The 57671-nt window shown below is 68.9% G+C and carries 51 protein-coding genes (2 of these 51 only partly in view); 30 read left to right on the top strand and 21 right to left on the bottom strand.

Going from position 1 to position 57671, the window contains the following annotated elements:
• From JK363_RS04600 to JK363_RS04580, 5 genes are all read right to left on the bottom strand, one after another.
• Positions 1-1882: the beginning of a type I polyketide synthase gene (locus tag JK363_RS04600; protein ID WP_201871627.1), read on the bottom strand. Its footprint begins 3614 nt before the window's first position; only the first 1882 of its 5496 coding nucleotides appear in the window; it begins with the start codon at positions 1880-1882; its stop codon lies off the left edge, out of view.
• Positions 1879-2046: a hypothetical protein gene (locus JK363_RS04595; RefSeq protein ID WP_201871624.1), complete on the bottom strand. Its 168-nt coding sequence runs from the start codon at positions 2044-2046 to the stop codon at positions 1879-1881. Before JK363_RS04595 ends, JK363_RS04600 begins: the two co-directional genes overlap by 4 nt.
• A gap of 402 nt (positions 2047-2448) precedes the next feature.
• Positions 2449-3711, bottom strand: a complete 1263-nt coding sequence (gene ccrA, locus JK363_RS04590) for a crotonyl-CoA carboxylase/reductase (RefSeq protein WP_201871623.1) — start codon at positions 3709-3711, stop codon at positions 2449-2451.
• Between the two features lie 99 nt (positions 3712-3810).
• On the bottom strand, positions 3811-4917 hold the full coding sequence (locus JK363_RS04585; protein WP_201871620.1) for an NAD(P)-dependent alcohol dehydrogenase: 1107 nt from the start codon (positions 4915-4917) through the stop codon (positions 3811-3813).
• Positions 4918-5145: 228 nt separating this feature from the next.
• Entirely contained in the window at positions 5146-5781 is a 636-nt protein-coding gene (locus JK363_RS04580) for a DUF2867 domain-containing protein (RefSeq protein ID WP_201871619.1), read from the bottom strand.
• Between the two features lie 171 nt (positions 5782-5952).
• Here JK363_RS04580 and JK363_RS04575 point away from each other — a divergent pair, with 171 nt between their 5' ends.
• Complete coding sequence (locus tag JK363_RS04575; RefSeq protein WP_201871618.1) at positions 5953-6552, top strand: TetR/AcrR family transcriptional regulator; 600 nt, start codon at positions 5953-5955, stop codon at positions 6550-6552.
• 90 nt (positions 6553-6642) lie between these two features.
• Positions 6643-7602 carry a GlxA family transcriptional regulator gene (locus tag JK363_RS04570; protein WP_201871617.1) on the top strand — a complete coding sequence of 320 codons (960 nt, stop codon included), beginning with the start codon at positions 6643-6645 and terminating at the stop codon, positions 7600-7602.
• A 17-nt stretch (positions 7603-7619) separates the two neighbouring features.
• On the opposite strand, the gene JK363_RS04565 is transcribed toward JK363_RS04570, so the two are convergent.
• Positions 7620-9035, bottom strand: coding sequence for a M1 family metallopeptidase (locus tag JK363_RS04565; protein WP_307821607.1), 1416 nt, complete (start codon positions 9033-9035; stop codon positions 7620-7622).
• 187 nt (positions 9036-9222) lie between these two features.
• On the opposite strand from JK363_RS04565, the gene JK363_RS04560 reads away from it, so the two are divergent.
• The 6 genes from JK363_RS04560 (at position 9223) to JK363_RS04535 (ending at position 16456) form a co-directional block, all read left to right on the top strand.
• Positions 9223-9975 (top strand): GntR family transcriptional regulator, encoded by a 753-nt coding sequence (locus JK363_RS04560; RefSeq protein ID WP_201871616.1) that lies wholly within the window; start codon positions 9223-9225, stop codon positions 9973-9975.
• Between the two features lie 505 nt (positions 9976-10480).
• Complete coding sequence (locus JK363_RS04555; RefSeq protein WP_201871614.1) at positions 10481-12160, top strand: APC family permease; 1680 nt, start codon at positions 10481-10483, stop codon at positions 12158-12160.
• Positions 12161-12321: 161 nt separating this feature from the next.
• Positions 12322-12507: an SPOR domain-containing protein gene (locus JK363_RS04550; RefSeq protein ID WP_201871611.1), complete on the top strand. Its 186-nt coding sequence runs from the start codon at positions 12322-12324 to the stop codon at positions 12505-12507.
• 117 nt (positions 12508-12624) lie between these two features.
• Positions 12625-13044 carry a (deoxy)nucleoside triphosphate pyrophosphohydrolase gene (locus JK363_RS04545; protein ID WP_201871609.1) on the top strand — a complete coding sequence of 140 codons (420 nt, stop codon included), beginning with the start codon at positions 12625-12627 and terminating at the stop codon, positions 13042-13044.
• A gap of 98 nt (positions 13045-13142) precedes the next feature.
• A complete protein-coding gene (locus tag JK363_RS04540) occupies positions 13143-13577 on the top strand; it encodes an ATP-binding protein (RefSeq protein WP_201871607.1) in 435 nt (144 codons plus the stop codon).
• Positions 13578-13747: 170 nt separating this feature from the next.
• Positions 13748-16456 carry a SpoIIE family protein phosphatase gene (locus tag JK363_RS04535; protein ID WP_201871605.1) on the top strand — a complete coding sequence of 903 codons (2709 nt, stop codon included), beginning with the start codon at positions 13748-13750 and terminating at the stop codon, positions 16454-16456.
• A 40-nt stretch (positions 16457-16496) separates the two neighbouring features.
• Here the strand turns inward: JK363_RS04535 and JK363_RS04530 are convergent, their stop codons facing one another.
• From JK363_RS04530 to JK363_RS04515, 4 genes are all read right to left on the bottom strand, one after another.
• Positions 16497-17267: a succinate dehydrogenase/fumarate reductase iron-sulfur subunit gene (locus JK363_RS04530; RefSeq protein WP_201871598.1), complete on the bottom strand. Its 771-nt coding sequence runs from the start codon at positions 17265-17267 to the stop codon at positions 16497-16499.
• Complete coding sequence (locus JK363_RS04525; RefSeq protein WP_201871597.1) at positions 17264-19210, bottom strand: fumarate reductase/succinate dehydrogenase flavoprotein subunit; 1947 nt, start codon at positions 19208-19210, stop codon at positions 17264-17266. The genes JK363_RS04530 and JK363_RS04525 overlap by 4 nt, the downstream gene beginning before the upstream one ends.
• A 16-nt stretch (positions 19211-19226) precedes the next feature.
• Positions 19227-20072, bottom strand: a complete 846-nt coding sequence (sdhC, locus tag JK363_RS04520; RefSeq protein ID WP_201871595.1) for a succinate dehydrogenase subunit SdhC — start codon at positions 20070-20072, stop codon at positions 19227-19229.
• 104 nt (positions 20073-20176) lie between these two features.
• Positions 20177-20461: an Rv0250c family protein gene (locus JK363_RS04515; protein WP_201871594.1), complete on the bottom strand. Its 285-nt coding sequence runs from the start codon at positions 20459-20461 to the stop codon at positions 20177-20179.
• 272 nt (positions 20462-20733) lie between these two features.
• Between JK363_RS04515 and JK363_RS04510 the strand changes: the two genes are divergently transcribed.
• The 13 genes from JK363_RS04510 (at position 20734) to JK363_RS04450 (ending at position 37943) form a co-directional block, all read left to right on the top strand.
• Positions 20734-22809: an ABC transporter family substrate-binding protein gene (locus JK363_RS04510; RefSeq protein ID WP_201871593.1), complete on the top strand. Its 2076-nt coding sequence runs from the start codon at positions 20734-20736 to the stop codon at positions 22807-22809.
• Between the two features lie 164 nt (positions 22810-22973).
• A complete protein-coding gene (locus tag JK363_RS04505; RefSeq protein ID WP_201871592.1) occupies positions 22974-23594 on the top strand; it encodes a hypothetical protein in 621 nt (206 codons plus the stop codon).
• Between the two features lie 152 nt (positions 23595-23746).
• A complete protein-coding gene (gene typA / locus JK363_RS04500; RefSeq protein ID WP_201871591.1) occupies positions 23747-25642 on the top strand; it encodes a translational GTPase TypA in 1896 nt (631 codons plus the stop codon).
• A gap of 471 nt (positions 25643-26113) precedes the next feature.
• Positions 26114-27760 (top strand): peptide ABC transporter substrate-binding protein, encoded by a 1647-nt coding sequence (locus tag JK363_RS04495; RefSeq protein WP_201871588.1) that lies wholly within the window; start codon positions 26114-26116, stop codon positions 27758-27760.
• 153 nt (positions 27761-27913) lie between these two features.
• Complete coding sequence (locus JK363_RS04490; protein ID WP_201871713.1) at positions 27914-28840, top strand: ABC transporter permease; 927 nt, start codon at positions 27914-27916, stop codon at positions 28838-28840.
• 1 nt (position 28841) lies between these two features.
• Positions 28842-29795 (top strand): ABC transporter permease, encoded by a 954-nt coding sequence (locus JK363_RS04485; protein ID WP_201871712.1) that lies wholly within the window; start codon positions 28842-28844, stop codon positions 29793-29795.
• Between the two features lie 11 nt (positions 29796-29806).
• Entirely contained in the window at positions 29807-30865 is a 1059-nt protein-coding gene (locus JK363_RS04480; RefSeq protein ID WP_201871586.1) for an ABC transporter ATP-binding protein, read from the top strand.
• Entirely contained in the window at positions 30858-32021 is a 1164-nt protein-coding gene (locus JK363_RS04475) for an ABC transporter ATP-binding protein (RefSeq protein ID WP_201871583.1), read from the top strand. Before JK363_RS04480 ends, JK363_RS04475 begins: the two co-directional genes overlap by 8 nt.
• Before the next feature lie 201 nt (positions 32022-32222).
• Positions 32223-33872, top strand: a complete 1650-nt coding sequence (locus JK363_RS04470; RefSeq protein WP_201871582.1) for a peptide ABC transporter substrate-binding protein — start codon at positions 32223-32225, stop codon at positions 33870-33872.
• 2 nt (positions 33873-33874) lie between these two features.
• Positions 33875-34798 carry an ABC transporter permease gene (locus JK363_RS04465; protein WP_201871576.1) on the top strand — a complete coding sequence of 308 codons (924 nt, stop codon included), beginning with the start codon at positions 33875-33877 and terminating at the stop codon, positions 34796-34798.
• Positions 34791-35813 (top strand): ABC transporter permease, encoded by a 1023-nt coding sequence (locus JK363_RS04460; RefSeq protein ID WP_201871574.1) that lies wholly within the window; start codon positions 34791-34793, stop codon positions 35811-35813. Before JK363_RS04465 ends, JK363_RS04460 begins: the two co-directional genes overlap by 8 nt.
• Positions 35814-35890: 77 nt before the next feature.
• Positions 35891-36892, top strand: a complete 1002-nt coding sequence (locus JK363_RS04455) for an ABC transporter ATP-binding protein (RefSeq protein WP_201871711.1) — start codon at positions 35891-35893, stop codon at positions 36890-36892.
• Positions 36885-37943: an ABC transporter ATP-binding protein gene (locus JK363_RS04450; RefSeq protein ID WP_201871572.1), complete on the top strand. Its 1059-nt coding sequence runs from the start codon at positions 36885-36887 to the stop codon at positions 37941-37943. Before JK363_RS04455 ends, JK363_RS04450 begins: the two co-directional genes overlap by 8 nt.
• Before the next feature lie 568 nt (positions 37944-38511).
• Here the strand turns inward: JK363_RS04450 and JK363_RS04445 are convergent.
• Positions 38512-39057, bottom strand: coding sequence for a C39 family peptidase (locus tag JK363_RS04445; protein WP_201871571.1), 546 nt, complete (start codon positions 39055-39057; stop codon positions 38512-38514).
• A gap of 186 nt (positions 39058-39243) precedes the next feature.
• On the bottom strand, positions 39244-39687 hold the full coding sequence (locus tag JK363_RS04440; protein ID WP_201871569.1) for a hypothetical protein: 444 nt from the start codon (positions 39685-39687) through the stop codon (positions 39244-39246).
• Positions 39688-39985: 298 nt separating this feature from the next.
• Between JK363_RS04440 and JK363_RS04435 the strand changes: the two genes are divergently transcribed.
• Both JK363_RS04435 and JK363_RS04430 read left to right on the top strand, forming a co-directional pair.
• Positions 39986-40309 carry a hypothetical protein gene (locus JK363_RS04435; RefSeq protein WP_201871568.1) on the top strand — a complete coding sequence of 108 codons (324 nt, stop codon included), beginning with the start codon at positions 39986-39988 and terminating at the stop codon, positions 40307-40309.
• Positions 40310-40425: 116 nt separating this feature from the next.
• Positions 40426-40959: an NUDIX hydrolase gene (locus tag JK363_RS04430; RefSeq protein WP_201871566.1), complete on the top strand. Its 534-nt coding sequence runs from the start codon at positions 40426-40428 to the stop codon at positions 40957-40959.
• Positions 40960-41028: 69 nt separating this feature from the next.
• Here the strand turns inward: JK363_RS04430 and JK363_RS04425 are convergent, their stop codons facing one another.
• The 3 genes from JK363_RS04425 to JK363_RS04415 are packed head-to-tail and all read right to left on the bottom strand — an operon-like array spanning position 41029 to position 43170.
• Positions 41029-41502, bottom strand: a complete 474-nt coding sequence (locus tag JK363_RS04425) for a hypothetical protein (RefSeq protein ID WP_201871564.1) — start codon at positions 41500-41502, stop codon at positions 41029-41031.
• A gap of 16 nt (positions 41503-41518) precedes the next feature.
• The gene (locus JK363_RS04420; protein WP_201871562.1) at positions 41519-41884 is read right to left on the bottom strand and encodes a hypothetical protein; all 366 of its coding nucleotides are present in this window, start codon (positions 41882-41884) and stop codon (positions 41519-41521) included.
• A 14-nt stretch (positions 41885-41898) separates the two neighbouring features.
• Positions 41899-43170 carry a helix-turn-helix transcriptional regulator gene (locus tag JK363_RS04415; protein WP_201871560.1) on the bottom strand — a complete coding sequence of 424 codons (1272 nt, stop codon included), beginning with the start codon at positions 43168-43170 and terminating at the stop codon, positions 41899-41901.
• Between the two features lie 155 nt (positions 43171-43325).
• On the opposite strand from JK363_RS04415, the gene JK363_RS04410 reads away from it, so the two are divergent.
• The 4 genes from JK363_RS04410 (at position 43326) to JK363_RS04395 (ending at position 46165) form a co-directional block, all read left to right on the top strand.
• Positions 43326-43697 (top strand): DUF6415 family natural product biosynthesis protein, encoded by a 372-nt coding sequence (locus JK363_RS04410; protein WP_201871558.1) that lies wholly within the window; start codon positions 43326-43328, stop codon positions 43695-43697.
• A gap of 141 nt (positions 43698-43838) precedes the next feature.
• Positions 43839-44654, top strand: a complete 816-nt coding sequence (locus tag JK363_RS04405) for a methyltransferase domain-containing protein (RefSeq protein ID WP_236075536.1) — start codon at positions 43839-43841, stop codon at positions 44652-44654.
• 263 nt (positions 44655-44917) lie between these two features.
• Positions 44918-45772 (top strand): phosphotransferase, encoded by an 855-nt coding sequence (locus JK363_RS04400; protein ID WP_201871556.1) that lies wholly within the window; start codon positions 44918-44920, stop codon positions 45770-45772.
• 18 nt (positions 45773-45790) lie between these two features.
• A complete protein-coding gene (locus tag JK363_RS04395; protein ID WP_201871549.1) occupies positions 45791-46165 on the top strand; it encodes a hypothetical protein in 375 nt (124 codons plus the stop codon).
• 7 nt (positions 46166-46172) lie between these two features.
• Here the strand turns inward: JK363_RS04395 and JK363_RS04390 are convergent, their stop codons facing one another.
• The 5 genes from JK363_RS04390 to JK363_RS04370 all read right to left on the bottom strand — a co-directional run bounded on the left by JK363_RS04390 (position 46173) and on the right by JK363_RS04370 (position 52363).
• Positions 46173-47315, bottom strand: a complete 1143-nt coding sequence (locus JK363_RS04390; RefSeq protein ID WP_201871547.1) for an ABC transporter ATP-binding protein — start codon at positions 47313-47315, stop codon at positions 46173-46175.
• A gap of 13 nt (positions 47316-47328) precedes the next feature.
• Positions 47329-48405 carry an ABC transporter ATP-binding protein gene (locus tag JK363_RS04385; protein ID WP_201871540.1) on the bottom strand — a complete coding sequence of 359 codons (1077 nt, stop codon included), beginning with the start codon at positions 48403-48405 and terminating at the stop codon, positions 47329-47331.
• A gap of 12 nt (positions 48406-48417) precedes the next feature.
• Positions 48418-49395 (bottom strand): ABC transporter permease, encoded by a 978-nt coding sequence (locus tag JK363_RS04380; RefSeq protein WP_201871538.1) that lies wholly within the window; start codon positions 49393-49395, stop codon positions 48418-48420.
• 101 nt (positions 49396-49496) lie between these two features.
• On the bottom strand, positions 49497-51284 hold the full coding sequence (locus JK363_RS04375; RefSeq protein ID WP_201871537.1) for an ABC transporter substrate-binding protein: 1788 nt from the start codon (positions 51282-51284) through the stop codon (positions 49497-49499).
• Between the two features lie 74 nt (positions 51285-51358).
• On the bottom strand, positions 51359-52363 hold the full coding sequence (locus JK363_RS04370) for an ABC transporter permease (protein ID WP_201871536.1): 1005 nt from the start codon (positions 52361-52363) through the stop codon (positions 51359-51361).
• 450 nt (positions 52364-52813) lie between these two features.
• Here JK363_RS04370 and JK363_RS04365 point away from each other — a divergent pair, with 450 nt between their 5' ends.
• On the top strand, positions 52814-53980 hold the full coding sequence (locus tag JK363_RS04365; protein WP_201871535.1) for a hypothetical protein: 1167 nt from the start codon (positions 52814-52816) through the stop codon (positions 53978-53980).
• A 38-nt stretch (positions 53981-54018) separates the two neighbouring features.
• On the opposite strand, the gene JK363_RS04360 is transcribed toward JK363_RS04365, so the two are convergent.
• Positions 54019-56181, bottom strand: a complete 2163-nt coding sequence (locus JK363_RS04360; protein WP_201871533.1) for a S9 family peptidase — start codon at positions 56179-56181, stop codon at positions 54019-54021.
• A gap of 401 nt (positions 56182-56582) precedes the next feature.
• On the opposite strand from JK363_RS04360, the gene JK363_RS04355 reads away from it, so the two are divergent.
• A complete protein-coding gene (locus JK363_RS04355; protein ID WP_176180810.1) occupies positions 56583-56777 on the top strand; it encodes a hypothetical protein in 195 nt (64 codons plus the stop codon).
• A 115-nt stretch (positions 56778-56892) separates the two neighbouring features.
• Positions 56893-57671, top strand: partial view of an N-acetyl-1-D-myo-inositol-2-amino-2-deoxy-alpha-D-glucopyranoside deacetylase gene (gene mshB, locus JK363_RS04350; protein ID WP_201871531.1) — the 5' portion only. 106 nt of this gene lie beyond the right edge of the window; the window shows 779 of its 885 coding nt (coding positions 1-779); it begins with the start codon at positions 56893-56895; its stop codon lies beyond the right edge, outside the window.

Raw genomic sequence — 57671 nt, 5'->3', positions numbered from 1 at the left:
CCAACGACGGCGCACCCGCTGCCCCGCGCAGCACGTCCTCGAGCCGCCAGTCGACGAACTCGCCCAGCGCGTCACCACACGCCGCGATCTCCCGCGCGAACACCGGGGACGAGTCCAGCAGCTCGACAGCCATCCCCTCCCACTGCGCCCCCTGTCCCGGAAACACGAACACGGGACGCGCATCGGGGGTGAGCACCTTGCCCTCGGCCACAGCCGCTGACGGTTCGCCCGCAGCCAGCTCGGCCAGCCCGGACAGCAAGGTGCCGCGATCAGATGCCATGACCACGGCACGCTGATCGAGATGGGCCCGCGTCGTCGCCGACGAGAACCCGACCTCGGCCATAGTGAGCTCCGGACGGGCCAGCACACTGGCCCGCAACCGGTCCGCCTGGGCACGCAACGCCGCCGTTCCACGACCGGACACCAGGACCGGAACCGCCGGTGGTTCGGCGATCGGGGCCGGTTCGACCGCGTCGGCGGACACGTCGAACGGTGTCTCCTCCAGGATCACATGGCAGTTGGTGCCGCTGACCCCGAACGAGGACACCCCGGCCCGGCGCGGACGACCGTTCGTCTTCCACGGCCGCATCTCGGTGAGCAGTTCGACGCCGCCGGACTCCCAGTTCACGTGCGGCGAAGGCCGGTCCACGTGCAGGGTGGCGGGCAACGCCTCGTTGCGCAGCGCCTGCACCATCTTGATCAGGCCGGCCATTCCGGCGCCCGCGGAGCTGTGCCCGATGTTCGACTTGATCGACCCCAACCACAGGGGGCCGTGTTCGCGTTCCTGACCGTAGGTGGCCAGCAGGGCCTGAACCTCGATCGGGTCGCCCAGTTTGGTGCCCGTGCCGTGGCCCTCCACCGCATCCACATCCGCCGCCGACACCCCGGCGTTGGTCAGCGCCTGGCGGATCACTCGTTCCTGCGACGGGCCGTTCGGGGCCGTCAGACCGTTGCTGAGCCCGTCCTGGTTCACCGCGCTGCCGCGCACCACCGCCAGCACCCGGTGCCCGTTCCGCCGCGCGTCCGACAGCCGCTCCAGCAGCACCACGCCCGCGCCGTCGGCGAAACCGGTGCCGTCAGCGGCAGCCGCGTAGGGCTTGCACCGGCCGTCCGGCGCCAGCCCTCGCTGCCGGCTGAAGTCCAGGAACAGCGTCGGCCCGGCCAGCACCGTCACGCCGCCCACCAGTGCCAGGGAACATTCCCCGGTGCGCAACGCCTGCGCGGCCAGATGCAGGGCCACCAACGACGACGAACACGCGGTGTCCACCGACAGCGCCGGCCCCTCCAGGCCGAAGGTGTAGGCGACCCGGCCCGACACCACACTGGTCGTGCCGCCGGTCAGCCGTAGCCCCTCGATCTGCGGTGCCGCACCGGCCGGTACCGACGCGTAGTCCGACGGGCCGACACCGCAGTAGACCCCGGTGTCGCTGCCGCGCAGCGAGGCCGGATCGATGCCCGCGCCCTCGAACGCCTCCCAGGACAGCTCCAGCAGAAGCCGCTGCTGCGGGTCCATGGACAGCGCCTCACGCGGGCTGATCGCGAAGAAGTCGGCATCGAACGACGTGGCGCTGGGGACGAATCCACCCGCGCGGGTGTAGCTGGCGCCGAGTTGGTCCGGGTCCGGGTCGTAGAGCCGCTCCAGATCCCAACCACGATCGAGTGGGAAACCGGATATCGCGTCCCGGCCTTCGGCGACCACCTCCCACAGTTCCTCCGGGGAGTCCGCGCCAGGGTAGCGACAGCTCATACCGACCACCGCGAGCGGCTCGGTGGCGCGTTCTTCCGTCTCCCGCAGAAGAGCCCGCGTTTCGTTGAGTTCAATCGCGGAATTCTTGAGGTAACGGAGAAGCTTCTCCTGCTGCTCGCCAGTCACCGTAGTCATGCCTTCCCTCGCACCTCACTGAACTCGGCTTCGATGACCTCAACGACGTTCCGCGTTGCCGCGGCCTCGACCGGTTCGCGAGCGCTCGCCCCCCGCGATCCCTTTCCTGAAAGTCCCTCGGGCTCCGCGTCGGGTATCAGGACAAAGAAGTCGTCATTGGTCACGCCCCGCTCTGGTACATAAGATCCCGTGCCTGAAAAGCCCATGGTCAAGGCACTCCCCGTATCCCCCGAATCCGGTCTTTCGCTGTCTGCCGCGCGGGTCTGCGTCACACACAGCCATTCAAGGGACCTTTTCAACGCGCCAACCCAGCGAGACGATATACGTAAGGTCTAACGGATTCGCGCAGATACGGGCTCCCCTATGTCCAGAACCTGCCAGCACCGATTCCTGCGTGTCCTCCACCTGTAGACCCGGAGATCGTCGAGCACGCCTCGTGGCTGCTGGACCAGCGGACTCCGGTGCACGCGCAGAGGGCCGGCTACGGCAGGGGCCGTTCCGGCGCGTTCCTGGCGGGGGCGCGGATCGGCGACCCCCACCCGGTCACGATGAAGACCGTGCGGAACTCACTCCCCGCGGACTGCGTTCACCCGCACGGCCAAGTTCCCGTACGGGTGCGTGTTCTCGTACAGCATCTGGTGGGCAAGGCCGGTGTCGGCGAGATCACCGGTCCACGACAGGCAGGGGTCCAGCGCGCCCTCGGCCGCCAACTGGATCACCTGACGGCACTCCCGCAGGTTCGCGTAGTGCGAACCCTGTAGCCGCTTCTGCCGCATCCACAAGTACCGCAGGTCCACATCGGCGTTGTAACCGCTGGTGCCACCGCAGATCACCACCATGCCGGCGGTGTCGCACAGATACATCGACGTCGGCATGGTGTCCTGCCCGGTGTGCTCGAACACGATCCGCGGAGCCCGGCGCTCGCCGAGCACCTCCCAGAACTTCTTGCCGAACGCGCGGGCTCCGCGACTCCACTCAGCCGTTGCCTCGGGGTCGCGGATGTCGGGCAGTCGTCCCCAGTGGTCGAACTCGGTGCGGTCGATGTAGCCCTTCGCGCCGAGTTCGATGCACCGCTGTCCGCGCTCGTGGTCGGAGACGACGGCGATCGGGATCCCGCCGCGGTGCCGCACGATCTGAATGGCCATGGACCCGAGTCCGCCCGCGCCGCCCCAGATCAGCACCGGATCACCCGGTTCGACGGTATTCGGGTGCCATCCGCACAACTGACGGTAGGCGGTGGGGCCGGTGAGCATGAAGCTGGCCGACTCCTCCCACGACAGAGTCGCGGGTTTGGGATGGCACTGGAGGTCCTTCACGAGCGCGAACTGGGCGAAGGATCCGTAGTTGGTCTCGTATCCCCAGACCTTCATGGTCGACGAGGCATTTCCGTCGACGCCCAGCCGGACATCGTCGGCGCTCTCGTCCCAGCTGCCGGAGGACACGATGACCTCCTCCCCGACGGACACCGAGGTGACGCCCGCACCGACAGCCCAGACAATGCCCGAGCCCTCGGAACCGCCGATGTGGAAGTCCTCCGTCGCCCCTGCCTTCTGCCGCGCCGCCACGACGTCGAGCGGGTAGCCGAGCGCGGCCCACACGTTGTTGTAATTGATGCCGGACGCCATCATGTAGACGAGCACCTGGCCGGGACCGACCGGTGGCACGTCCACCAGTTCCACCGCGAAAGCCTTCTCCGGCGGGCCGTATCGCTCCGGTCGGATGACGGACGCGTACATCTGGGCCGGAACTTCCCCGAGCGGTGGCCGCACGCCGAGCTCGAAGTGATGTACGGGCACGTGAATCTCCTCTTGGATTGACGTAGTTGTCATGGCCTCTCGCTGGTCGGCCCACCGAGAGAAATGCGCGTGAAGAGATTCGGTTGGCGGCCTGAACCTCGGGCACATCACGGCCGACAGGGCGATCCGTGGTTACCCGCTCTGCTCCATGATGAGTACGGGCTTTACCGCCCGGCCCGTCAGCGCCGCCTGCTCGGCTTCGTTGATGGCGGTGAACGGAAACGTCTCGATCAAGCGGTCGAAGGGGAACTGTCCGTCGCGCCAGAGCTGAATCAGGTGCGGAATGAGTGACGTGGGATCCGCGTCCCCCTCGGTCACCCCCACCAGCTGTTTGCCGGCAAGCGTGGTCCCTTGAAGGACGACGTCGCCGACCTGGAGACCCACCAAGGCACAGGTGCCCCGGGCCCGCAGGCTGTGGATGGCGGAAAGAATGACGTCGGGCACACCTGTCGTGTCGATGCTGTAGTGCGTTCCCTGACCGGCATGCTTCCGGACCTGTTCCAGGACGGCATCGTTGTCACCACCCAGCACTGTCGCGCTGGCGCCGAGTTCCGCCGCCAGCTCCAGCCGGGACGGATGGAGGTCGATCGCGATGATCGACTCAACGCCCACCGCTTTCGCGGCGAGCAGCGCGGCGAGCCCGACGGCGCCGACACCGAAAATGGCCAGGGACTCCCCTGGCCGCACGCCGAGCGCGTTCAGGACGGTTCCGGCTCCGGTGATGATCCCGCAGCCCAGCGGGGCCAGCATCGCCAGCGGGAGGTCACGGTCGACCACCACGGCACTACGCGCGTCGACGATGGTCCTGGTGGCGAACGTCGACTGCCCGAACCACCGGGCCATGATCGGCTCGCCGGCGCTGCCGGTGGCACCGGAGCCACCGGTGGCGAACCGACCGAAGAGGTTGCGCTCGACGAAGGTCTCGCAGTACGCGGGATGGTTTTCCGAGCACTGCGAACAACTGCCGCAGTAGGAAAAGGTCAGCACGACGTGATCGCCGACATCGATCCCGGACGCGTCGGGTCCGACCCACTCGACCACGCCGGCGGCCTCATGACCGGTGATCATGGGGAGTCCGTCGGCCAACTCCGGACCGCGGGCCACCGCGTCGGTGTGGCAGAAACCGGTCGCGGTCACCCGCACGACGAGCTGGTCGTCAGCGGGTTGGTCGAGCGTCACCTCTTCGATCGTGTAGGGCTGGTCGCCAGCACGGAGCACGGCGGCGGAGGCGCTGAGCATAGGCTGATCCCTTTGCATGGTGTGCGCGATGCCACGATGTTGAGAACGACGGGAACCTTAACCGGTGCTCAGGCGGTCGGTGGGGTCTGTCGCCGACAGCTGGCATAAACCTGCCTGCGGACAAGTGGACGTGGCAGCCTGTCCTTTGACCAGGCAATCGGCCCGGGGGTGGTGTGTCGTCCGGACGGGTTCGGCCCGGACGCGGTTGTTGTTCGGCCGTGGTTCGGCTCAATCCTGGTCGGCGGCTTCTCCGCGCGCGGCGTCTCCGGTGTGCCGGTTCGGGCGGCCGTAGTCGAGCCAGGCACGTTCCCATTGCCGGGTCAGTGCCGGGTAGATGACGATGTACCGGAACGGAAGGATGGCGGCCATGTAGAGCCGTCCGAACAGTCCGTTGGGTTTGACCAGCGCCGCCATGCGCAGTTCGTATGCGCCGTCGTCGGTCTGCACCCAGCCCAGGTGCATGATGGTGTGGACGGTCTTGTTGCCCAGTTCGCGGGCCGCTTCGTTGTCGAGCTGGTACACCTCGGAGAACGGGTCGGCGCAGGGGACGGCGTCGTTCGCGGTCTGGGCGAGGTCGAGTGGGAGGCGGTCGCACAGCGAGGCGACCCGCCTGCCCAGGCCCGCCCCGGAGGTGTCCCAGCCGAGCAGGGCACCGAGCTTCCAGCGCACCGCGAACAGGAACCGGACCGCGGCGGGATCCTTCCGGTTGTCGTACGCCGTCTTCAGCGCTTTGGCCATCACCGGGAAGTCGTCGGGCCCGGCGTCGGGCGTGCGGAAGGACCACACGTCCTCGATCCGGAAGTCATGGGTGAACTCGTGGATCCGCCACGGCTGTGCGGTGTGGGCGGCTTTCGGGATTCGCATCGGTCATTCCTTCCGAGCCGGTGTGCCCTGTCGGTTGGGCCGGGACCCGGCGATGGCGTCGCCGGCCATCAACGCGGACGGCGCGCCAGGTTGCGGCCGCACCAGAGAACACGGAACCGTTAGTTTTGGAACTATTGGTTTCGGTACTCTTGGTTCCGTATGATCGCACCCATGTCTGCTCGGAAGCAAGCTCGCAACCCGGGGGGCCGCCCCCGAGACAGCCGCGTCGACGACGCCATCGCCTCCGCCGTTCGAGAGCTGCTGACCGAGGTGGGATACACGCGGCTCACGATGGCCGAGGTGGCCGCGCGAGCCGGTGTGGGCAAGGCGGCGATCTACCGGCGCCACGCCACCAAACAAGAGATGATCTTTGAAGTTCTTCTGCCGGATCAGTTCCTGGCCGTGGCACCCGACTGCGGATCGCTCCGCGCCGACCTGGCCGCCGTGCTCGCCGAGATCGCGGACACCATGGCCTCGCCGCCGCAGGGGACGGTCCCCGGCCTGCTGGCCGATGTCCACGCCGACCCCGCGCTACGTGACCGGTTCAACGAGAAATACCTGGGAGTCCAGCGCCGGACCCTCACGGAGATCCTGGACCGCGCGACCGCACGCGGCGAACTCACCACCCGCCCCGACCCGGCCACCCTCAACGCCCTCCTTGTCGGCCCTGTCTTCGCCTGGCTGTTCCTGCTGACCGAATCCCCCGACGGACTCCCCGCCCTGACCTCCGCACTTCTCGACGCGACACTCGCCCTCACCGGCCCCGTATGAGCGGGAGGGGCGACCTGCTGGGCACGTGCGGTGACCGGGCCGGGAGTCTGTAGAGATGCCGGAAACGATGGCTCCGATACCGTTTCCGTCATGGATATCGCGGTGCTGGCCTACGACGGCTGCTTCGACTCCGGACTCGCGGCCATCCTCGATGTGCTCGAGGGCGCCAACGCGATGCGGGAGGAGCTGCCGCAGCCGCCGCCCGCCTGGCGGGTCACCACCGTGGGCTTCCGGCGCCGGGTGCGGACCGGGGCGGGGCTGGTGGTGACCACCGCTCCGGTGGCCGAGGCGGCGGAGGCGGATCTGCTGCTGGTACCGGCGCTGGCCGAGCGGCGCCCGGAGGCGCTGCTCGCCCATGTCTCCGGGGAGGGTTCGGCTCCGGTACGGGCTCTGGTGGCCCGGACCCGGGAGCGGGGCGCCCGCGTGGCCTCGGCGTGCACGGGGACGTTCCTGCTGGCCGAGTCGGGGGTGCTGGAGGGGCGGCGGGCGACCACCAGCTGGTGGCTGGCGCCGGTCTTCCGCAAGCGGTATCCCGGGGTCACGGTCGACGAGACGCGGATGGTGTCCGCCTCGGACGGGGTGATCACCGCGGGGGCGGCGTTCGGACATGTCGATCTCGCCCTCGCGGTGGTCCGGATGACCAGCCCCGCGCTGGCCGACCTGGTCGCCCGCTATCTGGTGGTGGACGAGCGGCCCTCGCAGTCGGCGTACACCATCCCCAGCGCCCTCGCCCAGAGCGACCCCGTGGTCGCCGGTTTCGAGCGCTGGGTCCGGCAGCGTCTGGAGGAGCCGGTGAGCGTCGCCGACGCCGCGCGCTCCCTCGGCGTCAGCGAACGCACCCTCCAGCGCACCGTCCGCCGCGCCCTGGGCACCTCACCGGTGCGCTTCGTGCAGGACCTGCGGGTCGAGCGGGCCTCGCATCTGCTGCGGACCACCGATCTGTCCCTGGAGGCCATCGCCCGCAAGGTCGGCTACGAGCATGCCAACACCCTGCGGGTGCTGCTGCGGGAGCGCACCGGCGGGACGGCCGGGGCGCTGCGCGCCCGCTGAGCCGTCCCGGACCCTGGTCAGGGCTTCGCCGGCTTGTCCTTGCCGAACAGCCAGACGTCGTAGAGCTTCGTCAGGTCCTTGCCCGAGATCCGCTCGGACAGCGCGATGAACTGCTTGGTGTCGGCGTTGCCGTGCCGGTGCTCCTTGACCCAGGTGCGCACGATGGTGAAGAACGCCTTGTCGCCGACGGCCCGGCGCAGCTTGTGCAGCACCATCGCCCCGCGCCCGTACACCGGGGAGTCCGAGACCCGAGCGGCGCTCGGCGGATCGGCGGGCGGGAAGTCCCAGATGCCGTCGCTCTCGTCGTCGGTGCCGTCGTAGAAGTCGCGGAAGGTGCGGTCGGTGCTGCGGCCGTCGTGCTGCTCCTCCCACAGCCACTCGGCGTAGGTGGCGAACCCCTCGTTGAGCCACATGTCCTTCCAGGTGCGGGGGGTGACCGAGTTGCCGAACCACTGGTGGGCCAGTTCATGGACGAGCAGGATCTCGTCCGGCGCGAACGGGAAGTACGGCTTGGTCTGGGTCTCCAGGGCGTAGCCGAGACCGGACAGCCGGTCGACGATCGCGCCGGTGGAGGAGAACGGGTAGCGGCCGAAGGTCTTGTTCTCCCAGTCGATGACCTCGCCGACCTGGTCGGGGACCTTGGTGGACTGACCGGCCAGGTGCGGATCGACCGCGACGTACTGGGGGAGTCCGCCGTGGGTGGTCTTGTGCACGTCGAAGCGGCCGATGGCGACGGTGGCCAGGTAGGAGGCCATCGGCTCCCCGGAGTGCCAACGGAACGTGGTGCGGCTGCCGTTGGTCCTGCGCTGCTTCAACTCACCGTTGGATACCGCCGACAGGCCCTTGGGGACGGTCATGGTGATGTCGTAGCGGGCCTTGTCGGAGGGGTGGTGGTTCCCGGGGAACCAGGCCATGGAGCCGGTCGGTTCGCCGAGTCCGACGGCGCCGTCGTCGGTCGTGATCCAGCCCTCCTCGGAGCCGTCCGGGTCCTTGATGGTCTTCGGCTTGCCGTCGTAGACGACCGTGGTGGTGAAGGCGCGGCCCTTGGGGAGGTCGGCGGCGGGGGTGAGCACCAGCTCGGTGCCCTGCCGTTTGGTCTCCGCCGTGCGCCCGTTCACCGTGGCCTTGCGCACGTGCAGCCCGGCGAAGTCCAGGTGGAAGGAGCTCAGGGCGCTGGTGGCCCGGGCGGTGATCGTGGCGGTGCCCTTGAGGTGCTTGGAGCGCCGCGTGTAGTCGAGCTTCAGCCGGTAGTCGGTGACGTCGTAGCCGCCGTTGCCCATCTTCGGGAAGAGCCGGTCACCGACGCCCGCGGCGCCCGGTTTCGCCCCGTGGGCGCCGGGCGGGGCCTCACTCCCGGAGGCCCCGGTGCAGGCCGCGCTCAGGGCGAGCAGCAGGACGGTGGACACGACGCATGGACGGCGACGAGGGGACACGGGCGCTCCTTGGTCAGGTGAGCTGTTGATCGCCAATGAAACCGGCAGCGCCGGGCATTGTCGAAGGAGTCCAAGTAAACGTCGTTGAGCTGGGGTTCACCACTTCTGGTGAAGCTCTGGCCTTTAGTTGCAATCGGCAACCCTGGGTTGCCAAGCTGTTGCTGACTGTCAACCACTGGGAGTGCACGTGGCCTTTGGTGACCAGCCCGCATATCTCCGCGTCGCCGACGATCTCCGCAAGAAGATCGCCGCGGGCGAGCTGCGACCCCACGCGCGCCTCCCCTCCCAGGCCCGGATCCGCGAGGAGTACGGGGTCTCCGACACCGTCGCCCTCGAGGCCCGCAAGGTGCTGATGGCCGAGGGGCTGGTGGAGGGCCGTTCCGGCTCGGGCACGTATGTGCGCGCCCAGCCCGTTCCCCGGCTGCTCGCTCGCAACGGCTATCACGGCGCGGGCGATTCCTCCCCGTTCCGGCAGGAGCAGGCCGACGAGCGGGTCATGGGCACCTGGGATGCGTTGAGCGAGCGGGAGGAGGCCGGGCGGGAGATCGCCGAGCGGCTGGGGATCGAGCCCGGCGACCGTGTGATGCGCACCCGCTATCTCTTCCGGTCCGGAGGGGAGGCGGTGATGCTCTCCACCTCCTGGGAGCCGCTCGCGATCACCGGCCGCACCCCGGTGATGCTGCCCGAGGAAGGCCCGCTGGCCGGGCGCGGGGTGGTCGCGCGGATGGCCGCGCTCGACCTGGTGGTGGACAACGTGACCGAGGAGGTCGCCGCGCGCCCCGGGCAGGCGGAGGAGGTGCTGGCGCTCGGCGGAGTGCCGGGCCATGTGGTGCTCGTCGTCTCCCGTACGTACCGCGCGGGCGGCCGCCCGGTCGAGACGGCGGATGTGGTGGTGCTGGCCGAGCGCTATCGGGTCGCGTACCACCTGCCGGTGAAGTGACCGCTGCCGGTGAAGTCACCGCGGACGCCGCCGAGTTGGGGCGGCGCGACCGGATCGCGTGCTTTCCGGGGCTCAACTGGGGGAATCCCAGGCGCATGTGAGCTCGATTTGAGCTCCTCTGAAATTGAGGTAGATTTGAGCCGCGTAACTGCCGCGCACCGTGGCTCAAAGCCCGGCACACCGGACTCAACTCGCGTCACTCAACCATCGCGGTTCATTTGAGATAACCGGGTACGAACATTCCTCAAGAACCCCCGTTTCCTCTGTGTGTTACGCAGGATTACCGGAGCGCTACAGAGTTTCCGGGAGTGATTCGTAGAGATTTCGCGAAGGCGTCGTCCGGCGGCACTCGCTTCTGCTTCCCGTGGTTTTTACCAGCCGTTGACCAGCGGTGATGTGTTGCGCACATCACATGGGCGGCCCAGAGCTCAAGATCAGCTCAAACCCGTGAAACGGCCCTTCAATTCGCTTGTACGATGACGCGCGTTTGCATGCAGGTACAGGTATGGGGGTCGAAAGGAGCGTCAGGGCGTTGAGCACTGAACAAGGAGCCCACACGCATTACAAACGGTCGTTGGGCACGGTGGCCCTGACTGCCGTGGGCCTCGGATCCATTATTGGCTCCGGGTGGCTGTTCGGCGCCGAGCGGGCCGCGGCGCTCGCCGGTCCCGCCGCTATCCTGGCCTGGGTGATCGGCGCCGCGGTGGCGCTGACCATCGCCCTGACCTATTCCGAGCTCGGCTCGATGTTCCCCAAGGCCGGCGGCATGGTCCGCTACGGTCAGTACTCGCACGGTTCGCTCGCCGGATATCTGGCGGCCTGGGCCAACTGGATCGCGATCGTCTCCGTGATCCCCGGTGAGGCCACCGCCTCGGTCCAGTACATGAGCTCCTGGGACTTCGGCTGGGCCAAGGCGCTGTACGACGGCAAGGAGCTGACCGGCAGCGGTGTCGCCCTCGCCTCCGTGCTGCTGGTGTTCTACTTCTTCCTGAACTGGTTCGCGATCACGCTCTTCGCGAAGACCAACACCGCGATCACCGTCTTCAAGCTGGTCGTCCCGGCCCTGACCGCGGGCGCCCTGCTGCTGGCGCACTTCGACACCGGCAATGTCACCGACCACGGCGGCTTCGCCCCCAACGGCTGGAGCTCGGTGTTCACCGCGGTGGCCGTCTCCGGCATCGTCTGGGCCTACAACGGCTTCCAGTCCCCGCTGAACATGGCGGGCGAGGCGCGCAACCCCGGCAAGTCGCTCCCCAAGGCCGTCATCAGCTCGATCCTGATCGCCCTGGTGATCTACGTCGCGCTCCAGATCGCCTTCCTGACCGCCGTTCCGGCGGCCGACCTGGCGGACGGCGGCTGGTCCAGCCTGTCCTACAACTCCCCGCTCGCCGACCTCTCCCTCGCCTGGGGTCTGAACTGGCTGGCGCTGCTGCTCTACGCCGACGCCTTCGTCTCCCCGTCCGGTACCGGCATGATCTACGCGGCCACCACCTCCCGCATGATCCAGGGTGTCCAGGAGAACGGCCATCTGCCGGGGATCTTCGGCAAGGTCGACCCCAAGACCGGTATCCCGCGTCCGGCGCTGCTGCTCAACCTGGCGATCGCCTTCCTCTTCCTCGCCGTCTTCCGCGGCTGGGGCTCGCTGGCCGAGATCGTCTCCGTGGCCACCGTGATCTCCTACATCACCGGCCCGGTCGCCGTGATGTCGCTGCGCCGCCTCTCCCCGGACCTGCCGCGTCCGGTCAAGCTGCGTGCGATGCCGGTCATCGCCCCGATCGCGATGGTCTTCGGCTCGCTGGTGCTCTACTGGGCCCGCTGGCCGCTCACCGGCAAGGTGATCTTCATCATGGCGATCGGTCTGCCGGTCTGGGCCTGGTACGAGCTGCGCAAGCCGTGGGCCGAGCTGCGCCCGCATCTTGTCGCCGGTGCCTGGATGGTGGCGTACCTGCTGGTCATGGCGGCTGTCTCCTGGGCGGGCGGTAAGGAGTTCGGTGGCCGCGGCTATCTGCCCGAGGGCTGGGACATCCTGGTCGTCGCCGCGATCGGTCTCGGCTTCTACGTCCTGGGCGTACGCAGCGCGTGGCGCAATCCGACGCTGCTGGAGGCGGAGCGGGAGCTGGCCGCCGCCGCTGCCGAGGAGTCCAGCGAGGACGAGGACCGGGAGAAGACGCCGGTCCGCGTCTGAGCGCAACCGGCCGCATGGCCGGATGCGTGCCTCCACGTGAGAACACGTATCCGCTGAGTGAAGGTTGGGCGTAGGCTCGGGCATATGCGGACCGGGAATTCCTTGATGGTCCCGCGGCGGCTGACACCGTCGCGGGACCATATGACGGAGGGGGCGGGGAGATGAGTGACGGCAACGTGGTACTGCCATGGCTCGTGATCCGCCAGGACGACAACGGCAACCGCTATCGCGTCGGCCGGTACGCCACGCGGACGGAGGCCCAGGAGGTGGCCGACCGGCTCGACGCCCAGGGCCCGGAGCACCTCTACGTCGTGGAGCGCACCGCCGCCTCCCGGCAGACCCAGTAGCGCGCTCGGCCCCGGCTCCCCCTCTCCCAGGGTCCGTCTTCAAGGGGGGCGTCCGGTCGCGAGCGGCGTCGGGAGCAGGGCGGCCGCTGTGACGACGGGCCCTATAGGGTTCCCCGCATGAGTGTGCGCGTTGTGGTGGGCGGAGCGGTGTTCGACCGGGGACGGCTGCTGGCCGCCCGGCGCAGCGCCCCGCCGGAGCTCGCGGGCCGCTGGGAGCTCCCGGGCGGCAAGGCCGAGCCCGGGGAGACCGCGCCGCAGGCCCTGGTCCGCGAGCTGCGGGAGGAGCTGGGCGTCGAGGTCGAGCCACTGGAGCCGCTGGCCGGCGAATGGCTACTGAAACCGGGTTATGTGCTGCGGGTGTGGACCGCGCGGCTGCGCTCCGGCGAACCCCGGCCGCTCCAGGACCACGACGAGCTCCGCTGGCTCACCCCCGACCGGGTGGACGAGGTCGACTGGCTGGACCAGGACCGCCCCGCGGTGGCGCAGGCCGTCCGCCTGCTGCGCGCCGCCGAACACACCCCGCCGCGCGCCCGCTGAGGCCCGTTCGGACGATATGACGTCCCGGATATCGGGTATGTGCTGATTAACCTCCCTGAATCCATACATTCCGGCGGGGGCTGCACCGGGGCTGGGAAGTGATCGGCGTGAGTGACAGCGCAGGGTCGGCCGGGCCGACGCCCGGCTTCGCCGAGTGGATCTTCCCTGCCGAGCCGGGGACGGTGCGCAGCGCCCGCTGCCGGGTTCAAGCCGTGCTGGAGCAGTGGGGGCTGTCCGCCATGAGCGATGTCACCACGCTCCTGGTGAGCGAACTGGTCACCAATTCACTGCGGTACGCCAGCGGTCCGATCGGGCTGCGGGTGTACGCCCGCCGCGAAAACTCACAGCCCGGATCCGTACTGGTGGTCGAAGTGTCGGATCCGCTGGCCGATCCGCCGCGGGCGCGGACCGCCTCGGCCGAGGACGAAGGCGGCCGTGGCCTGGAGTTGGTGGCCCGGACGGCGCGGCGTTGGGGGACCCGGCGCAGGCATGCGGGAAAAACCGTGTGGTTCGAGTTGGCTCTGCCCGGTTAGGAGTGCAGGGGGAGCGCTGATCTTGAGCGCTTAACCAAAAGCCGGGACGGAACCTGATCGCGGGCTGAGATAGTGCTGTGATCGTGAAGACCGTGCTCCGGATGGCCGAGGTGCTGGATACTCGGCTATCTGTAGCCGGTCGGAGCACCTGAGCCGGAGGGGACGGGCGCATGAGCGAGAAGCCAGCGGGGGCAGAGATGCCCGAGGAGTCGGTTGGTTCGCAGGTGTCGCCGGTGTCGGAAGTGTCGCCGGAGACACAGGTGTCGCAAGTGTCGCAGGTGTCGCCGGTATCGCATATGTCGTCCATGTCTGCCATGTGGCAGAGCAGTCCTCCCGGATCGATCTACGACTACATCCGTGTCGCCTCGTTCGTGCTGGGCTCCGACGGACGGATCACCCAGTGGAGCGAGCGGGCCCAGGAACTGCTGGGGCTGACGGCCCGGCAGGCGATCGGCAGGGATCCGGTCGACGCCTTCGTACCCGCCGAGCTGCGTGACACCGGACACCGCAAGGTCGCCGACATCCTGGACGGCCGGGAGTGGACCGGACTGGTCCCCTACCGCAACCCCGAGGCGCCGCACGGCCATGGGGTGGCCGAGATCTATGTGATGCCCGCTCAGGACGAGGACGGTGAGCGTTCGGCGCTGTGCATCGCCGTCGATGTGAGCGCGCTCCGTGGTCTCGAAACCGACCTTGCCGCGTCACAGGCCGTTTTCGGTCAATCTCCGCTCGGTTTCTTTCTCTTCGGTACCGATCTCCGCATGCTCCGGGTCAACGAGCGCTTCGCGAAGGTTTTCGGCCGTCCGGCCGAGGCCTACCGCGGCGCCACCGCGCACGATCTGCTGCCGCGCGGCGAGGCCGAACGGCTCGGCGCCGCCCTGCGCCAAGTCCTGGACACCGGCAAGTCGCTGACCGATATGCCGATCGTGGGCAGCGTGCCCGGCAGTCCCGACCGCCGCCGCTGGTCGGTGTCGCTGTACCGGCTGCACAGCAGCTCCGGCCGCCCCATCGGGGTCGCCGGGCTGGCCACCGACGTCACCCGCCGCCGCCGCGCCGAACAGGAGGCCGCGGGAGTACGGCGCAATCTGGCGCTGCTCAACGAGGCGGGCGCCCGAATAGGCACCTCGCTGGACCTGGAGACCACCGCGCGCGAGCTGCTGGACGTGGCCGTCCCCCAGTTCTGCGACCTGGCCTCCGTCGACCTCTACCAGGCGCTGCTGTCCGGCGACGAGACGCCGCCGGGCCTGGCCGACGGCAGCGCCGAACTGCGCCGCGTGGCGTTCGCCTCCGCGGTCTCCGACGGCCCGGTCGCCTTCGGCGACATCTGCCGCGCCGCCGACGACGGACCGCCCAAGCCCATCCAGGTCGGCGAGGTCCACCGCTATCCCTTCCACTCCCTGTGCGCCGGGGTGCTGCGCACCGCCCAGGTCAAGGTGGTCCCCGGCCGGGACAGCGGTGAGAGCCCCGAGCTCGGTGCCATGCTCCAGTCCACGCTGGTGGTGCCGATGGTGGCCCGCGACACCGTGGTGGGCCTGGCCCAGTTCTCCCGCACCAAGGGCAGCGAGCCCTTCGGCGAGCGGGACCGCGCCCTCGCCGTCGAGCTGGCCGCCCGCGCGGCGGTCAGCATCGACAACGCCCGCCTCTACCGCAGAGAGCACGAACGGGCGCTGATACTCCAGCGCAGCCTGCTGCCGCCCGGCGACCCCGAGGCCGCCGGACTCGACATCGCCTGCCGCTATCTGCCGGGGAACGCGGCGACCGAGGTGGGCGGCGACTGGTTCGACGTCATCGAGCTGCCCGGACACCGCACCGCGCTGGTCGTCGGCGATGTGATGGGACGGGGGCTGCGCGCCGCGGTCGCGATGGGCGAACTGCGCACCGCCGTACGCACCCTGGCCCTGCTGGACCTGGAGCCCGCCGAAGTGCTCTCCGCGCTCGACGAGATCGCCCAAGGGCTCGGCGCGCCCAGCGGTTCGCACACCTCCAGCCGCTCCGGATCACGGACCCGCACCGGCGCCCAGGACTCCTCCGACCTGTCCGAGGTCTACCTCGCCACCTGCGTGTACGCCGTCTACGACCCGGTCACCCGCCGCTGCACCTTCGCCAACGCCGGGCATCTGCCCCCCGTCCTTGTCGAACCCGGCGAGGACGCGCTGCTGATGGAGGTGCCGCCGGGGATGCCGCTGGGGGTGGGCGGTGAGCCGTTCGAGGAGATCGAGGTCGAGCTGCCCGACGGCGCCCTGCTGGCCCTGTACACCGACGGCCTCGTCGAGTCCCGCGATCACGCGCTGGACGAGGGGCTCCAGGACTTCCGGGCGGCTCTCTCCTCGCACGACGGCACCCGTGTCCCCGACAGCTCCCTGGAGGACATCTGCGACCACGTGCTGAGCGGTCTGGACACCCACCACGGCGAGGACGACATCGCGCTGCTGATGGCCCGCGTACAGGGCCTGCCCCCGGGGTCGGTCGGCGACTGGAACCTGCCGAGCGCGCCCCAGTCGGTGGGCCGCGCCCGCGAACTGGCCCGGGAGCAGCTGGAGTCCTGGAATATGGACGATCTGGTGGACACCACCGAGCTGCTGGTCAGCGAGCTGGTCACCAACGCGCTGCGGTACGGCGAGGGGGAGATCCGGCTGCGGCTGCTGCTGGACCGCACCCTGGTCTGCGAGGTCTGGGACGGCGGTCTGGTGCAGCCCCGGCGGCGGCGCGCGAGAGACACCGACGAGGGCGGCCGCGGACTCCAGCTGGTGGGACTGCTCAGCGCGGCCTGGGGCAGCCGCCGCACCCCGCACGGCAAGACGGTCTGGTTCGAACTGGCCCTCCCCGACGGCCGGTCCAGCGGACCGGACTCGGTCGAGGCCCTGCTGAGCCTGTGGTGACGGCGCGGGCCCGCCGGCCGGCGGACCCGCGCCGCCCCGGCTAGCCCTCCCGTCGGCGGATCTTGTTGCCCAGCCAGACCAGCGGGTCGTACTTACGGTCCACCGCCCGCTCCTTGAGCGGGATCAGCGCATTGTCGGTGATCTTGATCTGCTCCGGGCAGACCTCCGTACAGCACTTGGTGATGTTGCAGTAGCCCAGGCCGTGGTCCTCCTGCGCACCGCGCTTGCGGTCGATCCCGGCGTCGGCCGCCGCGTCCAGCGGATGCATGTCCAGTTCGGCGACGCGCATCAGGAAGCGCGGTCCGGCGAACGCCTCCTTGTTCTGCTCGAAGTCACGCACCACGTGGCAGGTGTCCTGGCACAGGAAGCACTCGATGCACTTGCGGAACTCCTGCGAGCGCCCCACGTCCTCCTGCCGCATCCGGTACTCACCCGGTTTGAGGTCCGCGGGCGGCACGAAGGACGGCACCTCCCGCGCCTTGGCGTAGTTGAAGGACACATCCGTCACCAGGTCCCGGACCACCGGGAAGGCGCGCAGCGGGGTGATGGTGACCGTCTCGTCACGACCGAAAACCGACATCCTGGTCATGCACAGCAGCCGGGGGCGGCCGTTGATCTCGGCACTGCACGAACCGCATTTGCCCGCCTTGCAGTTCCAGCGGACGGCCAGGTCCGGTGCCTGGGTCGCCTGGAGCCGGTGGACGATGTCCAAAACGACCTCGCCCTCATTGACCTCCACATGGAAGTCCTTGAGGTCGCCGCCGTCCACATCGCCCCGCCACACCCGGAAGTGGGCCTTGTACGCACTCACTGGGTCAGCTCCTCGTCGGTCAGGTACTTCACCAGCTCGTCCTTCTCGAACAGGCCGAGCAGATCGGGGCGGATCGGCGGCATCTCGCGCCGCTCCAGACGGATCTGCCCATGGCCCGCGTCGGGCGCGGCCAGACCGCCGGAGGGGTCGGAGAGCCGGCACACCAGATTGACGCGCCGCCATTCGCGGTCCATCTGCGGACAGTCGTCCCGGGTGTGCCCGCCGCGGCTCTCGGTCCGCTCCAGCGCGGCCCGGGCCACACACTCGCTGGCCAGCAGCATGTTGCGCAGATCAATGGCCAGGTGCCAGCCGGGGTTGAACTGCCGGTGGCCCTCCACGCCCGCGCGCCGCGCCCGCGTCCGCAGGCCCGCCAGCCGGTGCAGCGCCTCCTCCATCTCCCCGGCCTTCCGGATGATCCCCACCAGGTCGTTCATCGCCTGCTGGAGCTCCTGGTGCAGGGTGTACGGGTTCTCGGCCGGGCCCGCGGAGCCATGGGCCTCACCGCCCTCGGCGCTGAACGGGCGCAGCGCCTCGGCCGCCGCGAGGTCCAGCTGTACCTCGTCCGGGACGGCCGGTCGGCCCGACCGGGCGCTGTCCTGGGCGTACTTGGCGGCGTAGAGCCCGGCCCGCCGTCCGAAGACCAGCAGATCGGAGAGGGAGTTGCCGCCCAGTCGGTTGGAGCCGTGCATCCCGCCCGCGACCTCGCCCGCGGCGAACAGCCCGGGGACGCCGGTGGCGGCCGCGGTGTCCGGGTCGACATCCACCCCGCCCATCACATAGTGGCAGGTGGGGCCGACCTCCATGGGCTCGGCGGTGATGTCCACGTCCGCCAGCTCCTTGAACTGGTGGTGCATGGAGGGCAGCCGCCGCTTGATGACCTCGGCCGGCATCCGGGTGGAGACGTCCAGGAAGACCCCGCCGTGCGGGGAGCCGCGGCCCGCCTTCACCTCGGCGTTGATGGCGCGGGCCACCTCGTCGCGGGGGAGCAGCTCGGGCGGGCGGCGGTTGTGGTCCGGGTCTTCGTACCAGCGGTCGCCCTCGTCCTCGGACTGGGCGTACTTCTCCTTGAAGACGTCCGGGATGTAGTCGAACATGAACCGCTTGCCCTCGCTGTTGCGCAGCACCCCACCGTCCCCGCGCACCGATTCGGTGACCAGGATCCCCTTGACCGAGGGCGGCCAGACCATACCGGTCGGGTGGAACTGCACGAACTCCATGTTGATCAGCGGGGCCCCGGCGAGCAGTGCCAGGGCGTGGCCGTCCCCGGTGTACTCCCAGGAGTTGGAGGTCACCTTGAAGGACTTGCCGATACCGCCGGTGGCCAGCACCACGGCCGGGGCGTCGATCGCGAAGAAGCGGCCGGACTCGCGCTCGTAGCCGAAGACCCCGCAGACGCGGTCGCCGTCCTTGAGGATCCGGGTGACCGTGCACTCCTGGAAGACCTTCAGCCGTGCCTCGTAGTCCCCGGTCTCGGCCTTGTCCTCCTGCTGGAGGGAGACGATCTTCTGCTGGAGGGTGCGGATCAGCTCCAGGCCGGTGCGGTCCCCGACATGGGCGAGCCGGGGGTACTCATGGCCGCCGAAGTTGCGCTGGGAGATCCTGCCGTCGGGGGTGCGGTCGAAGAGCGCGCCCCAGGTTTCCAGCTCCCAGACCCGGTCCGGGGCCTCCTGTGCGTGCAGCTCGGCCATCCGCCAGTGGTTGAGGAACTTGCCGCCGCGCATGGTGTCCCGGAAGTGCACCTGCCAGTTGTCACCCTCGTTGACATTGCCCATGCTGGCGGCGATGCCGCCCTCGGCCATCACCGTATGGGCCTTGCCGAAGAGCGACTTGCAGATGACGGCGCAGCGCATGCCCTGTTCCCGGGCCTCGATCGCGGCTCGCAGCCCGGCGCCCCCGGCGCCGACCACGACCACGTCCCACGCCTGCCGCTCGACTTGCGTCATCGGTTGAGCACCTCTCCTAGAAAAAGCGCGGATCGTCGAAGGCGCCGGTCGCGAGCAGATAGACGTAGAAGTCCGCGACGGCGACGCTGATCAGGGACGCCCAGGCCAGCAGAGCGTGGCGGGCGTTGAGGGCGCTGACCCAGCCCCAGAGCCGGTAGCGCACCGGATGCCGGGAGAAGTGCTTGAGCCGGCCGCCGACGATATGGCGGCAGGAGTGGCAGGAGAGGGTGTACGCCCAGATCAGCGCGATGTTGACGAGCAGGATCAGCGTCCCGAGGCCCATATGGCCCCATCCGCCGTGCTCGTCCCGGAAGCCGAGCACCGTGTCATAGGTGAGGATCCCGGCGACGATCAGCGCGAAGTAGAAGAAGTAGCGGTGGACGTTCTGGAGGATCAGCGGGAGGCGGGTCTCGCCGGTGTAGCGGGAGCGCGGCTCGGCGACGGCGCAGGCGGGTGGTGAGGCCCAGAAGCCCCGGTAGTACGCCTTGCGGTAGTAGTAGCAGGTCAGCCGGAAGCCGAGCGGGAAGATCAGGATCAGCAGGGCGGGGGAGAGCCCCCACCATGCGCCGAAGATCTCCCAGTTGGCGCCGCCCTTCATGGGCACGCAGTTCTGCGCGATACAGGGTGAGTAGAACGGTGAGACATACGGCTCGGCGTAGTAGTCGTCACCGGCGAAGGCCCGCCAGGTGGAATAGACGACAAACGCGAACAGCCCGGCGGCGGTCGCCGCGGGCGCCAGCCACCAGCGGTCGGTGCGCAGATGCCGGGTGGGGATGGCAGCCCTCGACGGGCTGTGCACGCCGCCGGGGGGCGCTTCCCGGCCGGCGGACGTGGGGGCTTGGGGGTCGGTGCCTGTGGACAAGTGGAACTCCGCGGTGGAGTGGTGTGGGGGACGGTCGGGACGAGCACCCGTGCCGGTGCACCGGCGGCCCGTTCACAGGGGCGGCCGGTGCACCGTTTCCGTCCTTAGGGCGCGTGGCGATCGCGCGCGCCGAGGCCCTCGTCGTCGACGTCCGACCACAGCGCACTGTTGTACGGAGCGTCGGGGACCGGAACCATTTCGGGGCGTGGTCGCTCCTGGGGAGCCGTATCGCGCAGCAGGGCGAGGCTCTCGCGGAGGTGGTCCGCGTCGGTGCGGACCCGTCGTATCTCCAGCCCGCCCGGACCCATCTGCTGTTCCAGCCGGGTGACCGAGCGGACCAGGTCATCGAGACAGCGCTGGACGGCCGTCAGGTCGTCGTTCAAGGACATGACTTGCCCTCACTTCCGCGGTTGCGGTTGGCGACGGTCATGCGACAGCGAGTCTTGCGCGCCGCGGTCGCGATTGGGAAGGGATCTGCCGCGATTCGCCGTGCCGCCGGTGCGATTCCGCCTTTCGGGTGATCCTTTCCCCTCATGGCCGTCTCTGTGACCGTCCTGGCGTGCTGTCCGGTGAACCGTCGCTTTGAGTGAGCAGTATATGCGATAAGCGTCACAATACGCCCAAGATGCACATATCTGGCATATCCCGGAGGTTCGCCGCCATGTCCATCGCCAAGCGCCGCTGTGCCTTGCTGCTCGCCGCGGGTGTGATGCTGCCGCTGCCCGTACTGACCGGATGCAGCTCCGATGACGAGGGCGCCCCGCCGCCCGCCTCCCGGGACATCGCCACGGCGCCCCGCGCCCGGACGACCGGGACCGGCACTCTGCGCTGGGCCCTGGACGCGACCCCCAAGACCTTCAACGCCTTCCAGTCGGCCGCCGACACCGGCACCCAGCGGGTCGCGGGCGCGGTGCTGCCCGCGCTGTACACGCTGGACGCCCGGGGCAAGCCTCAGCGCAACCCGGACTTCCTGGAGTCCGCCGACGTCACCTCGACCGATCCCAAGCAGGTCGTGGTCTACAAGCTCAACCCCAAGGCGGTCTGGAGCGACGGCCGCCCGCTGAGCGCGGAGGACTTCGCCGCCCAGTGGAAGGCGCTGCGCGGTACGGAGAACGCGTACTGGACGGCGCGGAACGCCGGGTACGACCGCATCGCCAAGATCGAGCCCGGTGAGAAGGACCACGAGGTCAAGGTCACCTTTGCCAAGCCCTACACCGACTGGCGCTCGCTGTTCACCCCGCTCTACCCGAAGAGCGTGATGGACAACCCGGCGGTCTTCAACGCCGCGGCGAACAAGGGGCTCGCGGTCGGCGCCGGCCCCTTCATGGTGCGCGACGTCACCGAGGGCTCCGTCACCCTGGTCCGCAACCCCCGCTGGTGGGGCGGCCGGGCGCGGCTGAGCCGGATGGTCTTCCAGACGGTGCCCGCCGACCAGCGCGCCGACGCCCTGATCTCCGGAGGGGTCGATCTCGCCGACGTCGACCGGGCCACCGCCCGGCGGATCCAGGCCACCGCCCCGTCCCGCAAGGAGCGGGCCGCCGGGGCCAAGACCCACACCGCCGGGGCCAACGCGCCGGACCTGGGCCGGGACGGACAGCGGGCCGCGGACGCGCTGCACACCTGGGCGGCCGAGAACGCCTCGGACAAGAAGCGGGCCGAGACCGTGGCCCTGAGCCGGTTCACCCTGCGCAAGGCGCTGGAGCCCGCGTACACCCAGCTCGCCCTGAACGGCACCAAGGGCCCGCTCGCGGATGAGCGGGTGCGCCGCGCGGTGGCCCGCGCGATCGACCGCAAGGCGCTGGCGAAGCTGGTCCTGAAGCCGCTCGGGCTGCCGGACGAACCGCTCGGCAACCATCTGCTGATGGCGGCGCAGAAGGGATACAAGGACCACAGCGGCGCCCTCGGCGACTCCGACACCGAGGCCGCGCAGTCGCTGCTGGCGGACGCGGGCTGGCACGCGGACGGCCGTCAGAAGGCGCTCGACGGCAAGACGGACGACCTCGGCATCCGGCGCGCGGTGCCCACCGACGCGGGCTCGGGTACCGCCTCGGCCGACGCCACCGCCTCGGCCACCGCCTCCGGTGACACGAGCGGTACCGCCTCCGGTGACGCGTCCACCACCGCCTCGCCCTCCGCCACCGCCAGTGGCGCTTCCCCCGCGGCGGGTGACGCGGGCCGCTCCGGGAACCTCCCCGACTCGGCGGTGGTCCGGAAGAAGGGCCGCCCGCTGGTCCTGCGCTTCGTCCTCCCGGACGACAGCGGCAGCGCCTCGCTGCGCGCCGTCGGCGAGCGCATCGCGCGGATGCTGGAGTCGATCGGCGTCCGCACCGAGATCACCAAGGTCGGGGGCGAGGGCTACTTCAAGAACTACATCGCCTCCGGCAAGTACGACCTGGCGCTCTACTCCTGGCCCGCCACCGCCTACCCGGCCACCGACGGCCGTCCGATCTACGCCAAGCCGCAGCCGGCGGCGGACGGCTCGCTGGTGGTCGAGCAGAACTACACCCGGGTGGGCACCGACCAGATCGACCAGCTCTTCGACGAGGCGGTCGCCGAACTGGACGGCGGTGCCTCCCGCTCCCTGGTCGGCCGGGCGGACGCCCGGATCTGGGCGGCGGCCGGTTCGGTCCCGCTCTATCAGCGGCCGCAGCTGGTCGCGATGCGCAAGGGCGTGGTCAACGCCGGAGCCTTCGGCTTCGCCACCCCGCGCTACCAGGACATCGGCTTCCGCAAGTGAGCCCCTGGTCCGCCCGGCCCGGCACCTGAGCCGGGCCGGGCGGACCGTGCTCGCTCAGAAAGCGCTCAACTCCCTTGTGAGGCCCGTTCCCGCTGCGGAACCATGACCGTGATCATGACCCACCGTGGTGACACGGTGACCGCACGGGAATCGGGGAACGGAAGATGAAGCGCGCACTGCGCACGGCGATCGCCATGGCCGTGATCGCCGCGACGGCGGCCGGATGCACCTCCGGTGGTGGGGCCGAGAAGCCGTCCGTCTTAGGAAAGAGCTGTGACCGCCCCTCCTACACCTGGCTGAATGTCTCCCAGCGGCCGGTGGTGACCGATCTGAGGAACCGCCGCTACACCAAGGGACAGCAGGTCAGCACCAAGAAACTGACCGAGTTCGCCCGCTACCGCGTCTCCGTCCGCGCCGAGGGGCCCGGGGTGCCCGCCGAGGAGGTGCTGCGCTCCCTGGAACGCCATCTGGGCCCCGCCGGCGGACTGGCCCTGGGCGCCGAAAAGCCCGGTGCGGTCACCCAGGACGATCCGGGCGGCTACGCGGCGCGACCGGCCGAGAAGACCGGGAACTACGTCACCGCCCGCGCGATCGACCTGGTCGACGCCGATTTCCGCTACACCTGCGCGAACAGTTCCCCGGCGGGCCTGGGGCACGCCGTGAGCTGGCAGTCCGCCGAGGAGATCATGGTCACCTGCGGAGCCGCCCCGCGGGCGGGCCGTGACGAGGCCGAGGCCGAGGCGGCCCGGCTGGGCTGCCGGAAGGGCGATCCCGCCGTTGCCTGAGACCCGGATCACCCTGCGAGGACGGGCTGCGGCGCCCGTTACCGGGGCGTCCCCGTACCATGGGGGAGAGGCCGTGGCGTGATCTGCCCGGCGGACGGGCGTACCGGACTGGACGCGCCGTCATCCACGACTCCGGGAGAAGCGCCGCAAGTATGCCCACGCGTCACGACATCCGTAACGTCGCCATCGTCGCCCACGTCGACCACGGCAAGACGACCCTGGTCGACGCCATGCTCAAGCAGGCCGGAGCGTTCGCCGCCCACCAGCAGGTGGACGACCGGGTGATGGACTCCAACGACCTGGAGCGCGAGAAGGGGATCACCATTCTCGCCAAGAACACCGCCGTGAAGTACCACCCGGCGGACGGCGGTGACCCCGTCACCATCAACATCATCGACACCCCGGGCCACGCCGACTTCGGTGGTGAGGTCGAGCGCGGGCTGTCCATGGTCGACGCGGTGGTTCTGCTGGTCGACGCCTCCGAGGGCCCGCTGCCGCAGACCCGCTTCGTGCTGCGCAAGGCGCTCCAGGCCAAGCTGCCGGTGATCCTGTGCATCAACAAGACGGACCGCCCGGACTCCCGGATCGACGCCGTGGTCAACGAGGCTTACGACCTCTTCCTGGACCTGGACGCCACCGAGGAGCAGATCGAGTTCCCGATCGTCTACGCCTGCGCCCGGGACGGCGTGGCCTCGCTGAACAAGCCGGAGGACGGCACCGTCCCGGCCGACAGCGACAGCCTCCAGCCGTTCTTCACCACCCTGCTGGAGACCGTCCCCGCGCCCGAGTACGACTCCGCCGCCCCGCTCCAGGCCCATGTCACCAACCTGGACGCGGACAACTTCCTCGGCCGTATCGCGCTGCTCCGGGTCGAGCAGGGCGAGCTGAAGAAGGGGCAGACGGTCGCCTGGATCAAGCGGGACGGCTCGATCTCCAATGTGCGGATCACCGAGCTGATGATGACCGAGGCGCTCACCCGCAAGCCCGCCGAGGTGGCCGGCCCCGGTGACATCTGCGCCGTCGCGGGCATCCCGGACATCATGATCGGCGAGACCCTGGCCGATCCGGAGAACCCGATCGCGCTGCCGCTGATCACCGTCGACGAGCCCGCGATCTCGATGACCATCGGTACCAACACCTCGCCGCTGGTCGGCCGGGGCCCCGGCGGCAAGGGCGCCGACAAGTCGGCCGTGAAGGATCGAAAGGTCACCGCCCGGCTGGTCAAGGACCGGCTGGAGCGTGAGCTGATCGGCAATGTCTCGCTGCGGGTGCTGCCCACCGACCGCCCGGACGCCTGGGAGGTGCAGGGCCGCGGTGAGCTGGCGCTGGCGATCCTGGTGGAGACCATGCGCCGGGAAGGCTTCGAGCTGACCGTCGGCAAGCCCCAGGTGGTCACCCGGGAGATCGAGGGCAAGGTCCATGAGCCGGTCGAGCGCATTACCATCGATGTGCCCGAGGAGCACATGGGCGCGGTGACCCAGCTGATGGGCACCCGCAAGGGCCGGATGGACAACATGTCCAACCACGGCTCCGGTTGGGTCCGGATGGAGTTCGTCGTTCCGTCCCGCGGTCTGATCGGCTTCCGTACCGAGTTCCTGACCCAGACCCGTGGCACCGGCATCGCCCACTCCATCCACGAGGGCCATGAGCCATGGTTCGGTGAGCTGAAGACCCGGAACAACGGCTCGCTGGTGGCCGACCGTTCGGGCGCGGTGACCGCCTTCGCGATGATCAACCTCCAGGAGCGCGGCGTGCTGTTCGTCTCGCCGGGCACCGAGGTCTACGAGGGCATGATCGTCGGTGAGAACTCCCGCACCGACGACATGGACGTGAACATCACCAAGGAGAAGAAGCTCACCAACATGCGGTCCTCCACCGCGGATGTGACCGAGTCCCTGGTGCCGCCGCGGCTGCTCTCGCTGGAGCAGTCTCTGGAATTCTGCCGCGACGACGAATGCGTCGAGGTGACCCCGGAGACGGTGCGCATCCGCAAGGTGGTGCTGGACCAGAAGGAGCGCGGCCGCGCCGCCTCCCGCGCCAAGCGCTGACGCGTACGCGGGCGCCCGTCACCCAGCGTGAGCGCTGGGAAGCGCGTCCGTGAGCCCGCCGACAGCCCGGAATCTCCTCTTCCGTGAGGGGGGTCCGGGCTGTTGGCATGTCAGGAAGGTGTCAGTCAACGAATTAACCGGGGTGTGGCGTCCGGATATCGACACGATGGCTCCGCATGATGGGTTAACAGTCCGTTTCGCGTGTGTCTGTCAGCGGCGCTTTTGTCCGGATTTCGAAGCTCCGCGCGTAGATGATGTGACCAAAGCGAGACCCAGAGGGTGTGGTTTACGGCGCGAGCGTGCTCAATCATGGGGTCCATTGAGCTCGGGTCAATGGGTCACACGCTGTGGGGAGCGCGGACCTACGAGCACATCTGGGGGGTTTCCGGTCCCTTTCGCTGTCAGGGGTGTCAGCGTGCTTTCCGGACACCCCCTCTCGTAGTGGCAGAGGACTCCTGAGGAGGCAAACCCATGCGCGGTGCCAAGAGCGCCAAGTGGGTCGCACTGGCCGCGGTTGTGGCGCTGGCCGCAACCGCCTGTGGTGGCGGCGACGACAGCGACAGCGGTAGCAACGACATGAACAAGGGGACGGCGGACCCGAAGGGGATCCTGTCCGCCCAGCTGAGCGAGCCGCAGAACCCGCTGCAGCCGGCGAACGCCAAGGAAAGCCAGGGCAGTCGTGTCCTGCGGGCGGTCTTCTCCCAGCTCGTGGACTACGAGCCCGGCACCGGCAAGCTCCGGTACATCAACGCCGAGTCCGTCACGCCCAACAAGGACTCCTCCGTCTGGACCATCAAGCTCAAGCCGGGCTGGAAGTTCCACAACGGCGAGGCCGTGACCGCCAAGTCCTATGTGGACGCGTGGAACTGGTCGGCCAACGTCAAGAACAACCAGACCAACTCCAGCTGGTTCCAGGACATCAAGGGCTACGAGGATGTCCACCCGGAGAAGGGCAAGCCCACGGCCGACAAGATGTCGGGCCTCAAGATCGTCAATGATAATGAGTTCAAGGTCGAACTCACCAGCTCGGTCTCGTACTTCTCCTACAAGCTGGGCTACGACGTGTGGTCGCCGCTGCCCAGCGGCTTCTTCAAGGACCCCAAGGGCTACGGCGAGAAGCCGGTCGGCAACGGCCCCTACAAGTTCGTCTCCTGGGACCACAAGAAGCTGATCAAGGTCCGTAAGTTCGACGGCTACCAGGGTCCGAACAAGGCCAAGAACGGCGGCATCGACTTCAAGAACTACACCACCGCCGACGCCGCCTACTCGGACCTGCGCTCGAACAACCTCGACTGGATCGAGCAGATTCCGAACAATGCGCTGACCAACTACAAGACGGACCTGGGCAAGCGCGCGATCGACCAGGAGTACTCGGCGGTCCAGTCGATCGTCCCGGCCTTCTACACCGACCAGTTCAAGGACATCGACCCCAAGGTCATCCAGGGTCTGTCGATGGCGATCGACCGTGCCACCATCACCAAGACCGTGCTGCACGGCTCCCGTACTCCGGCCGACAGCTTTGTCGCCCGCGGTGTGCTCGGCTACCAGGCCGGCGCCCTGAAGGAGCAGGTCAGCTACGACCCGAAGAAGGCCAAGGCCCTCATCAAGGAGGGTGGTGGCGTTCCCGGGAACAAGATCTCGATCCAGTACAACGCCGACCAGCCGCACAAGGACTGGGTCGACGCGGTCTGCAACAGCATCCGCAAGGCCACCGGCATCGACTGTGTCGGCGACTCCAAGCCGGACTTCCAGGCCGACCTGAACGCGCGTGACAAGCACCAGGTCAAGTCCATGTACCGCGGTGGCTGGGTGCTCGACTACCCGGTCAACTCCAACTTCATGAGGGACTTGTACGGCTCCAAGGCCGCCGGTAACACCAGCGGTTACGACAACAAGGAGTTCGACAAGCTCGCCAACAAGGCCGACAAGGCCGCCACCCTCGACGAGACCGTGAAGCTCTACCAGCAGGCGGAGCAGGTTCTCGCCAAGGACATGCCGGCGATCCCGCTGTGGTTCTACAAGGTCAACAGCGGCCAGTCCAACAAGATCCTGGGGAAGATTCCCTACGGTCAGGACGGCGACCCCATCTTCACCAACGTCCAGGTGAAGAAGAAGTAGGCATCGGGACCGCCGGCCGGTGCCGCCGCATCCTCTCCCCGGGGAGCGCGGCGGCACCGGCCCGCAGGCGTGAGGCCCGCGACCCTCTCCCCCCACCCCCCGTGGAGCAGATGAGCCGTGGCCTCCGCCGCCCCCCAACGGCATGGAGGCATGATGGGGCGCTACGTCGCCAGGCGACTGCTCCAGATGATCCCGGTGTTCATCGGGACTACTCTGATCATTTTCCTCATGGTCCACGTCCTTCCCGGTGATCCCATCCGGGCGATGTGGGGAGACAAGGCTGCCGACCCCGCTCAGGTCGCGGCACTCCGCCATGAGTTCGGGCTGGACCAGCCCCTGTGGAAGCAGTACATCGATTACATGGCCGATCTCTTCCAGGGAGACTTCGGCAAGACCTTCGGCGGCCGTCCGGTCTCCGAGGAAATGAACCTGGCCTTCCCGGTGACCCTCCGTCTCGCCGCGGTGGCCTTCGCCATCGAGATGATCATCGGCATCGGGCTGGGCGCCTGGGCAGGTCTCAAGGCGGGCAAGGCCGTTGACACCGGCGTGCTGATCTTCACGCTGATCGTCATCTCGATGCCGGTCTTCGTGCTGGGTTACCTTGCGCGGTTCATCTTCGCCGATGAACTCGGCTGGCTGCCGCCCAACGTCCAGAACTCGGAGGACATCCAGCAGCTGCTGCTGCCGGGCTTTGTGCTCGCGATGCTGTCGATGGCGTATGTGGCCCGGCTGACCCGGACCACCTTCGCGGAGAACCTGCGCGCCGACTACATGCGCACCGCGCTGGCCAAGGGCCTGCCGCGGCGGCGGATCGTCGGTGTGCACCTGCTGCGCAACTCGCTCATCCCGGTGATCACCTTCCTCGGCACCGATATCGGCGCGCTCATCGGCGGCGCGGTGGTGACCGAGGGCATCTTCAACGTCCAGGGCGTCGGCAACCTGCTGTACAAGGCGCTCGGACAGCGCGAGGGCTCCACGATCGTCGGTGTGGTGACGGTCTTCGTCCTCGTCATCCTGGTGATCAACCTGATCGTCGACCTGCTGTACGCGGTCCTGGACCCGAGGATTCGATATGTCTGAGCTGACAGACACGACACTCGTTCCCGGCCACCAGGCTTCCAACGCCGAACTGGCGGCGGCCAAGGGCCCCTCGAAGGGCTCCGGTCCCGGCAAGCCTCGCTCGCTGTGGGGCGACGCCTGGTACGAGCTGCGCCACCGGCCGCTGTTCTGGGTCTCCGCGGTACTGCTGGTCCTGCTGCTGACCATCGCGGCGTTCCCCGGTCTCTTCACCGGTGCCGACCCGCGGGACGGCGATCTGACCAACCACTTCCTGACCAAGCCGGAGCTGTCGCACTTCTTCCAGGCCGACTGGTTCGGCTACGACGTGCAGGGCCGTTCCATCTACGCCCGGGTCATCTACGGCACCCGCGCCTCCATCATGGTCGGTGTCGGCGTGACGGCGGCAGTCACCCTCTTCGGTGGTCTGCTGGGCATGCTGGCCGGGTACTTCGGCGGCTGGATCGACTCGATCGTCTCCCGCATCGTGGACATCTTCTTCGGTCTGCCGTTCCTGCTCGGCTCGATGGTCGTGCTGAACGCGTTCACCGAGCGCAAGGTGTACGTGGTGATCGCGGCACTGGCCTTCCTGGGCTGGACCACCATCGCCCGGGTGATGCGCAGTTCGGTGATCACGGCCAAGCAGGCGGACTACGTCACCGCGGCGCGTGCGCTCGGCGCGGGCACCACCCGGATCCTGTTCCGGCACGTCCTGCCCAACGCCCTCGCGCCCACCATCGTGGTCGCGACCATCTCGCTCGGCGCCTACATCTCCGCCGAGGCCACGCTGTCGTACCTGGGTCTCGGCCTCGCCGACCCGACGATCTCGTGGGGCATCGACATCTCGTCGGCCAAGGACGCCATCCGTGACAACCCGCACGTGATGCTCTTCCCGGCCGGGATGCTGAGCCTGACCGTGTTCGCATTCATCACGCTCGGCGACGCGGTGCGCGACGCCCTCGACCCCAAGCTGCGCTGAGGAGGGCGTACGTGACCACCATCGAGAAGACCACGAGCGCCACCGCCCGCACGGGCGAGGGCGACGACGGCACCCCGCTGCTGGAAGTCCGCGATCTGCATGTGGAGTTCCACACCCGGGAGGGCCTGGCCAAGGCCGTCAACGGTGTCAACTACAGCGTCCGCGCCGGTGAGACGCTCGCCGTGCTCGGCGAGTCCGGCTCCGGCAAGTCGGTGACCGCCCAGGCCATCATGGGCATCCTCGACATGCCGCCCGGGAAGATCCCGCAGGGCCAGATCCTGTACCGCGGCGAGGACATGCTCACCATGTCCAACGAGGAGCGCCGGAAGATCCGCGGCCGGAAGATCGCCATGATCTTCCAGGACGCGCTCTCGGCGCTCAACCCGGTGCTCTCCGTGGGCTACCAGCTGGGCGAGATGTACCGCGTCCACCAGGGCCTGTCCAAGAAGGAGGCCAAGGCCAAGGCCATCGAGCTGATGGACCGGGTCCGTATCCCGGCGGCGAAGGAGCGGGTGGGCGACTATCCGCACCAGTTCTCCGGCGGTATGCGCCAGCGCATCATGATCGCCATGGCGCTGGCCCTGGAGCCGGACCTGATCATCGCCGACGAGCCCACCACCGCCCTGGACGTCACCGTCCAGGCCCAGGTGATGGATCTGCTCGCCGAGCTCCAGCGCGAGTACAACATGGGTCTGATCCTCATCACCCATGACCTGGGTGTGGTGGCGGACGTCGCCGACAAGATCGCGGTGATGTACGCGGGCCGTATCGTGGAGACCGCGCCGGTGCACGAGCTCTACAAGCGCCCGGCCCACCCCTACACCCGGGGCCTGCTGGACTCCATCCCGCGGCTGGACCGCAAGGGCCAGGAGCTCTACGCGATCAAGGGTCTGCCGCCCAATCTGCTCAAGATCCCCTCGGGCTGTGCCTTCAACCCGCGCTGCCCCAAGGCGCAGGACATCTGCACCACCGAGATCCCGGCGCTGGACCCGGTCACCGAGCAGGACGGCACGGAACTGCCGGGGCGCGGCAGCGCGTGCCACTTCTGGAAGGAGACCATCCATGGCTGACATCAAGAAGGACGCGGCCGTGGACCGGTCCGACGACGTCCAGGACGCCACCCCCAATGTCACGGAGGTGGACACGGTCGACGCGGTCACCGAAGAGGCGGCCGTGGAGGCCATCGAGGCGCCCGTCGAGCGCGGTGAGCCGATCCTCCAGGTGCGCAATCTGGTCAAGCACTTCCCGCTGACCCAGGGCATCCTGTTCAAGCGGCAGATCGGCGCGGTCAAGGCGGTCGACGGGATCTCCTTCGACCTCTACCAGGGCGAGACCCTGGGCATCGTGGGCGAGTCCGGCTGTGGCAAGTCCACCGTCGCCAAGCTGCTGATGACCCTGGAGACCGCCACCGCCGGTGAGGTCTTCTTCAAGGGCCAGGACATCACCAAGCTGTCCGGCCGTGCGCTGCGGGCCGTCCGGCGCAACATCCAGATGGTCTTCCAGGACCCGTACACCTCGCTCAACCCCCGGATGACGGTGGGCGACATCATCGGCGAGCCGTACGAGATCCACCCGGAGGTCGCGCCCAAGGGCGACCGGCGACGCCGGGTCCAGGAGCTGCTGGACGTCGTGGGCCTCAACCCGGAGTACATCAACCGCTATCCGCACCAGTTCTCCGGCGGTCAGCGGCAGCGCATCGGGATCGCGCGCGGTCTCGCGCTCAACCCCGAGGTCATCATCTGCGACGAGCCGGTCTCGGCGCTGGACGTCTCGGTGCAGGCGCAGGTGATCAACCTGATGGAGAAACTCCAGGACGAGTTCAACCTGTCCTACATCTTCATCGCGCACGACCTGTCCATCGTCCGGCACATCTCCGACCGGGTCGGTGTGATGTACCTGGGCAAGATGGCCGAGATCGGCAGCGACACCGAGATCTACGACCACCCGACGCACCCCTACACCCAGGCGCTGCTGTCGGCGGTCCCGGTCCCGGACCCGGAGTCGCGCGAGGGCCGGGAGCGGATCATCCTCGCGGGCGATGTGCCCTCCCCGGCCAATCCGCCCTCCGGCTGCCGCTTCCGCACCCGCTGCTGGAAGGCGGAGGACAAGTGCGCCAAGGAGGTGCCGCTGCTCGCCGTCCCGGAGCGGTTCGCGGGCAGTGACACCCCGGCCGCCCATGAGTCGGCCTGCCACTTCGCGGAGGAGAAGGACGTCGTGCACGCCTGATCCGCGCTGAGCGACACCGCACGAGGGCGCCCGGACCGTCGACACGGTCCGGGCGCCCTCGTTGCGTCGTCCGGATGACGTCCCCGCCCCGCCGGTTCCCGGGCGGTGCCACGGACAGCCGCGGTGGAGGTGCGGGCCGCCCGGCCCCGGGATGTCATAGGGGCCTAAGGCGGATCTTGGACCGGATCCTCGGGAGGCGCCATGCGCACCGCATCGCACCGTAGGCGTACCCGTCGCACGCTGGGCGCCGGATGCGCGGCGGCCCTCGTGGGCGTGGTCGCGCTGACCGCCACGGGCTGCGGCGGCGGGGACAGCGGCTCCGGCTCGGGCATCGTCCGCTCCTCCTGGGGCGATCCGCCGGGCCCCCTGGAACCGGCGAACACCAATGAGGTCCAGGGCGGCAAGGTGCTGGACATGATCTTCCGCGGGCTCAAGACGTACGACCCGAGGACCGGTGCGGCCAAGGACGCGCTCGCGGACCAGATCACTACCTCCGACCAGCGCAACTACACCGTCACCATCAAGGCGGGCCGGCGCTTCGCCAACGGCGAGAAGGTGACCGCCCGGTCCTTCGTGGACGCGTGGAACTACGGCGCCCTGCTCGACAACAAGCAGCGCAACGCCTACTTCTTCGAGTACATCGAGGGGTACGACAAGGTCCACCCCGCCTCCGGCTCCCCGACCGCGAAAACCCTCTCCGGGCTGCGGGTCAAGAACGACCGCACCTTCACCGTCCGGCTCACCCAGAAGTTCTCCACCTGGCCCACGACGCTCGGCTACAACGCCTATGTACCGCTGCCCCGGGCGTTCTTCACCCACCACGCCGCCTGGCTGAAGCGTCCCGTCGGCAACGGCCCCTACACGGTGGCGTCCTACAGCAAGGGCGCGGTGATGAAGCTGCGCGCCTGGGACGGCTACTCCGGCCCCGACAAGGCCCGGAACAAGGGCGTGGACCTGCGGGTCTACACCGACTCCAACACCGCCTACACCGATCTCCAGGCGGGCAATCTCGACCTGGTGGACGATGTCCCCGCGCAGCAGCTGAAGTTCGTCCGCAACGACCTCGGCAACCGCTACATCAACCAGCCCGCCGGGATCATCCAGACCCTCACCTTCCCTATGTACGACAGCGCCTGGCGCGGCCCCGCCAAGGCGAAGCTGCGCCGTGGCATCTCGATGGCCATCAACCGCAAGCAGATCACCGAACGGATCTTCCGCAACACCCGTACCCCCGCCACCGACTGGACCTCACCGGTGCTGCGGCGCGAGGGCGGCTACCGGCCGGGGCTGTGCGGTGACGCCTGCACCTACGACCCGAAGCGGGCCCGCAAGCTGATCGAGGCGGCGGGCGGGCTGCCCGGCGGCCGGATGACCATCACGTACAACGCGGACACCGGCTCGCACAAGGACTGGATCGACGCGATCTGCAACAGCATCAACAGCACGCTCCACAGCGACCGGGCGTGTGTCGGCAAGCCGGTCGGCACCTTCGCGGACTACCGCAACAAGATGGCCGGGAAGCAGATGACCGGGCCGTTCCGCGCGGGCTGGCAGATGGACTACCCGCTGATCCAGAACTTCCTCCAGCCGCTGTACTACACCGGCGCCTCCTCCAACGACGGCCACTGGAGCGACACCGCCTTCGACAAGCTGGTCAACCAGGCCAACGCCGCCTCCGCCACCGGCGCGGCCATCAGCTCCTTCCAGGACGCGGAGAAGATCCTCGCCGAGCAGATGCCCGCCATCCCGCTGTGGTACCAGAACGGCAGCGCGGGCTACTCGGAGCGGCTGAGCGATGTGGCCCTCAACCAGTTCAGCGTCCCGGTCTACCACCAGATCAAGGTCAGCTGACCATGGGCCGCTATGTGCTCCGGCGGCTGTTGCAGATGATCCCGGTGTTCATCGGCAGTACCTTCCTGATCTTCTTCATGGTCTACGCGCTCGGCGACCCGGTGGCCGCGCTCTTCGGCGACAAGGCCCCCGACCCGGCCACCGCCGCCCGCATCCGCAAGGACCTCTACCTCGACGAGCCGCTGTGGAGCCAGTACGTCCACTACATGGGGCAGGTGTTCAGCGGGGACTTCGGCACCGCCTTCAACGGACAGCCGGTCACCGAGCTGATGACCGGAGCCTTTCCGGTCACCCTGCGGCTGACCGTGGTGGCCGTCGTCTTCGAGATGGCGCTCGGTGTCACCCTCGGCGTCCTCAGCGGACTGCGCCGCGGCCGGGGCCTGGACACCTCGGTCCTGCTGCTCACCCTGGTCGTGGTCGCCATCCCGACCTTCGTCAGCGGCACCGTGCTCCAGTTTCTGGTCGGGGTGCGATGGGGGCTGGCCCCGCCGTCGGTCTCGCCGGAGGCGCCGTTCACCCAACTGCTGCTGCCCGGTGTGGTGCTGGGGCTGGTCTCGCTCGCGTACACCACCCGGCTCACCCGCACCTCCGTGGTGGAGAACGCCCGCGCCGACTACGTACGCACCGCCGTTGCCAAGGGGTTGCCACGACACCGGATCGTCACCCGCCATCTGCTGCGCAACTCGCTGATCCCGGTGGTGACCTTCCTCGGCATCGACATCGGCGCGCTGATGGGCGGGGCCATCGTCACCGAGCGGATCTTCAACATCCACGGTGTGGGCTACCAGCTCTACCAGGGCATCCTGCGCCAGAACTCACCGACCGTGGTCGGCTTCGTCACCATCCTGGTGATCGTCTTCCTGCTCGCCAACCTCCTTGTCGACCTCCTCTACGCCGTGCTCGACCCGAGGATCCGCTATGCCTGAGCCCTTTGAGACGCACCTCGACATGACAGAGGCGCTCGCGCCGGCCGCGGGCGGCGGCGGGCCGGTGGCCGCCTCCGGCGCCGACACCCTCCAGGGCGGCGGGCCCCCGCGGACACCGCGCCGGCTGCCCTGGCGCCGCCCCTTCCGCCCCGGCGGCGGCCTGCCCGGCAGCAGCCGCGGGCTGTGGTCCGACGCCTGGCACGATCTGCGCCGCAACCCGGTCTTCATCGTCTCCGCGCTGGTGATCCTCTTCCTCGTCACCGTCGCCATCTGGCCGCAGCTGATCGCCGACGGCAATCCCTACCAGGGCGATCTGTCCAAGGCTCAGGAGGGCCCGGCGCCCGGTCACCCCTTCGGCTACGACCTCCAGGGCCGCGACGTCTACACCCGCACCGTCTACGGCGCCCGCGCCTCCATCACCGTCGGCATCTGCGCCACCGCCGGGGCCGCCCTGCTCGGCAGTGTGCTGGGCGGGCTCGCCGGGTTCTTCGGCGGCTGGTGGGACGCGCTGCTCTCCCGGCTCGCCGATGTCTTCTTCGGCATCCCGATCCTGCTGGGCGGACTGGTCTTCCTGTCCGTCGTCACCAGCGGCTCGGTCTGGCCGGTGGTCGGCTTCATCGTGCTGCTGGGCTGGCCGCAGATCTCCCGGATCGCCCGCGGCTCGGTGGTCACCGTCAAACAGCACGACTACGTACAGGCGGCGCGCGCCCTGGGGGCGAGCAGCGGACGGACCCTGCTGCGCCATATCGCGCCCAACGCCGTCGCCCCGGTGATCGTGGTGGCGACCATCGCCCTGGGCACCTACATCGCACTGGAGGCGACGCTGTCCTTCCTCGGCGTGGGGCTCAAACCGCCCACCGTCTCCTGGGGGATCGACATCTCCTCCGCCTCCTCCCAGATCCGCAACGCCCCGCACATGCTGCTGTGGCCCGCGGGCGCGCTCAGCCTCACCGTCCTCGCCTTCATCATGCTCGGCGACGCGGTGCGCGACGCCCTGGACCCCAAGCTGCGCTGAGGAGCCCCGACGTATCGCCGACACGTCAGGAGCCCGCCGACCGCCCCGAGGAGCCCAACGTGACCCAAGCGCCGGACGTGACCCGCCTGCTGGACGTACGCGACCTCCGGGTCGAATTCCGCACCCGGGACGGCGTCGCCGAGGCCGTCGGCGGGGTCAGCTACGGCGTGGACGCGGGCCGGACGCTGGCCGTGCTGGGCGAGTCCGGCTCCGGCAAGTCGGTGACCGCCCAGGCCGTCATGGGCATCCTCGACTCCCCGCCCGCCTTCGTCACCGGCGGCCAGGTCCTCTTCCGCGGGCGGGACCTGCTGACCATGAGCCCGCGGGAGCGGCGCTCGGTACGCGGCGCCGCCATGGCGATGATCTTCCAGGACGCGCTGTCGGCCCTCAACCCCGTGCTGACGGTGGGCGCCCAGCTCGCCGAGATGTACGAGGTGCACCGCGGGATGTCCCGCAAGGACGCCCGGGCGCGGGCGGTCGAGCTGATGGACCGGGTCCGCATCCCCGCGGCGAAGGCGCGGGTGAACGACTATCCGCACCAGTTCTCCGGCGGAATGCGCCAGCGCATCATGATCGCCATGGCGATCGCCCTGGAGCCGGAGCTGATCATCGCCGATGAACCCACCACCGCACTCGATGTCACCGTCCAGGCCCAGGTGATGGATCTGCTCGACGAGCTGCGCCGCGAGTACGCGATGGGGCTGATCCTCATCACCCATGACCTCGGGGTGGTCGCGGACGTCGCCGACGAGATCGCGGTGATGTACGCGGGCCGGATCGTGGAGACCGCGCCGGTCCGGGAGCTCTACCGGCGCCCGGCCCATCCGTACACCCGCGGACTGCTGGACTCCATTCCCCGTGTGGACCACAAGGGCAAGGAGCTGTACGCGATCAAGGGCCTGCCGCCCAGCCTGCTCACCGTCCCCACCGGCTGCCCCTTCCACCCGCGCTGCCCGCGCGCTCAGGACATCTGCCGCACCGAACGCCCGCCGCTGTACGAGGTGCCGGACGCGACGGACACCGTCGCACCCGGCCGGGCCAGCGCCTGCCACTTCTGGAAGGACGAACTCGATGCCTGAGCAGCCCGCCGAGCCCGCCGAGCCAGTCGAGCCCGTTCTCGAGGTCCGCGACCTCGCCAAGCACTATCCGCTCACCCGGGGCGTCCTGGTCAAGCGGCGGATCGGCGCGGTCCGGGCCGTCGACACCGTCTCCTTCGACCTGCGGCGCGGCGAGACGCTCGGCATCGTCGGCGAATCCGGCTGCGGCAAATCCACCGTCGCCCGGCTGCTGGTCAACCTGGAGCGGCCGACCGCCGGGGCGATCCGCTACCGCGGCGAGGACATCAGCGGGCTCTCCGGCCGGGCGCTCAGCCAGGTCCGGCGCAACATCCAGATGGTCTTCCAGGACCCGTACACCTCGCTCAACCCCCGGATGACGGTGGGCGACATCGTCGGCGAGCCCTTCGAGATCCACCCCGAGGCGGCGCCCAAGGGCGACCGGCGCCGCAGGGTCCAGGAACTGCTGGACGTCGTCGGCCTCAACCCCGAGCACATCAACCGCTATCCGCACCAGTTCTCCGGCGGCCAGCGGCAGCGCATCGGCATCGCCCGCGGACTCGCCCTCCGGCCGGAGATCATCGTCGCCGACGAACCGGTCTCCGCGCTCGATGTCTCCGTCCAGGCGCAGGTGGTGAACCTGATGGAGCGGCTCCAGGACGAGTTTGGCCTCTCCTACGTCTTCATCGCCCACGATCTGTCGGTGGTGCGGCACATCTGCGACCGGGTGGCGGTGATGTACCTGGGCCGCTTCGCCGAGACCGGCACCGACACCGAGATCTACGAGCACCCGACCCACCCCTACACCCAGGCCCTGCTGTCCGCCGTCCCGGTCCCCGACCCCGCCGCCCGCGCCCGCCGCACCCGCATCCTGCTCTCCGGCGACGTCCCCTCCCCGGCCGCCCCGCCCTCCGGCTGCCGCTTCCGCACCCGCTGCTGGAAGGCCCAGGACCGCTGCGCCCTGGAGGTGCCGCGGCTCGCCGTCCCGGAGGACCTCCGCACCGCCCGCGGCCCGGCCGCGCATGCGTCGGCCTGCCACTTCGCGGAGGAGCGCGTCGCTGTGGCGCACCGTTAGCTTTGGTGTGCCCGGTGGAACCCGATGGGGGCTCCGGAAGGGGCCCCGCCGCGAGGTGAAGCGGGAGCCGCGCAGCACCGCGACCCTGCCGGAGTATGACCGGCGCGCCTGTCCCGACGGCCTGGTCACGCGCAGGCAGTTACGGGCGCTGAACCTGAGCCTAGAACGGCTACGTACCGGACGAATGGGCCTGCGACCAGTGCGACACCGATGGCCAGGACGAGCACTACCGCCTGTACCGGGAGGCGACCCGGCACTGACCTACTCCCCCGACAAGGCGGAGCAGGTGCTGCTCGAAGCTGTGCCTGGATGGAGCCGCGGCGGTCCGGCAGCCAACTGTTCTACGAGAGGCGTTTGTGCGCGCAGGCGCCGCAGGATGCGGCGCCCCGCGGGTGGGCTGCCGCCCGCTCCGGTGGACTGCCGGTGCGGCGCGTCCGGAGCGGGCGCCGACCACGGGATCCAGTGAGCACTCGTACGGCGTCGGGAGCCCCTGGATCCCGCGGCGCTGACTGGCTGCGGCGCTACGGTGAGGCGCTGCTACGCGGCGATAAGCCGCCCTGACCAGGCGTTAGTTCTTGACGGCGTAGTAGAGGCCGTTGCCCCTGCTGGCCGTCGCGAGATTCTTGGCAGAGACCGTGTGGGTGCCGCCGTAGCTGTTGCGCGAGGGGTCCCAGATGATGAAGGTGCCCTTGTTCTTGTCGTAGCCGCGCACGGTGATCGCGTGGTTGATGTTCGTGCTCGTGTGGGCCCAGGAAGCCAGCTTGAGGTTGACACCCACCATCGCGGCCCGATGCAACACACCGACCTCGTACGACACCAGATCCATCAGTTTCGCCGAGGTCGGCGACTGCGACCTCGCGAGCTTGTAGCCCTTCTTGTTCAGGTAGGAGTTGTAGACGGGCACGGCGTACTGTGCGCTGGTACCGGTGCTGTTCGTCTTCATCTGCTTGGCCAGCGAGTCCTGCGTCACGTGGGTGCCGAAGGTTTGCAGGCTGAGCTGCACACTGGCAGGCACACACCACGAGGACTTCTTCTGCTGCCATGCCTTGTGCGTGACCACAGCCTTGGGCGGGGCAGCGCTTTCAGCCGAGGTGTCTCCGGCGTGTGCACTCACCGTGGTACTGGCTACCACCGCGGCCGCCGTTGCCGACAAACCAACGATTATGCGGAAGCTCTTCACCAAAGTTCTCCAGATATAGCGGTCTGACCTGGAACGCAGCGCGGGGGAGCGCATAGTCCGGGTGAATTCACCACCGGACCGCTGGCATCAACTCCGTTCCACGGAGTACAGGACGGCACTCTACGTCCAAGGAGTGTCGGACCGCCGCGCCCCCCTTCCCTCACGGATCGCCGAACCGCGCGGCGGACCAGCGGCGCCGCCGCGGCGCACCTTTCCCACCTCACGGTGGGGTGATGGTCCGAGGCCGATGCTGTATGGGCTCGGGCGGAGCACGGCCGTACGTTCTGCCTGCTGCTGGTGAAGTAGCTGGCTCTCGACCGTCGCCTGGTGCAGGGTGCCGATGAGGGCTTCGACGTCGGTCTTGAGCTGGACGATCTCCTCCGCGTCGGCAGCCCCTAGCCCCTTGAGGCGACGGATCTGCTTGCGTAGGCGCTGTTCGCTGTCCGGGGTGCCACCCCGGGCGCGGACCTTGTCGTAGAACTCGTTCTTCAGATCGGTGTGCCGCCGCTGAGTGAGAGCGTTGCGCGGCACACCGGCTTCGAGCGCGAGAGCGACGATCGTCAAAGCGCCGTTGGATCGCTCAGCCGTGCCGCGCGTGCTCAAGGCACCCAGCAACACCCGCGCCGGAGCGAGCGCATGACTACCACGGCCTGTACGAGATCGGCGGCGCCTCGAGGAGAGGGAGCCCTCTGTTGGGGTCATGCCCGCCGCCCCGCTGCTGGTGCCACTCCTCCAGTCAAGCCCCAATTGCCGCCCGAACCGAGGAGGATCGCCTCTCTCGCGCTCCGTTCGGGTGTGAGAGTTCCCGGCCTCGTCAGAGAGGCGATCCGTCACGTTCCATGCGGCGCAGTGCATGGAAGGCTTGGCGGATGAACTGGTCGCGGGCATCGAGAAATTCCATGTCTGTCTCGAGGCCGTGTGCTGTCCGTGTGACCTCTCGCATCACCTCACAGACCTCGTGCCCAGCTGCCTCGTCCGGGTACAGCTCTACTTCCAAGACCGCCATTGCTCGATCAAGCTCGGCGTACACCCCGCCGTCGTCCAGATCGCGATCGGCAGTACGAGCGTCGGTGACGTGACGAGCCGATTCGGCTGCCCGGAGGAACTCTGCGAGCGCAAGTCGGCGATTCGCCAGGGCAGTCGTTATGCGCTGAGCCTGGAGCGTCTCTCGCACGGTTTGCAGTAGTGCTCCGCTCCGATGTGCCGCGCCCAAGGAGTTGAGGTCAGGGGTTGTCGTCACCCTCGGTGGACCACCCGGTCATTCTGGGATGCTTGATGCCACCTGCGAGAGGGGCGGCATCCATGCAGTGGAAGACCTACGGTGAGCGGCAGATCTACACCAACCCATGGGTGAACCTCTGCCTTGTCGATGTTGAGCAGCCCGACGGCCGGCGCTGGGAACACCATGTGGTCCGGCTACGGCACCTTGCCGTTGCGGCAGTGGTGAACGAACAGCGGGAAGTCCTCATGATGTGGCGGCATCGCTTCATCACAGACGCATGGGCTTGGGAACTCCCTATGGGGCTGATCGAGGAAGGCGAGTCGCCTGAGGCTACCGCTGCCCGGGAAGTGGAAGAGGAGACCGGCTGGCGCCCGGGGGCGATGAAGCCGTTGGTCTACGGGGAGCCCGCGAACGGGATCACCGACTCCCAGCACTACGTCTTCCGGGCCGATGGAGCAACGCACATCGGAGACCCGACGGAGAAGAACGAGTCCGACCGCATCGAGTGGATCGCCTTGGACCGCATCCGAGGCATGATCGACCGACGCGAGATCGTCAGCAGTGGATCCCTGGTGGGCCTGTTGTACGTGCTGATGGACGAATCGATCCGCTGACCATCAGCTACGTACCGTGTCGGCGCGGTCGAGGCCGTGCGAACTGGTGGCTGCTCTCGTTCGCTGTGGTCAGTCCCGGGCTGCGCCCTCTGGCCAGATCACCCGGGTGCGGACACCGGTGCGCTCGGCGTAGGACACGACGTCAGCCGTGCCGCCATACCCGCGCGCGGGCTGACCGTCCCAGACCGCCACCAGTGCGTCCACGACGCCCACCAGGATTTCGCTCCCCGCCATGTGAGCCTGCGAGTCCGACTCCACCAGCCCCGTGTGGTGGAGATCGGCGGCTCGTTGAATGAGACGGTCGTAGGTCTGGTGGTGCTCCTCCGGCAGCCCCTCGCGGTACTTCTCCGCGGGGATCACCACCTCGAGCGATCCGCCGTCCTCAAGCACCATCTCAGCGAACCAGCAGTCGGGGCCATCGGCGATGCATGAGACCGCCACCAGGTCAGGCCCATGGCGCTCGACTTCTTCGCGGAGTGCTCGGCGGACCAGTCGCTCAGTCTCCGGGGGCAGGCCGCGGTGTCCGGTGATGCCGAGTCGCATGGTTCGTTCCTTTCCCTCAGTTCAGAGCCTTCTCGATGGCCTCGAAGATGTCGGCGTCGGTCTCCTGCTGCCAGTCGGGCAGCTCCGGCCAGTCCGCCACGTATCCCGGCTTGGGGTTCTCGAAGTGCTTGAACATCTGCGCGGTCCAGCACGTCGCGACGAACCGGCTCTTCTGCTCACGCGTCAGTCGCGAGGCTTGACCGCCACTCACAGAGAGGAACTGGCGGACCTGCTCGTACACGGCTCCAGCGGCTTCACGTTCCCACTCGGGCGTGTCCTCCCACGGGGTCACATAGCCGGCCTTCGGTTCACCGGGGAAGTGGGCTCGCACACCAGCGATCCACGCCTCGCGGAACACCTGTGCACCTTCAACCTGAGACATGTGCATCCCTCCCATCACGTTCTGCTCAATCTGCTCAATGCGTCGATCTCTGCCCCCAGCGCGGCCACGCGGCCATCGCGGACCACCTGGTCGAGCTCGGCTCGCAGCATGCGGAGTCTACGGGCGACGTAGCCGGAGGAAGATTCTTGCGCAAGCTGCACGGCTTCACGGCCGAATGAGACGACCTGGTCAGGATCGCGACGTCGCGCACCGATGAGAGCGAGATCGACGAGGACAGCCCCCCGGCGACGGAACGACTGCCCGGCAGCCAGCGCGTCTTGGTCCAGGGCGGCAGTCAGGGTCTTTTCGGCGAGATCGAGGCGTCCGAGTTGTGCGTAACGGGCTCCTCGCTCTTCAGCCAGACGTGCGCCGTTGAACCGCAGCCAGCCGTCGTTGTGCCCGCGGTCGGCCAGATGTACGACGTTCTCAGCCTCGTCCAAGGCGCGTTCACACGCAGTGAGGTCGCCCAAGCCTGCATGGACCTCGGCCTGCACGGATGCGACCCAATGGCGCGTCGACAGCGTGCTGTCGCCCCGCCTGGCGACCCTTTCCGCAGCCGACAGGAGGTCCGCAGCCTCCCTGTAGCGACGCTCGTAGACGTCGACATAGGCGTGCCGGACCAGTGCACAGGCCCAGAGATCGAAGTCTCCCGCCTCTTTGCTCGCCGACGCGGCGGCGGAGTATGAAGCGACCGCATCCGTGTATCGGTTGTTGTCGAAGGCCAGTTCTCCGGCGAGTTGGAAGAGATCGCCCGCAGCTCTGCACAGTGCTTGAGACTGTGTGGCTGAACGCCCGGTGAGCGCCTTGTCCATGGCGGCGAGCTGGTCACGCACGACCGGTACGACCGACCCCTTGGCGCGTGCGAGCTGGTAGACCTGCCACAGGTGCCCATTCATCCGTAAGAAATCCGCGGCTCCTCGGCTCACCCCCTCGTCGAGCCTTTCGGCCTCGTCGGGAGGGAGGGGTGTGGGTGTTCCAATTACCGCTATCGCGCGCAGGAATTCGCGTCGGATCATGTCCTCGGTGTCTCCCGGGCTGTCGTCGTCGCTGAGCGGCGCCCCTACGGACCTCTGGGGCAAAGGTTCCGGCTGCTCTCCGTGTGTTACTAAGGCGTCCAGGTCGGCGAGGTCGACTTGTAGCACCTCTGCCAGCTGGGGGCGTAAGGGAGGCTGAGGCGCGTTCCTTCCGCTCTCCCAGCGGCTGACCGTCGTGCGGTCGACGCCGAGCGCATGTGCGAGCGATTCCTGACTGTAGCCCAGGACCTTCCGCCGTTGAGCAAGGTCCACTCCCAGCCCCCTCCCGTCTGTGTGGCCGGTGCATCCGGTGCACGGATGTGCATCAAGAGTGCCGCATCGATGCCGTGGAGGTATTCCTCTCGCGGCGGTTCCCTTGACGGTGTCAGCGATGCCGACAAGGGCAAGGGCAGCGAGAGGTGCAAGCTATGGAGAAGCAGAGCCTCAGAGTATCTGACTCCGTTGATTTGGACGCGATCAAGACGGCGATCAGCAGGGCCCTGGCCGAGCAGTCGGTGTTGCCGCCGTACGACGAACTGTGTGAAATGCACAGGGCCTTGGTGGGACACATTGAGGTGCTGATGCCTGTCGCGGCCAAGCAGATTGATGGCATGTGGCATGGCTCGGTGGAGTGGTACCAGAGGCGTAGCAAGCTGGACACCATCCCTCACGAGGTGACGCAGGGGCTCGGCGCCGGATTGCAGTCCGCCGCGTGGCGTGTGAAGACCTTGGGCTACACCTGTAGGTGGCTCCTTGAGGTCTCCGGGCTGTCGAACTCCGCAGGAGCGGAGGGGGCGTGACGCGGCTCGTCGGCTTCGTGTGCCGCTTCGCCGGTCCGCTCTACGTCTTCATGATCGCCGTCAGTATCGGCCTGGTCTTGGCCCTGGCGGCTGCCCAATGACTCTCGCCTCCGGTCGCTGTTGCGACTGGGGCCGAGGGAGTTGTTCCACCAACGCAGTGACACCACAACCGAGGGAGCAGTTATGGGATGGGGTACCGGCAAGGGTGACAGTAGCGGCGACGGGAAGCATGCGGGGAAGAAGGCCAGCCTCAAGGCCGCGGGTCTGGAGCCGCGGGTAGCTACCGGTGACGGCGCTGCCGGATGCGCGGCAAGCGCTCGGTATGACCGGGTGATCGCTACCTGTTCGGTGCGGCAGGTGCCCCGTGCCTGGGTGGAGCAGACGAAACCAGGCGGGGTGATCTTGACCCCGTGGGAGTCGCCGTGGTTCTGCTACGGCCTGCTGCGGCTGACGGTGGACGGGCAGGGACTGGCATCGGGGTGGTTCTCTCCGCACTCGGCGTTCATGCTCATGCGTAACCAGCGCACGGACCTGCGGATCTACCGGGACGTGGTTCGGGATGAGCACGTACCCACCGAGTCGGTCACCCGCCTGTCACCGTGGGCGGTCACTGGCGATGATTGGGCGGCTCAGTTCGCCATCGGGCTTCAACTCCGGAACGTCTGGCGGACCTGGCATGACAACCCGGATGTGGATGGGGTGGCCTCCCGGCTGTGGCTGGCCACGACCGACGCCGAGTCGTGGGCAGCCGTCGACTGGGACGGTCGGAGCGACGATCGGTTCACTGTCTGGGAGCACGGCCCCCGTCGCCTCTGGGCCGCGGTGGAGGTCGCCTATCAGTGGTGGCAGTCCGTTGGCAGTCCGGGACCGGAGCGCTTCGGCATGACGATCACGCCTGAAGGTAAGCACACGGCATGGCTGGATTCCCCAGAGCAGCCGGTGCCCGACCTGAGCTGACGGCAATCGCCTGAGGCTTCACCCTCCTGACTCCCTGCCTGGCCGCTCATGCGGCGGTCGGCAATCGGGCGGGGTGCGCAAGTAAGGGAACACCGACCCGAGGAGGCTCAAATGCGGCATACCCTGAGCGAATGCGATCACGACTGGGTGGGCTGGAGCGGCAAGGTCCGCTGCCGTAAGTGCGGCGCCACCCAGTAGAACCGAAGCCGGAAGGGGCGGCGGGCGACCGGCACCCCGACCCCTGCGCTCCAAGGGAGAGAGACGTGATCGAGCGCGTCGCATGGGACGATCTTCCGGCTGACCTCCGCGCCGCAGTTGAAGCCCGCGCAGGCAAGGTGATCGCAGCCGAGACTGTCGCGGAGGGGTTGAACTGCGCAGTCGCCCTGGTCCTGGAGACGGCGTACGGCGGCTCACTGTTCGTCAAGGGTGTTCGCCACACCGACGAGCCCGGCATGGCGGCGCTCCAGTGCGAGGAGCGCATCAACCCCACAGTCGGCGGCATCAGCCCCCTCATCCGCTACCGGTTCGACGCGGCGGGCTGGGCCGCGCTGGCGTTCGTCTTCATCGACGGCAGACACGCGGACCTCGCCCCCGGCTCCGGGGATCTGACCGCGGTCGCAGCCACGATGCGCCGCATGCACGAGCTGCGGATCCCCAGCTTCCTCATCCCTCCGTTCGCGGACAGGCTCAGGGATTTCCTCGAGCCCTGCGAGGCTGAGCACCTTGCGGGGAAGCATCTGCTGCACACCGACACCAACCCCCACAACATCATGATCAGCACCCACGGTGGCCATGCGAATGTCGTGGACTGGGCGATGCCCGCGATCGGCCCGGCCTGGGTGGACCCCGCTTACACGGCTGTGCGGCTCATGGAGTGCGGGCAGTCCCCAGAAGATGCCCTGGCGTGGCTGAGCGGTTTCACGAGTTGGCGGGATGCCGAGAAGCGAGCCGTTCGGGCGTTTGTGGACGCAACGTGCCGACAGTGGGCCGCGACGGTTGGAGAGGGGGCCGCGGAGTCGAGCAACGCTCGATTTCGGCACCTGCTCAAGTGGCACGCGGCCGGTCTCTCGGCTGGAGGTGGGAGGCCGCTCGGGCATCGGACACCCGAAGCGAGTTGATGGACTACGGTCCAGGCCATGGGCGATGACCAATCCGTGGAGATCCGGCTCGGCATCTACGCGACCGAGGAGACCGCCGCCGAGCTGGCCGCGGCGTGTGGGCGGCTGCTGGAGGCTCGGGGGCTGGGGTACCGGGTGTCGGTGGTCGGGGGCGGCGACATGCCGCTCGGCGCGTTCTACGCGGACCTCGCCGAGCAGTGGCGGCTGACCCACCCCGGGGCGGACCCCGGGACGCGGGGCGTGCGGGAGATCCGGGTGGCGCTGTCCTCCGCCCCGGTGGCCGGGACGGAGGAGCTGCGTGCGGAGCTGGTGCGGGTCATCTGCCCGGATCCCGGGCACCGTTCGCCGTGTGCGGTGCCCTGGGCCTCGTATGCCATCGCGTCCACCCCATAGGGCCGGGTCAGGCCTTGCTGATGTCCTCCGCCGCGATCAGTGCCGGGTCCAGGACGATGTCCTGGTCGCGGGCCTCCAGGGTGGGGTCCTCGGGGAAGTGGCAGGCGGACAGATGGCCTTCGCGGTTGCCGGGGATCCGCAGCAGCGGGGGCTCTTCCCGGGCGCACGTGTCCTGCGCCTTCCAGCAGCGGGTGCGGAAGCGGCAGCCCGAGGGCGGCTGGATGGGGGAGGGGACGTCCCCGGCGAGCCGGATGCGCTCCCGGCGGGCGGCCGGTGAACCGCCGTCGTCCGCCGCGCCCAGGATGTCCGCCGCGTCCAGGACGGCCTCGGGGTCCGGGACCGCGGAGAGCAGGGCGTGGGTGTACGGGTGGCGGGGGCGGCGGTAGATGGAGTCGCGGTCGCCGACCTCCACCACCTTCCCCAGGTACATCACCGCGACCCGCTGCGAGAAGTGCCGTACGACCGCCAGGTCATGGGCGATGAACAGGAAGGCGATGCCCAGCTCGCGCTGGAGTTGCCGGAGCAGATTGACGACCTGCGCCTGGATGGAGACATCGAGCGCGGAGACCGGTTCATCGGCAACGATCAGCTTGGGTTCGAGGGCGAGCGCGCGGGCGACCCCGATGCGTTGCCGCTGGCCGCCGGAGAACTCGTGCGGAAACCGGTTGTAGTGCTCGGGGTTGAGGCCGACGGTCTCCAGCAGCTCCCGCACCCGCGCCTCCCGGCCGCCCGGCGGACGGATGCCGTTGATCTCCATCGGGCCGGAGATGATGGTGCCCACGGTCTGTCGGGGGTTCAGCGAGGAGTACGGATCCTGGAAGATCATCTGGATCTCGGAGCGGATCGGCGCCAGTTGTTTGCGGTCCGCGTGGGTGATGTCCCGGCCCCGGTAGCGGAGCGTCCCGGCGGTGGGCTCCAGCAGCCGGGTCAGCAGCCGCCCGGTGGTGGACTTGCCGCAGCCGGACTCGCCGACCAGGCCGAAGCTCTCGCCCGCGCGTACGGTCAGATCCACCCCGTCGACCGCCTGGACGGCCCCGACCTTCCGCCGGATCGGAAAGCCGCCCATGATGGGGAAGTGTTTGGTCAGCTTCTCGGCGACCAGGAGGGGTTCCCCCGCCGCGATCGGCGAAGCGTCGGGCACAGTGCTCATGGTCAACGGCTCCCTAGCCCCGGCCAAGACGGGGCTTGATCTGCTCGGTGGAGAGGGTTTGCTTCCGCTCGTCCGTGAGGTGGCAGGCGCCGCCCCGCCGCTCCGGCAGCACCGGCCGCTCGGTCCGGCACCGATCGCCGTCCACCTCGCCGGTGAAGGCGCACCGCGGATGGAACGGACAGCCCGGCGGCGGGCTGAGCAGGCTGGGCGGGGTGCCCGGGATGGGGCTCAGCGGTTCGTCGACGTCGGACGAGAGCCGTGGCATCGACCCCAGCAGCCCCCAGGTGTACGGATGCCGGGGCGCCCGCAGCACCTCGCGGACGGTGCCCCGCTCCACGGCCCGGCCCGCGTACATCACCAGCAGATCGTCGGCGGTGTTGGCGACCACGCCCAGATCGTGGGTGATGAGGATGATCGCGGAGCCGAACTCCTGCTGGAGGTCCTTGAGCAGATCCAGGATCTGGGCCTGGACGGTGACATCGAGAGCGGTGGTCGGCTCGTCGGCGATCAGCAGATCGGGGTTGCAGACCAGCGCCATGGCGATCATCGCGCGCTGCCGCATCCCGCCGGAGAACTGGTGTGGATAGTCGTCCACCCGCAGCGCGGGGTTGGGGATGCCGACCTTCTGGAGCATCTCCACCGCCCGCGCGCGGGCCTCGCGCTTGGAGGCGCCGGTGTGTTTCCGGAACGGCTCGGCGATCTGGCGGCCCACCGTGTAGTACGGGGAGAGCGCGGTCAGCGGATCCTGGAAGATCATCGCCATGGTGTTGCCGCGCAGGGTCTCCAGGGCGCGTTCCGGCGCGCCGGTCAGCTCCCGGCCGTCGAGCAGGATCTCCCCGCGGACCTCGGTGGTGCGCGGATCGTGCAGTCCGAGCACGGTGAGGTTGGTGACGGACTTGCCGGACCCGGACTCGCCGACGATGCCGAGCGTCCGGCCGCGTTCGAGGTCGAAGGAGAGTCCGTCGACGGCCTTGACGACGCCGTCCTCGGTGGAGAAGCGGACGTACAGGTCGCGCACCGACAGAAAGGCGGAGTCGGAGTCGGCCGGTGGCGTCGCGCCGCCGTCGTCGGACTTGGTGAGGGTGGTCATCTCGGCAGGCTCCTAGGCGAGGCGCACGCGCGGGTCGATGAAGGCGTAGGCGGCGTCGACCAGGATGTTGAACACCACGATGGCCGCGGCGCTGACCAGCATCACGCCCATCAGCATGGGCAGATCGGTCAGCTGGACGGACTCCACCGCCAGCCGTCCGATGCCGTGCAGGGTGAAGGTGTACTCGGTGACCATCGCCCCGCCGAAGAGCGATCCGAGGTCGATGCCGAAGATGGTGACGATGGGGGCGATGGCGCCGCGCCAGGCGTAGCGGAAGAACACCGTACGGCTGGACAGCCCCTTGGCGCGGGCCGTGCGGACATGGTCCTCCTGCAACTGCTCGACCATCTGGGAGCGGGTCATCCGGCTGTAGTTGGCCATGAAGATCAGCGACAGCACCAGCCAGGGCAGCAGCATCCCGCTGAACCACTTCGCCGGATCGTCGGTGATGGCGTGGTAGGCGGGCTGCTCCATGACGCCGAGGCCGCTGACGAACCAGGCCAGACAGAGCACCCCGACGAAGTAGATCTGCATGGACGCGCCGAGCAGTGACAGCGAGCTGACGAACTTGTCCACCCAGGTGCCGCGCCGCCAGGCCGCGATCATGCCGATGCCGACGCCGAACACCAGGAACACCGCGGCGCCGCCGACGGCCAGCGAGAGGGTGGTGGGGAAGCGGTCCACGATGGTGCCCCAGACCGGCTCCTGGCTGACGAAGGAGTAGCCGAAGCAGGGGGCGTCACAGTGTCCGACGGCGAAGTCGCGCCCCACGAAGATCCCCACCATGAACTTCGCGTACTGGACCGGGACCGGCTGGTCCAGGCCGAGGTTCTTGTTGATGATCGCGAGCGATGTCGGGTCGCAGTTCTTGCCGCAGGCGAGCCGCGCGGGTTCGGCGGGCAGGGCGAAGAAGAGGAAGAACGTGATCGCGCTGATCAGCAGGAGGATCACGATCGCGCCGAGGGTCCGGCGGGCGAGGAATCTCAACATGGCGTCGGGGATCTTCCGGTAAGGGCGGGCCCCGGCCGCGCCGCGCGGGCGCCGGTGTCGGCGGTGGTACGCGGCGCGGCCGGGCTCCGGTGCGGCCGCTGCTACTTGACGAAGACGGCCGTGGGGTCCACGGCTCCGTAGACCGCGTGGTACTTCACTCCGCCGAGACCCGGGCCCCAGAGGGTGAACAGCCGGTTGTAGAAGGTCGGCACCGCGGGCACCTCATCGGTGAAGATCTTCTCGCTGAGCTTGATCCACTCGGTGGTGGCCTTGTTCAGATCGCTGAGCTTCTCGACCCGGGCGATGTCCTTGTTGATCCACGGGACATCGAGGTGGGAGTAGTTCGCGGAGTCGTTGTAGACGTTCTTGCCGTCGTACAGCGGCGGGACCACGGTCGAGGCGGAAGGCCAGTCGGCACCCCACGAGGACCGGTACAGGTCGTACTTGTTGTCGACCTTGCCGATCTGTGTGTAGTACGTGGTCTGGTCGATCTCCTTCTTCTGGACCTTGAACCCGGCGCGTTCCAGGGCGCGTTCGACGACCAGCGAGGCGTCCTGGTGGGCGTCGCCGTTGCCGTAGCCGTAGACCAGTTCGTAGCCGTCCTTGCCCGCTTCCTTCAGCAGCTGCCGGGCCTTCTTGGCGTTGCCGCCCGGGTACTTGCGCTTCTGGAACGGGTCGAAGGAGGCGTCGTAGCCCTTGAGGGTCGGTCCGACCAGACCGCCGCCGATCTCACCGGCCTTCGGACCGCCGAACTGCTGGAGGTACTGACCGCTGGGGAACGCCCAGGCGATCGCCTCGCGCACCTTCTTGTCTTTGACGCGGTCGGTGTTGATCGAGACGACATCCACATAGGGCTGCGTTTCGGTCAGCGACCGGGCCATCGCCTCCTTGTTCTTGAGGACCGCGGAGATCTGCGAGGGGTCGACCGGGTTGGTGAACGTCATCCCGTTCCGGTCGCCGCCCTTGGCGGCCTGGAGCCGGCGGGTGGAGTCCACCCACTGGTGGCCGAAGGAGACGTCGAAGGTGTCGGCGTACTGATGGCGTATCGAGTCGGTCTTGGGGTCCCAGTGCGTGTTCTTGACGAACTGGATGCCCTTGCCCGGCTTGAAGTTCCGGATCTTGTAAGGGCCGGAGGCCAACGGCGCCTTGTCGTACTTCTCCTTGGTGTCCTTCTCGGGCGGGACCGCGCCGATGTTGGGCATGGCCACCGCGAAGGGCACCTCGGCGCGCGGCTGGTCGAAGTGGAAGATGACGGTCTTGTCGTCCGGGGTGTCCAGCACCGTCTTGGGAAGATGCTTGCCCTTGTACGGGCCGTCCGGCAGCGCCTTGCGGTACTTCTGGCCGTCCCCGGAAAGCCACTGCTGGAGATAGGTCGGGCCGTTGGTCTCGAAGGGGGCGTAGAGCCGCTCGATGGCGTGCCGGACGTCCTTGGAGGTGATCGGCGAGCCGTCCTCGAACTTCAGCCCGTCCTTGAGGGTGTAGGTCCAGGTGCGGCCGCCGTCGGAGGACTTGCCGGTGTCGGTGGCGAGGTCGCCGACCAGCTTGACCTTGCCCGTCTTGTCGTCGATCCGGTAGTTGGTCAGGGTGCGGTTGTAGAGCGTCTGCATGATCAGCTCATCGCTGACATAGATCTGCCCCGGGTCCAGATGCTCGAACGCGTCCCGCTGGAGCACCGTCACCGTGCCGCCCTTCTTGGCACCCGGCAGGTCCTTGGCGGGGCCCGTGGAGTCGGCGGTGGTGCCCAGGGTGATGTCCTGGGACTCCATCTTCGGCTCCTTGGACTCCTTGGGGTCCGAACCGCCCCCGCTGCTGCATCCGGCCAGCGCCAGGGCCCCCGCGGCCAGGGCGACGGCGACTGTGCGGGCTCTGCGCCGGTGATTCAACGTCATGGTGGTCATGCACCTGCCTCGTCGAAACGGAACACTCTGCCGTTATCTGCCTCTGCCGTATCTCCGGCCCCGGATCAGCGGGTGGTCTTCGGGTCCATCGCGTCCCGGACCGAGTCCCCGAGCAGGTTGAAGGCGACCACGAAGACCACCATGGCGATGCCGGGGAAGAACATGTAAGTGATGTCGCCCTCGTAGAAGTTGGCGCCCTTGGCGAACATCCGGCCCCAGTCGGGGGTCGGCTCGACCACCCCGACCCCGAGGAAGGACAGCGCCGCCTCGGCCGTCACGAAGTTCGGCAGCATCAGCGTGGCCTGCACCAGGATCGGGGTGCCGAGGTTGGGCAGCAGCTCCTTGCGGACGATCCGCCACGGCGAGGCACCGGTCACCTTGGCCGCCTCGACGAACTCCCGCTCCCTCAGCGAGAGCACCTGACCGCGCAGCAGCCGGGCCAGCTGCATCCAGCCCAGCAGCCACAACACCACCACCAGGGCGGTCACCCGGAAATAGGTGGGCGTCTCCTTCTGCGGGCTGACGAACAGCGCGGTGACCACCGGCATGAAGGCGACGAAGAACAGCTGCTGCGGAAAGGACAGCAGCAGATCGATGAGCCGGCCAAGGAAGTAGTCGGTACGGCCGCCCATATAGCCCGCGAGCACGCCGATGACGATGCCGGTGAGCGTGGACAGCACGGTCGCGGCCAGTCCGATCAGCAGCGAGGTGCGGATGCCGTAGACCAGCTGCATCAGCACATCGCGGCCCAGCTTGGGTTCGATACCGAACCAGAACTCGCCGTCGACACCGCCGTTGGGCTTCATCGGATAGCCGGTGAGCGGGTCCAGCAGCTCGGGGCGGTCCAGGCCGTAGGTGGTGTACGGATCCTTGCCGTACAGCGACGAGATCAGCGGCGCCAGCAGGGCGACGGCGAAGAAGAACAGCACCACACCGGCGGAGATCACACCGGCCCGGTCGCGCCGGAAGCGCCGCCACATCAGCTGACGGGGCGACAGACCGGCCGGAGTCTTTCCCTCCGCGGCCGGAGCGGCCTTCTCGGCCACGGTGGCCTGGGATGGACTCGTCATCGCGTAGCGCCCCCCGCACTGGTGTCACACCGTCAACTCGCGTTGTACGCACGTCATATGGCTGTGCCCCGCCCGCTGTGGTCGTGCGTGCGTGTCGGGTTGAGCGGACTGTCGCAACCGTTGAACTGCCCAGTCAAGATGCGTACAAGGGCGGATGTGCCGGTCATCCCAGTCTTGAGCGAAGATTGGGCAGATCGACGTGACCACGTGCTTGACAGTGATCGGTCACCGCGGGCAAACCATGGCCTTTGCGCCGTAACTGCCTTCACACACGGGCAACTTCACTGTCGCAACACCGAAATACGGACGCGTCAGACTGGATCGCGTACGGGCCGTGCGGGTGCCGTAAACCGGCCGGGGCGTGCCATGTCGCCCCGGCCGGTCACGATCCGTGGGTCACTTCCTGCCATGACGGTTGACCGGGGTGTGAGGTGGGGCAGACCTACGGCTATGGGGCAGGGACGGATACTTACCCGCGGAGCGCGCGTCTTCGGCGCGCTCGTCTGTGCGGTGCTCGGGATGGTCTCGCTGGCGTGGATCATCCGCGACCTGGACAAGGCCGAAGAGCCGGACCATCTGTGGTGGACCTGGGCGGGGATGCCGTTCCGGGCCTCGGGCTCGGTCTTCGGCTCCGCACTGCTGGATCTTGTCCTGCTGGCGCTCTACGTGGCTGTCGGGGTCACCGCCCTGCGCTCCTCGTCCGCCGCGGGCGCGCTGGGGACGGTGGCGGTGGTGACCGTGGTGGTGCGGCTGCCGAGTCTGTGGAACCTCGACGCCGACTGGATGCAGGGCATCCCCGACGATCTCAAGACCCGCGCCGAGCTGACCGCGTGGGCGGGGGTGGTGCTCGGCGGGCTGCTGCTGGCCACGGTGGCCGCGGCGCGCCGCCCGGCCGACGCCGACCCGCCCGGCGGCCACTACACCGCTGCCGACCAGCCGCCGGGGCGGCCCGCGCCGGGCGCGGCGGCTACCGCCGCGCTGTTCCTGGGGGCCATCGGTTCGGCCCTGGGCGCCTGGCAGATCTACTGGGCCCAGGAGCGGGGCTGGGACGTCTACAAGCATCTGCTGAGCGGCAAGCACACCCTGATCACCCTGCTGGCCGCGCCCGCCGCCTGGACGGTGTGGGCGGTGATCGCCCTGGCGCTGACTGCCGCCGGTACCGCGCTGGCACGGGCGCCGCTGTCCCGGCCGCTGGGCATGACGGCGGGGGCGCTGCTGCTGGGCGACGGCATCAGTGAAGCCTCGCTCTACATCAAGCTGGACTACGTCGACCACATCGACGAACTGCCGACGGTGGGGGTGCTCAGCGTGCTCACCGCGTTCTTCCAGGCGCTGGCGGGGCTGATCGCGCTGCTTGTGCTGGCGCGGCGGCCGTGGGGCGACCCCTCGCCCCCGCTCCCGGCCTACGGCGGCTACGGGTACGGATACGGGTACCCGAGCGGGTACGCCGACGCCGCCCCCGGCGGCTACGGCGGCGGTCCCGGGGGTTACGGCGACGGCGGTCCCGGCGGGAGCTATGACAGCGGCCACGGCGGCGGTTACGCCCCGCCGCCGCCCGTCACCCCGCCGTCCGCCCCGCCGCCGCCCGCCGGGCCCCCGCCGCCCCCGGGCTGGTAGCGGTAGCGGCGGGCCGGGACGGAGGGCGGCGGCACCCGCTACCGCAGTCCCAGGGACCGCTTGAGGAAGTCCACCTGGAGCAGCAGTAGATTCTCCGCCACCTGCTCCTGCGGGGTCATATGGGTCACTCCGGACAGCGGGAGCACCTCGTGCGGACGGCCCGCGGCCAGCAGCGCCGAGGAGAGCCGCAGGCTGTGCGCGACGACCACGTTGTCGTCCGCCAGCCCGTGGACGATCAACATCGGCCGTACGGTCTCCGCCGCGCCGGACAACCCCTCGTCGGTCACCAGGGAGTTGGCGGCGTAGACCTCGGGCTGCTGGTCCGGCAGGCCCAGATACCGCTCCATGTAGTGGGTGTCGTACAGCCGCAGATCGGTGACCGGGGCGCCGACCACCCCCGCGTGGAAGACGTCGGGGCGGCGCAGCACTGCGAGACCGGCGAGATAGCCGCCGTAGGACCAGCCGCGGATGGCCACCTTCGTCAGATCCAGCGGATAGCGTCCGGCCAGTGCCGTGAGCGCCTCCACCTGGTCCTCCAGCGAGACGGCCGCGAGATCGTCGCGCACCGCCTTCTCCCAGCCCGGGGAGCGGCCGGGGGTGCCGCGGCCGTCGGCCACGATCACCGCGAAGCCCTGGTCGGCGAACCACTGCGAGGTCAGATGGGCGTTGTGGGAGGCCACCACGCGCTGGCCGTGCGGACCGCCGTACGGATCCATCAGCACCGGCAGCGGCCCGTCGCCCTCGCGATAGCCGGTCGGCAGCAGGACGGCGCACGGGATGTCGTGCTTGCCCGCGAACACCAGCTGCGGACGGGCGGTGAGCACCGGCGCTTCCGCGTACGAGGCGATCTCCGCGAGCGTTTCGGCCGTGCCGTGGTCCCCGGGCCGGAAGATCTCCACCCGGGCCCCGGGCCGGTCCAGACCCGAGTACGACAGGGCGATCACCTCGCCGCCGCGCGCGGCGGAGTGCACCGCGGGGAACGGCCGCTTGCCGACCGGCTCCCAGCCGCCCTGGTCGCCGCTGCCGCGGAACCAGGCGCGGTGGACGTCGACCTCACCGGGGAGTTCGGGAAGGCCCGCCCCGGCCCCGGGGGACGCGGAGAACAGCACGTCCTCCTCGCCGATGCCGAGGACCGCGCGCACCTGGAGGGCGCCGGAGGTGAGTTTGCGGTCGCCGACCATCAGCACCCGGGCGCCGGCCTCGTCCGCGATCCGCACGAGCCGACCATCCTGCGTCCACGCCGGAACCCCAGGGAAAAGATCCAGCCAAACCGAGTCCTCGTCGACATGGACCGTGCTGGTGCGTCCGGACTCGGTGTCCACGGCCAGATAGAGCTGGCTGCGCTGGTCCCGCGCCTGGACCAGGAGGAGCGGCGGACCGTAGGCCGACCAGTGCACCCGGGCGAGGTAGGGATAGCGCTGCCGGTCCCACTCGACCTCCGTACGGGAGCCGTCGAGACCCAGCAGCATCAGCCGCACCTCGGCGTTGGAGGTGCCCGCGGCCGGGTAGGCGATCTCGGCGGGCTCCCGGCCGGGGTGCGCGGGATCGGCGATCCACCAGCGCCGTACGGGGGCGTCGTCGACCCGCGCGACCAGCAGGGCGTCCCCGTCGGGCGACCACCAGAAGCCGCGCGAACGGTCCATCTCCTCGGCCGCGATGAACTCCGCGAGGCCGTAGGTGATGGTGTCGCCCTCCGGTTCGGCGAGCGCCCGGTCGCCCTCGCCGTCGGCGCCGACCACCCGCAGCGCACCGCCCGCCGCATAGGCGACATGGCGGCCGTCGGGGGAGGGGCGCGGATCCACGACCGGGCCCGGCACCGGCAGTTCACGGCTGGTGCCGCCGGGCAGATCGGCGGTGAACAGCCGTCCGGAGAGGGCGAAGGCGGCCAGCTCCACGGCCGCGTCCACCGCGTAGCCGACCACGCCGGCCGACCCTTCGCGGCTGCGCTCGCGCCGTGCCCGTTCCTCGGCGGACAGCTCCTCCTCGGCGCCGCCGAGCAGCTCCTCGGGGTCCGCGACCGGGTACTCCCGGCGGCCGTCCAGGTCGTACACCCACAGCAGGCCCGTCCGGTCGGTGCCGGTGCGGGACCGCAGGAAGACGACGCGCGAGTCGTCGGGGGCCACGGTGAGGGCCCGGGGCGCCCCGAGGGTGAAACGCTGGGTGCGCGCGTGCTGCCGAGGGAACGAGAGCTGTCCGGTCATAGGGCGAGCGTACGGGTCCGGTTGATCTCCAGGGGGCGGATGGGCGGATCCGCGCGGACCCCGGACCCCGGCGGGGCCGGCCGGAACCCGCGGCGGAACCCGCGGTGGGATCGTGCCGGGAAGCGCGAGCCGGACCGGCGCCGCTTGCCGACGGCACAGTCCGGCCCCACGGGCAGCGGGATCAAGCCAGCCCGGACGGCGCCGATATGGCGGATAACCAGCGTGAAGTAGGTCTGCCAGCAGGGCAGTTCGTGCAATCAGGCATGCGCCCCTGTCATGCTCCCATGCACCGAGTCGTGCGCACGCGCCCATAGTTATGATCGATTGCGCATAGTGGGTAGGGCCCCCGTGGCATCAATAATGTTGTCCGTCCGAGCGCGTGTACCTGGAGGTGAGCCGCTGTGGCGCTCTCGATTTCGCTGGTAGTGCTGCTGCTGATCATCGTCTTCATGCTCGTCAACAAGGCAGGGCTGAAGGCGGGGCACGCGATCATCTGTGTGCTCCTCGGCTTCTATCTCGCCAGCTCGTCGGTCGCGCCGACGATTGACGACCTCACCACCAACGTGGCGGACATGATCGGCGACGTGGATCTCTGACCCCGGGAGCGCACGACCGCGCGGTCGTCCGGGGCGGGGCGGCGTACGGCCGCCGGAGCGGAGGGCGCCACGCCGCGCCCTATAGGCACGGGTGTGCGAATCGTAGGCTGTGCCCATGACCGCTCTTTCCGCCCGTCGTCTGCTCCTGGTGCACGCGCATCCGGACGACGAGTCGATCAACAACGGCGCGACCATGGCGAAGTACGCCGCCGAGGGTGCTCATGTCACGCTGGTGACCTGCACCCTCGGTGAAGAGGGCGAGGTCATCCCACCCGACCTGGCACATCTCGCCGCCGACCGCGACGACACGCTCGGCCCGCACCGGATCGGTGAACTGGCCGCGGCGATGGCGGCCTTGGGTGTCGAGGATCACCGTTTCCTCGGCGGGCCCGGCCGCTACCGCGACTCGGGGATGATGGGCGCCCCGCAGAACGACCACCCGGACTGCTTCTGGCAGGCCGACGTCGACGAGGCCGCGGGCCATCTGGTGGCCGTGATCCGCGAGCTCCGGCCCCAGGTCATGATCGCGTACGACCGGAACGGGGGCTACGGCCACCCCGACCACATCCAAGCCCACCGGGTCGCGATGCGCGCCTTCGAGCTGGCGTCCGACACCGGTTTCCGCCCCGATCTGGGCGCCCCCCACGAGATCGCCAAGGTCTACTGGAACTGTGTGCCGCGCTCGGCGGTCGAGGAGGGCTTCGCCCGGCTGCGGGCGGCGGGCCGGGAGTCGCTCTTCCCGGGCATCGCGACGGTCGACGACGTCCCCGGTGTGGTGGACGACACCGAGGTGACCGCCGCCGTCGACGGCAGCGGCTACGCCGGGGCCAAAACCGCGGCCATGCGCGCCCACGCCAGCCAGATCGCGGTGGACGGACCCTTCTTCGCCCTCTC

This window comes from Streptomyces coffeae, from assembly GCF_016741875.1.
In the GTDB taxonomy this organism is placed as follows: domain Bacteria; phylum Actinomycetota; class Actinomycetes; order Streptomycetales; family Streptomycetaceae; genus Streptomyces; species Streptomyces coffeae.
This window is presented reverse-complemented; position numbering and strand designations above follow the sequence as displayed.

What these genes read in the sequence shown, in the direction of transcription:
- JK363_RS04375 (WP_201871537.1), bottom strand. Translation starts at nt 51,284, where the DNA reads ATGACGTTGAATCACCGGCGCAGAGCCCGCACAGTCGCCGTCGCCCTG.
- JK363_RS04495 (WP_201871588.1), top strand. Translation starts at nt 26,114, where the DNA reads ATGCGCGGTGCCAAGAGCGCCAAGTGGGTCGCACTGGCCGCGGTTGTG.
- JK363_RS04410 (WP_201871558.1), top strand. Translation starts at nt 43,326, where the DNA reads ATGGAGAAGCAGAGCCTCAGAGTATCTGACTCCGTTGATTTGGACGCG.
- JK363_RS04460 (WP_201871574.1), top strand. Translation starts at nt 34,791, where the DNA reads ATGCCTGAGCCCTTTGAGACGCACCTCGACATGACAGAGGCGCTCGCG.
- JK363_RS04555 (WP_201871614.1), top strand. Translation starts at nt 10,481, where the DNA reads ATGGGGGTCGAAAGGAGCGTCAGGGCGTTGAGCACTGAACAAGGAGCC.
- JK363_RS04515 (WP_201871594.1), bottom strand. Translation starts at nt 20,461, where the DNA reads ATGTCCTTGAACGACGACCTGACGGCCGTCCAGCGCTGTCTCGATGAC.
- JK363_RS04380 (WP_201871538.1), bottom strand. Translation starts at nt 49,395, where the DNA reads ATGTTGAGATTCCTCGCCCGCCGGACCCTCGGCGCGATCGTGATCCTC.
- JK363_RS04535 (WP_201871605.1), top strand. Translation starts at nt 13,748, where the DNA reads ATGAGCGAGAAGCCAGCGGGGGCAGAGATGCCCGAGGAGTCGGTTGGT.
- JK363_RS04570 (WP_201871617.1), top strand. Translation starts at nt 6,643, where the DNA reads ATGGATATCGCGGTGCTGGCCTACGACGGCTGCTTCGACTCCGGACTC.
- JK363_RS04370 (WP_201871536.1), bottom strand. Translation starts at nt 52,363, where the DNA reads ATGACGAGTCCATCCCAGGCCACCGTGGCCGAGAAGGCCGCTCCGGCC.
- JK363_RS04490 (WP_201871713.1), top strand. Translation starts at nt 27,914, where the DNA reads ATGGGGCGCTACGTCGCCAGGCGACTGCTCCAGATGATCCCGGTGTTC.
- JK363_RS04510 (WP_201871593.1), top strand. Translation starts at nt 20,734, where the DNA reads ATGTCCATCGCCAAGCGCCGCTGTGCCTTGCTGCTCGCCGCGGGTGTG.
- JK363_RS04360 (WP_201871533.1), bottom strand. Translation starts at nt 56,181, where the DNA reads ATGACCGGACAGCTCTCGTTCCCTCGGCAGCACGCGCGCACCCAGCGT.
- JK363_RS04585 (WP_201871620.1), bottom strand. Translation starts at nt 4,917, where the DNA reads ATGCTCAGCGCCTCCGCCGCCGTGCTCCGTGCTGGCGACCAGCCCTAC.
- ccrA (WP_201871623.1), bottom strand. Translation starts at nt 3,711, where the DNA reads ATGACAACTACGTCAATCCAAGAGGAGATTCACGTGCCCGTACATCAC.
- JK363_RS04420 (WP_201871562.1), bottom strand. Translation starts at nt 41,884, where the DNA reads ATGTCTCAGGTTGAAGGTGCACAGGTGTTCCGCGAGGCGTGGATCGCT.
- JK363_RS04395 (WP_201871549.1), top strand. Translation starts at nt 45,791, where the DNA reads ATGGGCGATGACCAATCCGTGGAGATCCGGCTCGGCATCTACGCGACC.
- JK363_RS04465 (WP_201871576.1), top strand. Translation starts at nt 33,875, where the DNA reads ATGGGCCGCTATGTGCTCCGGCGGCTGTTGCAGATGATCCCGGTGTTC.
- JK363_RS04385 (WP_201871540.1), bottom strand. Translation starts at nt 48,405, where the DNA reads ATGACCACCCTCACCAAGTCCGACGACGGCGGCGCGACGCCACCGGCC.
- JK363_RS04575 (WP_201871618.1), top strand. Translation starts at nt 5,953, where the DNA reads ATGTCTGCTCGGAAGCAAGCTCGCAACCCGGGGGGCCGCCCCCGAGAC.
- JK363_RS04365 (WP_201871535.1), top strand. Translation starts at nt 52,814, where the DNA reads ATGGGGCAGGGACGGATACTTACCCGCGGAGCGCGCGTCTTCGGCGCG.
- JK363_RS04580 (WP_201871619.1), bottom strand. Translation starts at nt 5,781, where the DNA reads ATGCGAATCCCGAAAGCCGCCCACACCGCACAGCCGTGGCGGATCCAC.
- JK363_RS04390 (WP_201871547.1), bottom strand. Translation starts at nt 47,315, where the DNA reads ATGAGCACTGTGCCCGACGCTTCGCCGATCGCGGCGGGGGAACCCCTC.
- typA (WP_201871591.1), top strand. Translation starts at nt 23,747, where the DNA reads ATGCCCACGCGTCACGACATCCGTAACGTCGCCATCGTCGCCCACGTC.
- JK363_RS04470 (WP_201871582.1), top strand. Translation starts at nt 32,223, where the DNA reads ATGCGCACCGCATCGCACCGTAGGCGTACCCGTCGCACGCTGGGCGCC.
- JK363_RS04450 (WP_201871572.1), top strand. Translation starts at nt 36,885, where the DNA reads ATGCCTGAGCAGCCCGCCGAGCCCGCCGAGCCAGTCGAGCCCGTTCTC.
- JK363_RS04545 (WP_201871609.1), top strand. Translation starts at nt 12,625, where the DNA reads ATGAGTGTGCGCGTTGTGGTGGGCGGAGCGGTGTTCGACCGGGGACGG.
- JK363_RS04525 (WP_201871597.1), bottom strand. Translation starts at nt 19,210, where the DNA reads ATGACGCAAGTCGAGCGGCAGGCGTGGGACGTGGTCGTGGTCGGCGCC.
- JK363_RS04505 (WP_201871592.1), top strand. Translation starts at nt 22,974, where the DNA reads ATGAAGCGCGCACTGCGCACGGCGATCGCCATGGCCGTGATCGCCGCG.
- JK363_RS04425 (WP_201871564.1), bottom strand. Translation starts at nt 41,502, where the DNA reads ATGCGACTCGGCATCACCGGACACCGCGGCCTGCCCCCGGAGACTGAG.
- JK363_RS04430 (WP_201871566.1), top strand. Translation starts at nt 40,426, where the DNA reads ATGCAGTGGAAGACCTACGGTGAGCGGCAGATCTACACCAACCCATGG.
- JK363_RS04550 (WP_201871611.1), top strand. Translation starts at nt 12,322, where the DNA reads ATGAGTGACGGCAACGTGGTACTGCCATGGCTCGTGATCCGCCAGGAC.
- JK363_RS04475 (WP_201871583.1), top strand. Translation starts at nt 30,858, where the DNA reads ATGGCTGACATCAAGAAGGACGCGGCCGTGGACCGGTCCGACGACGTC.